General features: G+C 69.5%; 55 protein-coding genes. 26 read left to right on the top strand and 29 right to left on the bottom strand.

Annotation, left to right across the window (positions count from 1 at the left end):
- The coding region (gene rsmG / locus PSS76_RS01050; RefSeq protein WP_337455750.1) for a 16S rRNA (guanine(527)-N(7))-methyltransferase RsmG at positions 1-479 on the top strand (479 nt) is incomplete at its 5' end.
- A gap of 50 nt (positions 480-529) precedes the next feature.
- Here rsmG (PSS76_RS01050) and PSS76_RS01055 read toward each other — a convergent pair.
- Positions 530-1,492 (bottom strand): esterase/lipase family protein, encoded by a 963-nt coding sequence (locus PSS76_RS01055; RefSeq protein ID WP_064059512.1) that lies wholly within the window; start codon positions 1,490-1,492, stop codon positions 530-532.
- A gap of 1,249 nt (positions 1,493-2,741) precedes the next feature.
- Here PSS76_RS01055 and rsmG (PSS76_RS01060) point away from each other — a divergent pair.
- The 4 genes from rsmG (PSS76_RS01060) to PSS76_RS01075 all read left to right on the top strand — a co-directional run bounded on the left by rsmG (PSS76_RS01060) (position 2,742) and on the right by PSS76_RS01075 (position 6,576).
- Positions 2,742-3,422 carry a 16S rRNA (guanine(527)-N(7))-methyltransferase RsmG gene (gene rsmG / locus PSS76_RS01060; protein WP_081121846.1) on the top strand — a complete coding sequence of 227 codons (681 nt, stop codon included), beginning with the start codon at positions 2,742-2,744 and terminating at the stop codon, positions 3,420-3,422.
- Between the two features lie 70 nt (positions 3,423-3,492).
- Positions 3,493-4,500 (top strand): ParA family protein, encoded by a 1,008-nt coding sequence (locus tag PSS76_RS01065; RefSeq protein ID WP_013417697.1) that lies wholly within the window; start codon positions 3,493-3,495, stop codon positions 4,498-4,500.
- 1 nt (position 4,501) lies between these two features.
- A complete protein-coding gene (locus tag PSS76_RS01070) occupies positions 4,502-5,653 on the top strand; it encodes a ParB/RepB/Spo0J family partition protein (protein WP_064059510.1) in 1,152 nt (383 codons plus the stop codon).
- A 233-nt stretch (positions 5,654-5,886) separates the two neighbouring features.
- Positions 5,887-6,576: a hypothetical protein gene (locus PSS76_RS01075; protein ID WP_022598717.1), complete on the top strand. Its 690-nt coding sequence runs from the start codon at positions 5,887-5,889 to the stop codon at positions 6,574-6,576.
- A gap of 49 nt (positions 6,577-6,625) precedes the next feature.
- Here the strand turns inward: PSS76_RS01075 and PSS76_RS01080 are convergent, their stop codons facing one another.
- The 6 genes from PSS76_RS01080 to PSS76_RS01105 form a co-directional block, all read right to left on the bottom strand.
- Positions 6,626-7,828, bottom strand: a complete 1,203-nt coding sequence (locus PSS76_RS01080) for an N-acetylmuramoyl-L-alanine amidase (protein ID WP_005516639.1) — start codon at positions 7,826-7,828, stop codon at positions 6,626-6,628.
- Positions 7,829-7,970: 142 nt separating this feature from the next.
- Positions 7,971-8,294: a thioredoxin gene (trxA, locus tag PSS76_RS01085; protein WP_005516640.1), complete on the bottom strand. Its 324-nt coding sequence runs from the start codon at positions 8,292-8,294 to the stop codon at positions 7,971-7,973.
- A gap of 52 nt (positions 8,295-8,346) precedes the next feature.
- Positions 8,347-9,336, bottom strand: coding sequence for a thioredoxin-disulfide reductase (gene trxB, locus PSS76_RS01090; RefSeq protein ID WP_064076442.1), 990 nt, complete (start codon positions 9,334-9,336; stop codon positions 8,347-8,349).
- Positions 9,337-9,542: 206 nt separating this feature from the next.
- Positions 9,543-10,136, bottom strand: a complete 594-nt coding sequence (locus tag PSS76_RS01095) for a TetR/AcrR family transcriptional regulator (protein ID WP_084968871.1) — start codon at positions 10,134-10,136, stop codon at positions 9,543-9,545.
- 30 nt (positions 10,137-10,166) lie between these two features.
- Positions 10,167-10,892: an ABC transporter ATP-binding protein gene (locus PSS76_RS01100; protein ID WP_013417691.1), complete on the bottom strand. Its 726-nt coding sequence runs from the start codon at positions 10,890-10,892 to the stop codon at positions 10,167-10,169.
- Complete coding sequence (locus tag PSS76_RS01105) at positions 10,889-12,016, bottom strand: ABC transporter permease (RefSeq protein WP_005516646.1); 1,128 nt, start codon at positions 12,014-12,016, stop codon at positions 10,889-10,891. The genes PSS76_RS01100 and PSS76_RS01105 overlap by 4 nt, the downstream gene beginning before the upstream one ends.
- Before the next feature lie 225 nt (positions 12,017-12,241).
- Between PSS76_RS01105 and PSS76_RS01110 the strand changes: the two genes are divergently transcribed.
- The gene (locus tag PSS76_RS01110; protein WP_041674498.1) at positions 12,242-12,862 is read left to right on the top strand and encodes a helix-turn-helix domain-containing protein; all 621 of its coding nucleotides are present in this window, start codon (positions 12,242-12,244) and stop codon (positions 12,860-12,862) included.
- 6 nt (positions 12,863-12,868) lie between these two features.
- Here the strand turns inward: PSS76_RS01110 and PSS76_RS01115 are convergent, their stop codons facing one another.
- The 5 genes from PSS76_RS01115 to PSS76_RS01135 form a co-directional block, all read right to left on the bottom strand.
- Positions 12,869-13,636 (bottom strand): RsmA family anti-sigma factor, encoded by a 768-nt coding sequence (locus PSS76_RS01115; protein WP_013417689.1) that lies wholly within the window; start codon positions 13,634-13,636, stop codon positions 12,869-12,871.
- Positions 13,637-13,700: 64 nt separating this feature from the next.
- Positions 13,701-14,282: an RNA polymerase sigma factor SigM gene (gene sigM / locus PSS76_RS01120; RefSeq protein WP_005516652.1), complete on the bottom strand. Its 582-nt coding sequence runs from the start codon at positions 14,280-14,282 to the stop codon at positions 13,701-13,703.
- A 60-nt stretch (positions 14,283-14,342) separates the two neighbouring features.
- Complete coding sequence (locus tag PSS76_RS01125) at positions 14,343-18,104, bottom strand: lipid II flippase MurJ (RefSeq protein WP_084968902.1); 3,762 nt, start codon at positions 18,102-18,104, stop codon at positions 14,343-14,345.
- Positions 18,105-18,421: 317 nt separating this feature from the next.
- The gene (locus PSS76_RS01130; protein WP_084968872.1) at positions 18,422-20,899 is read right to left on the bottom strand and encodes a glycoprotein; all 2,478 of its coding nucleotides are present in this window, start codon (positions 20,897-20,899) and stop codon (positions 18,422-18,424) included.
- Positions 20,896-21,459 carry an NUDIX hydrolase gene (locus PSS76_RS01135; protein WP_005516657.1) on the bottom strand — a complete coding sequence of 188 codons (564 nt, stop codon included), beginning with the start codon at positions 21,457-21,459 and terminating at the stop codon, positions 20,896-20,898. The genes PSS76_RS01130 and PSS76_RS01135 overlap by 4 nt, the downstream gene beginning before the upstream one ends.
- A 125-nt stretch (positions 21,460-21,584) precedes the next feature.
- Here PSS76_RS01135 and PSS76_RS01140 point away from each other — a divergent pair, with 125 nt between their 5' ends.
- The 5 genes from PSS76_RS01140 to PSS76_RS01160 all read left to right on the top strand — a co-directional run bounded on the left by PSS76_RS01140 (position 21,585) and on the right by PSS76_RS01160 (position 26,176).
- Positions 21,585-23,039 carry a CCA tRNA nucleotidyltransferase gene (locus tag PSS76_RS01140; RefSeq protein WP_005516659.1) on the top strand — a complete coding sequence of 485 codons (1,455 nt, stop codon included), beginning with the start codon at positions 21,585-21,587 and terminating at the stop codon, positions 23,037-23,039.
- 62 nt (positions 23,040-23,101) lie between these two features.
- The gene (locus PSS76_RS01145) at positions 23,102-23,509 is read left to right on the top strand and encodes a TOBE domain-containing protein (RefSeq protein ID WP_005516663.1); all 408 of its coding nucleotides are present in this window, start codon (positions 23,102-23,104) and stop codon (positions 23,507-23,509) included.
- Between the two features lie 5 nt (positions 23,510-23,514).
- Entirely contained in the window at positions 23,515-24,282 is a 768-nt protein-coding gene (gene modA, locus PSS76_RS01150; protein ID WP_013417685.1) for a molybdate ABC transporter substrate-binding protein, read from the top strand.
- Complete coding sequence (locus tag PSS76_RS01155; protein ID WP_013417684.1) at positions 24,279-25,085, top strand: ABC transporter permease; 807 nt, start codon at positions 24,279-24,281, stop codon at positions 25,083-25,085. Before modA ends, PSS76_RS01155 begins: the two co-directional genes overlap by 4 nt.
- Positions 25,082-26,176 (top strand): sulfate/molybdate ABC transporter ATP-binding protein, encoded by a 1,095-nt coding sequence (locus PSS76_RS01160; protein WP_064079024.1) that lies wholly within the window; start codon positions 25,082-25,084, stop codon positions 26,174-26,176. Before PSS76_RS01155 ends, PSS76_RS01160 begins: the two co-directional genes overlap by 4 nt.
- Here PSS76_RS01160 and PSS76_RS01165 read toward each other — a convergent pair.
- Positions 26,149-27,657: a glycoside hydrolase family 183 protein gene (locus PSS76_RS01165; RefSeq protein WP_064079023.1), complete on the bottom strand. Its 1,509-nt coding sequence runs from the start codon at positions 27,655-27,657 to the stop codon at positions 26,149-26,151. The genes PSS76_RS01160 and PSS76_RS01165 overlap by 28 nt on opposite strands.
- A 116-nt stretch (positions 27,658-27,773) precedes the next feature.
- On the opposite strand from PSS76_RS01165, the gene PSS76_RS01170 reads away from it, so the two are divergent.
- A complete protein-coding gene (locus PSS76_RS01170; RefSeq protein ID WP_087586992.1) occupies positions 27,774-28,283 on the top strand; it encodes a hypothetical protein in 510 nt (169 codons plus the stop codon).
- On the opposite strand, the gene PSS76_RS01175 is transcribed toward PSS76_RS01170, so the two are convergent.
- Positions 28,280-29,581 (bottom strand): MFS transporter, encoded by a 1,302-nt coding sequence (locus tag PSS76_RS01175; protein WP_064079021.1) that lies wholly within the window; start codon positions 29,579-29,581, stop codon positions 28,280-28,282. The two genes, PSS76_RS01170 and PSS76_RS01175, sit on opposite strands and share 4 nt — an antisense overlap.
- 9 nt (positions 29,582-29,590) lie before the next feature.
- Positions 29,591-30,538 carry an NAD-dependent epimerase/dehydratase family protein gene (locus PSS76_RS01180; protein ID WP_022598665.1) on the bottom strand — a complete coding sequence of 316 codons (948 nt, stop codon included), beginning with the start codon at positions 30,536-30,538 and terminating at the stop codon, positions 29,591-29,593.
- A 140-nt stretch (positions 30,539-30,678) separates the two neighbouring features.
- Between PSS76_RS01180 and PSS76_RS01185 the strand changes: the two genes are divergently transcribed.
- The 4 genes from PSS76_RS01185 to PSS76_RS01200 all read left to right on the top strand — a co-directional run bounded on the left by PSS76_RS01185 (position 30,679) and on the right by PSS76_RS01200 (position 32,776).
- On the top strand, positions 30,679-31,371 hold the full coding sequence (locus PSS76_RS01185; RefSeq protein ID WP_064079019.1) for a TetR/AcrR family transcriptional regulator: 693 nt from the start codon (positions 30,679-30,681) through the stop codon (positions 31,369-31,371).
- 125 nt (positions 31,372-31,496) lie between these two features.
- A complete protein-coding gene (locus PSS76_RS01190) occupies positions 31,497-31,826 on the top strand; it encodes a rhodanese-like domain-containing protein (RefSeq protein ID WP_005516672.1) in 330 nt (109 codons plus the stop codon).
- Positions 31,827-31,855: 29 nt separating this feature from the next.
- Complete coding sequence (locus PSS76_RS01195; RefSeq protein ID WP_064079017.1) at positions 31,856-32,116, top strand: YgaP family membrane protein; 261 nt, start codon at positions 31,856-31,858, stop codon at positions 32,114-32,116.
- A gap of 54 nt (positions 32,117-32,170) precedes the next feature.
- On the top strand, positions 32,171-32,776 hold the full coding sequence (locus PSS76_RS01200; RefSeq protein ID WP_064076014.1) for a YqgE/AlgH family protein: 606 nt from the start codon (positions 32,171-32,173) through the stop codon (positions 32,774-32,776).
- Positions 32,777-32,784: 8 nt separating this feature from the next.
- Here PSS76_RS01200 and PSS76_RS01205 read toward each other — a convergent pair whose 3' ends face one another.
- The 3 genes from PSS76_RS01205 to PSS76_RS01215 form a co-directional block, all read right to left on the bottom strand.
- Positions 32,785-33,756 (bottom strand): alpha/beta hydrolase, encoded by a 972-nt coding sequence (locus tag PSS76_RS01205; protein ID WP_005516680.1) that lies wholly within the window; start codon positions 33,754-33,756, stop codon positions 32,785-32,787.
- A 36-nt stretch (positions 33,757-33,792) separates the two neighbouring features.
- Positions 33,793-35,142, bottom strand: coding sequence for a glutamate decarboxylase (gene gad, locus PSS76_RS01210; RefSeq protein ID WP_064076021.1), 1,350 nt, complete (start codon positions 35,140-35,142; stop codon positions 33,793-33,795).
- A gap of 150 nt (positions 35,143-35,292) precedes the next feature.
- Positions 35,293-36,279, bottom strand: coding sequence for a bile acid:sodium symporter family protein (locus PSS76_RS01215; protein ID WP_005516682.1), 987 nt, complete (start codon positions 36,277-36,279; stop codon positions 35,293-35,295).
- Positions 36,280-36,363: 84 nt separating this feature from the next.
- Here PSS76_RS01215 and PSS76_RS01220 point away from each other — a divergent pair, with 84 nt between their 5' ends.
- The gene (locus PSS76_RS01220) at positions 36,364-37,206 is read left to right on the top strand and encodes a LysR substrate-binding domain-containing protein (protein WP_005516683.1); all 843 of its coding nucleotides are present in this window, start codon (positions 36,364-36,366) and stop codon (positions 37,204-37,206) included.
- Positions 37,207-37,219: 13 nt separating this feature from the next.
- Here PSS76_RS01220 and PSS76_RS01225 read toward each other — a convergent pair whose 3' ends face one another.
- Together PSS76_RS01225 and PSS76_RS01230 are read right to left on the bottom strand one after the other, a co-directional pair.
- A complete protein-coding gene (locus tag PSS76_RS01225) occupies positions 37,220-38,200 on the bottom strand; it encodes a DUF1648 domain-containing protein (RefSeq protein WP_084846194.1) in 981 nt (326 codons plus the stop codon).
- Between the two features lie 16 nt (positions 38,201-38,216).
- Positions 38,217-38,612, bottom strand: a complete 396-nt coding sequence (locus PSS76_RS01230; protein WP_013417673.1) for an SdpI family protein — start codon at positions 38,610-38,612, stop codon at positions 38,217-38,219.
- 124 nt (positions 38,613-38,736) lie between these two features.
- Here PSS76_RS01230 and leuS point away from each other — a divergent pair, with 124 nt between their 5' ends.
- Positions 38,737-41,589: a leucine--tRNA ligase gene (gene leuS, locus PSS76_RS01235; RefSeq protein WP_084846193.1), complete on the top strand. Its 2,853-nt coding sequence runs from the start codon at positions 38,737-38,739 to the stop codon at positions 41,587-41,589.
- Positions 41,590-41,658: 69 nt separating this feature from the next.
- Here leuS and PSS76_RS01240 read toward each other — a convergent pair whose 3' ends face one another.
- The 5 genes from PSS76_RS01240 to PSS76_RS01260 form a co-directional block, all read right to left on the bottom strand.
- A complete protein-coding gene (locus PSS76_RS01240; protein ID WP_337455757.1) occupies positions 41,659-43,167 on the bottom strand; it encodes a lipase family protein in 1,509 nt (502 codons plus the stop codon).
- 88 nt (positions 43,168-43,255) lie between these two features.
- Positions 43,256-44,011, bottom strand: coding sequence for an iron ABC transporter ATP-binding protein (locus tag PSS76_RS01245; RefSeq protein WP_337455758.1), 756 nt, complete (start codon positions 44,009-44,011; stop codon positions 43,256-43,258).
- Complete coding sequence (locus PSS76_RS01250; RefSeq protein WP_064059498.1) at positions 44,008-45,063, bottom strand: iron chelate uptake ABC transporter family permease subunit; 1,056 nt, start codon at positions 45,061-45,063, stop codon at positions 44,008-44,010. Before PSS76_RS01250 ends, PSS76_RS01245 begins: the two co-directional genes overlap by 4 nt.
- Positions 45,056-46,036, bottom strand: coding sequence for an ABC transporter permease (locus PSS76_RS01255; protein ID WP_005516691.1), 981 nt, complete (start codon positions 46,034-46,036; stop codon positions 45,056-45,058). The genes PSS76_RS01250 and PSS76_RS01255 overlap by 8 nt, the downstream gene beginning before the upstream one ends.
- Before the next feature lie 78 nt (positions 46,037-46,114).
- Positions 46,115-47,107 carry a siderophore ABC transporter substrate-binding protein gene (locus PSS76_RS01260; RefSeq protein WP_064059497.1) on the bottom strand — a complete coding sequence of 331 codons (993 nt, stop codon included), beginning with the start codon at positions 47,105-47,107 and terminating at the stop codon, positions 46,115-46,117.
- 248 nt (positions 47,108-47,355) lie between these two features.
- On the opposite strand from PSS76_RS01260, the gene PSS76_RS01265 reads away from it, so the two are divergent.
- Entirely contained in the window at positions 47,356-47,727 is a 372-nt protein-coding gene (locus PSS76_RS01265) for a nuclear transport factor 2 family protein (RefSeq protein ID WP_005516693.1), read from the top strand.
- Positions 47,728-47,850: 123 nt separating this feature from the next.
- Positions 47,851-48,381 (top strand): HutD/Ves family protein, encoded by a 531-nt coding sequence (locus tag PSS76_RS01270; protein WP_231849539.1) that lies wholly within the window; start codon positions 47,851-47,853, stop codon positions 48,379-48,381.
- A 9-nt stretch (positions 48,382-48,390) separates the two neighbouring features.
- Here the strand turns inward: PSS76_RS01270 and PSS76_RS01275 are convergent, their stop codons facing one another.
- The 3 genes from PSS76_RS01275 to PSS76_RS01285 are packed head-to-tail and all read right to left on the bottom strand — an operon-like array spanning position 48,391 to position 49,822.
- On the bottom strand, positions 48,391-49,074 hold the full coding sequence (locus tag PSS76_RS01275) for an SDR family oxidoreductase (RefSeq protein ID WP_005516695.1): 684 nt from the start codon (positions 49,072-49,074) through the stop codon (positions 48,391-48,393).
- Between the two features lie 21 nt (positions 49,075-49,095).
- Entirely contained in the window at positions 49,096-49,449 is a 354-nt protein-coding gene (locus PSS76_RS01280; RefSeq protein WP_337455759.1) for a hypothetical protein, read from the bottom strand.
- A 13-nt stretch (positions 49,450-49,462) separates the two neighbouring features.
- Positions 49,463-49,822 (bottom strand): hypothetical protein, encoded by a 360-nt coding sequence (locus PSS76_RS01285; RefSeq protein ID WP_337455760.1) that lies wholly within the window; start codon positions 49,820-49,822, stop codon positions 49,463-49,465.
- 111 nt (positions 49,823-49,933) lie between these two features.
- Here PSS76_RS01285 and PSS76_RS01290 point away from each other — a divergent pair, with 111 nt between their 5' ends.
- The 6 genes from PSS76_RS01290 (at position 49,934) to PSS76_RS01315 (ending at position 54,878) form a co-directional block, all read left to right on the top strand.
- Entirely contained in the window at positions 49,934-50,407 is a 474-nt protein-coding gene (locus tag PSS76_RS01290; RefSeq protein WP_013417663.1) for a MarR family winged helix-turn-helix transcriptional regulator, read from the top strand.
- Positions 50,404-50,829 carry an organic hydroperoxide resistance protein gene (locus PSS76_RS01295; protein ID WP_005516699.1) on the top strand — a complete coding sequence of 142 codons (426 nt, stop codon included), beginning with the start codon at positions 50,404-50,406 and terminating at the stop codon, positions 50,827-50,829. The genes PSS76_RS01290 and PSS76_RS01295 overlap by 4 nt, the downstream gene beginning before the upstream one ends.
- 37 nt (positions 50,830-50,866) lie before the next feature.
- Positions 50,867-51,892 (top strand): PHP domain-containing protein, encoded by a 1,026-nt coding sequence (locus PSS76_RS01300; protein WP_005516700.1) that lies wholly within the window; start codon positions 50,867-50,869, stop codon positions 51,890-51,892.
- Positions 51,893-51,908: 16 nt separating this feature from the next.
- The gene (ggh, locus tag PSS76_RS01305; protein ID WP_005516701.1) at positions 51,909-53,246 is read left to right on the top strand and encodes a glucosylglycerate hydrolase; all 1,338 of its coding nucleotides are present in this window, start codon (positions 51,909-51,911) and stop codon (positions 53,244-53,246) included.
- A gap of 96 nt (positions 53,247-53,342) precedes the next feature.
- Positions 53,343-54,077 carry a glycoside hydrolase family 25 protein gene (locus PSS76_RS01310; RefSeq protein WP_022598631.1) on the top strand — a complete coding sequence of 245 codons (735 nt, stop codon included), beginning with the start codon at positions 53,343-53,345 and terminating at the stop codon, positions 54,075-54,077.
- A 12-nt stretch (positions 54,078-54,089) separates the two neighbouring features.
- Positions 54,090-54,878, top strand: coding sequence for an SDR family NAD(P)-dependent oxidoreductase (locus tag PSS76_RS01315; protein WP_175272102.1), 789 nt, complete (start codon positions 54,090-54,092; stop codon positions 54,876-54,878).
- Between the two features lie 3 nt (positions 54,879-54,881).
- On the opposite strand, the gene PSS76_RS01320 is transcribed toward PSS76_RS01315, so the two are convergent.
- Positions 54,882-56,486 carry an ABC transporter gene (locus PSS76_RS01320; RefSeq protein WP_231849619.1) on the bottom strand — a complete coding sequence of 535 codons (1,605 nt, stop codon included), beginning with the start codon at positions 56,484-56,486 and terminating at the stop codon, positions 54,882-54,884.
- Positions 56,487-56,536: the final 50 nt, after the last annotated feature.

Raw genomic sequence — 56,536 nt, forward strand, 5'->3', positions numbered from 1 at the left:
CGAACGAGTCTGTGGTGGATGTGGGTTCGGGTGCGGGGTTGCCGGGTGTGCCGTTGGCGATTGCGCGTCCGGATGTGCGGGTGACGTTGGTGGAGCCGTTGCTGCGGCGGTCGGTGTACCTACAGGAATTCGTGGACTCGGTGGGGCTGTCGAACGTGACCGTGGTCCGCGGCCGCGCGGAACAGGAAGGTGTCGTCAAGGAGGTCGGCGGTGCGGATGTGGTGACGTCGCGGGCGGTGGCGCCGTTGGAGAAGTTGGCGCGGTGGTCGTTGCCGTTGGTGCGGGTCGGTGGTCGGATGTTGGCGTTGAAGGGTTCGAGTGCGGCGGAGGAGATCGCCCGCGACCGCGCGGCGCTGACCCGACTCGGCGCCGGGAAACTCGAAGTGCTCGAGTGCGGTGGCAATGTGCTGCCGGTGCCGACGATCGTGGTGAGTGCCGAACGCGTTGCGCACCATCGTCATCGCGGCCAGCGCCGCTGAGTCCGCAGCGCCCCGACCCCTCCCCCACCGCCGATTCGGTCGTGACGCGGTCAACCACCCACGAACGGCGCGACGAACACGCACGGCACGGGCCGGGGATGGTCCGGATCCAGTGCGTTGAGCACATGGCCGGCTGTGACGCGGGAGGCCAAGAGCGCGATATGGTCCGAGTAGTCCTGCGAACATCCGTCCTGGACCACGATGTTCGTCGCGTTGGGGCCCTCCACGTAGCCACTGGTGTACGGCCAGATGCCCTCGTCGTAACGGGTCATGATGTTGGTGTAGGTGACTTCCGGCGCGTACAGGCCGCCCTCGTGCAGTTTCGCGATGAACTGCGATGCGGGCAGGAACTGGACACACGCCTGGCAGAACGGCAGCACGCCACGGGCATCGTCGGTGCCGAGCGCGAGGAGCGTTGCGCCGCCGTCGGGCCCGGTGAGGGCACTGCCGTTCCACGCCGGACCGAGCGAGATGTACTTGTCGACCTTGGCTGCGCCACCGAGGTACTTGACGAAGTAGTTGGGCACGACCGATCCCTGTGAGACACCCAGGATGTCCACGCGTTCCGCGCCGGTCGCCGCGAGCACCTCGTCCACGAAGGCGCCGATCTGGGCTGCGCTGTCCTCCGCGCGGAGCATTCCCCCGATTGCGCTGATCGGGTACGGCTGGTCTGCGTAGTTGCCGAAGGTCGGCGCGAAGACGCAGTAGCCCTCGTTGGCGAGCAGCGGTGCAAACGTGGTCCAGTTGTTGAGTCGATTGCCGGCAGTGCCGTGGACGAGCACCACGGGGTTCGGGTGTTCCGCGGTCGGCTTGCACGACCAGTCGTTGGATCCTGCCGCGGATCCGCCGGGGTTGGTGAACTCGTCCTGTACGAAGAGGAAGTAGGGCACCGGGTACGGCTCTCGCGCGCTCGCCGCCGCGGGAGACATCCCGACGGTGACGACGGATGCGACGAGCGTAAGTGCTGCGGCGATCGCCGTCCGCCATCTGCGTGGTTGCTGTGTGACTGTCATGGCGTCTGCCCCCTCGAGTTGCCCGGTTCGAAGGGAACAGTACGGGTCGGGCGGTTTCTGGGAGTTGATTCGGAGAATCCATTCGCCGTAAACCTGAATCATGTTGTGCGACAGGGATAAGTCCGCACGGACGTACCGGGTGGACCGGCAGCGTCGCCTGACTGTCCATGAACCTCCCGGTGTTTCGTCACTGTGACAGCCAAGTGGGGCGTTGAGGCCTGCGCATGTCGCGTCGGCGTGGCGACCGATGCGACGTCCGACGTGTTTCACGTGAATCAACGTGATGATCCTCCCCTCCCCCGTACCGGTCACGACGGTCCCGGATCGAAGGCGTCGGGACGGTGCCGCCCGCGACCCTGGAGGCGAGTAGAGCCAAGTGGTGGGGGCGCCGCGAAGACAGGGCGTGCACGACGATGCCGAGGGGCGTGATGCCGAGGGCCGTCGACACCCGGGGCGTGCAACCCGTCCCTGGTGCACCTTCGTGAGACGCGTCGAGTCGTGCAGGTGGTCCGCCGCCCCCGAGTCTCCCCGTCGTGTTGCTCGGACCGCACCTGTGCCGCGTCGATTCGATCGGCACTCGTGTCGTGTACGAGCATGACGCGGCCGGGTGGTCCTGAGCTGGCGGGCACGACGCGTCGTCGGATCGGGGGCGCCGACTCCATGGACTAGTGCGGCACGCGAGCGTAGTCCGGCGGGGTACGGTTCGCGGACTCTCGCAGTGGCGGCATCCGGACCGCCGGCAAATGAGTCCCACGTGGAGCTGCCGCCGCGGTCCTCCTCCGCTTTCATCTCCGCTCCGGAGGGGTTCTTGTCGCCGGCTCGTCGAAAGTGCGCTTTCCGGCCGACCGAAGCGCGACGACCCGGGCCCGCGCGGGCCGTTTCGGGCGGGCCGCCTTGTTTCACGTGAATCATGTTGTACGGCAAGGAAATAGCGAGATCAAGCAGGTTTGGCCGAGCGCCCGCGTCGTACACCCACCCCGGGGTACCGGGCGATTTCGTCACTGTGACAAACGGTTCCGCATTCCGGTCGGTGTGACCGTCGAAGGGGTCGTGATCGAGCGCCGACAGACGTCCGAGGGGCGTCGAGGGGTGGCCGTTTCACGTGAAACGGTCCCCGTATGGCCGGGTGGTGTTCCACGTGAAACAGCCTGTCGGACACTCCCCCACCGAACCGGGCGACGCGCGCGACGAGCTCGTCCCGCGCGGCAACGCCTGCCCGGGTTTGTTGTGTGGTGGTGGGTTGGGGAGGATGTTTCACGTGGAACTGGTTGATGAGCAGTGGGATGTGGTTGGTGCGGTGGCTCGGGTGTTCGGTGAGCGGGCGCCGTTGGCGGAGGCGTATCACGCGTCGTTGGCGTCGGATGGTGTGGTGCGGGGGTTGATCGGTCCGCGGGAGGTGCCGCGGTTGTGGTCGCGGCATGTGCTCAATTGTGGTGTGTTGGGTGAGTTGGTGGGGGCGAACGAGTCTGTGGTGGATGTGGGTTCGGGTGCGGGGTTGCCGGGTGTGCCGTTGGCGATTGCGCGTCCGGATGTGCGGGTGACGTTGGTGGAGCCGTTGCTGCGGCGGTCGGTGTACCTACAGGAGATCGTCGACGACATCGGACTCGACAACGTGACGGTCGTGCGGGGACGGGCCGAGGAACCCGGTGTCGTCAAGGAGGTCGGCGGCGCGGATGTGGTGACGTCGCGGGCGGTGGCGCCGTTGGAGAAGTTGGCGCGGTGGTCGTTGCCGTTGGTGCGGGTCGGTGGTCGGATGTTGGCGTTGAAGGGTTCGAGTGCAGCGGAGGAGATCTCCCGCGACCGCGCTTCCCTCACGCGACTGGGGGCTGGCAAGCTGGACGTCGTCGAGTGTGGTGTCGAGGCACTGCCGGTGCCGACGATCGTGGTGAGCGCGGAGCGTGTTGCCCAACACGGTCGTCGGCACCGCTGAGTTGCGGGCTTTCGAGGGCTCGAGGGTTGAGAATTACCGCATGAGTGGTCATCAAGTGAAGGAGCAGTAGATGTCGGCTGGATCGGAGTCCGCCGTTTCACGGGAAACAGTTTCACGTGAAACCTCAACGTCGTCCGACGCGCCGAACGGCGGCAGCGGAGACGGTTATGCCCACTCCCCCTATTCCGGGATCTCGCTCGCGGACACGCCGATCGGGGCAGCCGCGCAGCGAGCCAGCCAGGTGCTCCACCCGGGGTCGGTGAGCCTGCCTCGACCACCCGAACGTCGCGTCTTCACTATCGCCAATCAGAAGGGCGGTGTCGGCAAGACGACGTCCACCGTCAATCTCGCGTCCGCGCTGGCGATCCAGGGACTCACCGTCCTCGTCGTCGACCTCGACCCCCAGGGCAACGCGAGTACCGCGCTCGGCGTCCCGCACACGTCGGGGACGCCGTCGAGCTACGAACTGCTCCTCGGTGAGGTGACGGCGAAGGAGGCGATCCAGCAGAGCCCGCACAACGAGCGCCTCTACTGCATCCCCGCGACCATCGACCTGGCCGGCGCCGAGATCGAACTCGTCTCGATGGTGGCGCGCGAGAACCGGCTCAAGAACGCGCTGTCGGAGAAGGCGCTGGCCGACCTCGACTTCGACTTCATCCTCATCGACTGCCCACCGTCCCTCGGACTGCTGACGGTCAACGCGATGGTCGCCGCGAAGGAGGTGCTGATCCCGATCCAGTGCGAGTACTACGCCCTCGAGGGTGTCGGGCAGTTGCTCCGCAACATCGAGCTCGTCCAGGCGCATCTCAACCCCGATCTGCACGTGTCGACCGTCCTGCTGACGATGTACGACGCCCGAACCAAGCTGGCCGACCAGGTTGCCGAGGAGGTGCGCAAGCACTTCGGTGACGTGGTGCTGCGGGCGGTCATCCCGCGCAGCGTCAAGGTCTCGGAGGCCCCCGGCTACGGCATGACAGTCCTCGACTACGACCCCGGATCCCGGGGCGCCATGAGCTACCTCGACGCCGGCCGCGAACTCGCGGCGCGCAGCATGTCCACCAACACTCAGGAGCAGTGAGATGGCGCAGACACGCAAGGGCGGCCTCGGACGCGGGCTGGCCGCACTGATCCCCACCGGGCCCGCGGGCGGCGGGCCGGGCCTCGGGACCGCCGCCGCGGACGTCATCATCGGCACCTCCGCCCCGACCACCGACGCCGCAGCGGTCGAGACCGCAGCAGACCCCGCGGTGGAGACGGAGGCGCCGGCGAAGGCGTCGAAGCCCGCCAAGAAAGCGCCGGCCAAGGCACCCGCGAAGGCGGCGTCGAAGACCGCGGCGAAGGCGGCGTCGTCCGACGACGTGGTGGCCACCGCGCCCACGCCGGCGCCCGCCGTCCGTACCGACGGCGAGCCCCTCTCCCCCACCGGGGCGGTGTACCACGAGATCCCGCCGCTGCAGATCCAGCCCAACCCCAAGCAGCCGCGCAGCGTCTTCGACGAGGAGGCGCTCGGCGAGCTGGTGCACTCGATCCGCGAGTTCGGTCTCATGCAGCCGATCGTGGTGCGCCGGATCGGACCGGAGCAGTACCAGCTCGTCATGGGCGAGCGTCGGTGGCGGGCCAGCCAGCTCGCCGGGCTCGAGACGATCCCCGCGATCGTCCGCGAGACCACCGACGACTCCATGCTTCGTGACGCGCTGCTGGAGAACATCCATCGGGTGCAGCTCAATCCGCTCGAAGAGGCAGCCGCGTACCAGCAACTCCTCGAGGAGTTCGAGGTCACCCACGAGGAGTTGGCGTCCCGGATCGGACGTTCGCGTCCGGTTGTGACCAACATGATCCGACTCCTCAAGTTGCCGATTCCGGTGCAGCGGCGGGTCGCGGCGGGCGTCCTGTCCGCGGGGCACGCACGGGCGCTGCTGTCGCTCGAGGCCGGCGCCGACGCTCAGGAGGTGCTCGCGGCACGCATCGTCGCCGAGGGCATGTCGGTCCGCGCCACCGAGGAAGCGGTCATGCTCGCCAACCGTGAGGGCCCCTCCCCTACCCCGCCGGTGAAGCGCAAGCCGATCCAGATGCCGGGCCTGCAGGATGTCGCCGAGCGGCTGTCGAATTCGTTCGATACCCGCGTCACCGTGAGCCTCGGCAAGCGCAAGGGCAAGATCACCGTGGAGTTCGGTTCGGTGGACGACCTCGAGCGCATCGTGAAGATGATGGAGCAGCAGGCGGGTAGCTGACATCGCCCCGGCGCCCCGGGTAATACGTCACAGTGACATAACCGGTCGTGGTGCCCGGTCGGGAACCGGACACGGCAGTGTCGCGCCCGGGCCGCGGGACGGGCGCGCGGGGCAAGTCCGACTGCCGCGCCGCCGACGGAACTATCCCCTATTCTGGAGGGGATAGTTCCGTCGAGGCGGGTGAACCTCCCCGAGTGGTCTGGAGGCTGGGGGCATGGAGGCTGGCGTACACGGTGTCGACTAGCGTCACGTCTCTCACCCTGGACGGTCTCGACAAACTGTCCTCACATGCCCGGCGATGCGTCTTCTGGGAGACCGATCCCGCCGCGGTCCGCGCGGCGCGCGAGACCGGCAACTTCTACGATCCCGAGTTCGAGAAGGAAGCGTGGCTGTCGATGGTCATGCTCCAGTGGGGATCGTGCGGTCAGGTGGCGATGGTCGACGACAAGCCGGCCGGATGCGCGCTGTACGCGCCGCCGAGCATGGTTCCGCGTGCCGACCTGTTTCCCACCTCCCCCGTCAGCGCCGACGCGGTGCTGCTCACCACGATGCGGCTCGAACCGATCGGCGACGAGCACGGTCTCGGTGCGACGCTGATCCAGGCTGCTGTCGGTGATCTCGTCCGACGCGGTGTCCGGGCGCTCGAGGCGTTCGGTATCCGGGGCGAGGCACCCAGCGACGTCCCGACTGCGACCGCGGCGCTGGACTGCTCCCCGCAGGAATGCATGATCAGCGCCGATTTCCTCGAGGACGTCGGCTTCGAGGTGATCGCGCCCCACCACCGCTTCCCGCGGCTTCGCCTCGAGCTCGATCGCGACCACCTGTGGAAGGCGGACGTCGAGGCGGCCCTGGATCGCCTCCTGGAGGTCGCGGCCCTGTCGATGCTCGACATCGACGAGAAAAGCCCTGTAGCGGTCCGCTAGAGGGCTTTTCGGGCGTCCCGGCAGTCGGGCAGGTCCAGCTGTGGGAGGGTCAGCGCGCCTGCGGTGCGCTCGACAGTTCCTCGGCGAGCAGCTCGGCGAACGTGAACGTGCCCGTCGGGGCGTCGTCCTGTCCCAGTAGGTACAGGCGCTTGACGGCGATCAGGATTGCTTCGGCGATCGTGTCCCGCGACCGCGGATCCGTGAGTACCCGCACGTCGGATTCGTTTGTGAGATAACCGATGTCGACCTGAACGGTGGGCATCTTGGTGAGCCGCAACAGTTCCCAGGTACGGCCGTGAGTCCTGCAGTCCCGCAAAGGAGTTCGGGCCACGATCTCGCGCTGGATGAACCCGGTGAGGATCTGTCCGATCATCGAGGTGGATCCGTGCGAGTTGCCGAAGTGGTAGCTGGCCACGCCGCTCGCGGCGGGGCTGGAGTGGCTGTCGCAGCGCAGCGCGATCATGAGATCGGCGTCGAAGCCGTTGGACGTCTCGGCACGCTCGGCCTCGGACGGATTGGCGTGCTGGGGCCGGGACAGGAACGTCTCCATCCCGGTGGCGGCCATCCGGCCCTCGAGCCGGCTCGCCAGATCCCACAGGATGTCGGCCTCGCTGACCGGGCCGTTCGGGGTCTGCACGACCAGGCCCGTGTCGGCGCCGCCGAGCCCGGGATCGATGACGATCCGCTTGCCGCTCAGCTGCGGGCCGGAGCGGCGGACCAACTCCTCCTCGCTGATCGCGTGCGGGGAACCGCCGGAGACGCGGGTGCCGAGCAGTTCCAGCGACCGCAGCGTCGCGGGACCGCAGATGCCGTCGGCGGCGATGCCGATTTCACGCTGGAACGAACTGAGCGCCTCGTGCGTCTTCGGCCCGAAGTAGCCGTCGACGCGTCCGACGTAGAAGCCGAGGTCCTGCAGGCGCGTCTGCAGCGCGGCGACGTCGTCGCCGTACAGCGGCGCCGACAGTTGGTAGATGAGGGTGCGGGCACCGAGCCGGTACGACGCCTCCTTGAGGGAGCGGTACGTTGCCGGACCCACGATGCCGTCGACGAGCAGCCCACGTTGCTGCTGGAATGCCCGGACCGCGGAATCGAGATGGTGGTCGAACATTGCGTCGGGTGACACCCAGTGCGAGCCGTTGACGGACTCGCGCTGCGTCTCGGCCACCCCGTTGTGGAGGAAGCCCAGGCCGGTCAAAGTACCCCGAATCTCGGCGACGGCGGGGCCGTGATCGCCGTGACGGAGTAGCTGCATGCTCGCGGGCCTTTCGTTGCGCGTACGTTTGTCGATTCTCTCAGACGGCGCTCGGCCCCGGAAATCTGCTCGGGCCACAGTGTGACAAGGCTGTGGTCACACTGTGGCCCGGCAAAGGGTCCAACGGGTCGAACGGGACGCGTCAGAGGACGTCCGCGAGGTCCTTGAGCAGCGCGGCCTTGCCCTTCGCGCCGACGATCGTCTTCACGGGCTTGCCGCCCTGGAACAGGATCATCGTGGGGATGGACATCACCTGGAAGTCGCGGGCCGCGCCCGGATTCTGGTCGATGTCGAGCTTGGCGATCGTGAGCTTGTCGCCATGTTCACCGGCGATCTCCTCCAGGACCGGGGCGACCATCTTGCACGGGCCGCACCAGGTGGCCCAGAAATCGACGAGCACGGGCTTCTCGGCGTCGAGAACCTCCTGCTTGAACGAGTCGTCGTTGATGGTGATGGTGTTCGCCACAGAATCCTCCTGGGATCTGATCCGGGTGGGTTGACGGAAGGGGTCGAGCAGATCAGGCGTCGACGGCGACGGGTTCGCCCGCGGCGGCCAGGGTGTTGTCGGTGATGTCGCCCTGATCGGCCAGCCAGCGCTCGGCGTCGATCGCGGCGGAACAGCCGGTTCCGGCCGCGGTGATGGCCTGACGGTAGGTGTGGTCCACCAGGTCGCCGGCCGCGAAGACACCCGCGGCGGAGGTGGCGGTGGTGGGCGACTGCACCTTCACGTAGCCGGCGTCGTCGACGTCGACCTGGCCCTTGACGAGCTCGCTGCGCGGGTCGTGGCCGATCGCGACGAACATGCCGGTGACGTCGAGCGTGGACTGCTCGCCGGTCACGGTGTCGCGGATGACGAGGCCGGTGACGCTGTTCTCGCCCAGCACCTCGACCGGTTCGGCGTTGGTGACGAAGCGGATCTTCTCGTTCGCCTTGGCGCGCTCGAGCATGATCCGGGACGCGCGGAACTCCTCGCGACGGTGCACGAGGGTGACGCTGCGGGCGAACTTGGTCAGGAACGTGGCCTCCTCCATCGCGGAGTCGCCGCCGCCGACCACGACGATGTCCTGGTCGCGGAAGAAGAAGCCGTCACAGGTGGCGCAGGCACTCACACCGCGACCGAGCAGGCGCTCCTCGCCCGGGATGCCGAGGTAGCGCGCGGCGGCACCCATCGCGAGGATGACGGCGCGTGCGTAGTAGGTCTCGCCGTTCGCGACGACCTTCTTGACCGGCCCGTCCAGCTCGATCTCCTCGACGTCCTCGGTGCGGATGTCCGCGCCGAAACGCTTGGCCTGCTCGCGCATCTCGTCCATCAGATCCGGGCCCATGATGCCCTCCCGGAACCCGGGGAAGTTCTCCACCTCGGTGGTGGTCATCAGCGAGCCACCGAACTGGGTGCCCTCGAAGAGCAGGGGCTCGAGCTCCGCACGGGCGGCGTAGACGCCGGCCGTGTACCCGGCGGGTCCGGAGCCGACGATGATGAGGTCACGGACCGTGGTCGGAGTAGTCATGCGGGCCTTTCCTGTCTGTCCTGCGCTGCGTTCGTGTCGATAGCTCACGCGGACGCGCCCGGGAAGGCGTGGCTCGCGGAGTCGGTCAGGTCAACAACAGATTAGTGGCTGTTGTTCCCTGCGGGGGTGTGCCGCGACGGGACCCCGCTGTCGAACGTTTCACGTGGAACCAGACGTGTGGAGCGCGTCATAGGGCGCGGGTGCGCTCAGTCGGCCCGCCGGGCGAGGTCGGCGACGTACGGCCGGACGAGGTCGGCGGCAGTACGTCGCACCTGTTCGACGTCCTCGCCGCGCTCCACCTGGCGGGTCGCGGCGTGCAGCACCGCGTTGATCAGCTCGGACATGGCCGGGACGTCGGACGCGCCCAGCTCGCGCAGCGCGTCGGACAGCGGGGTGTAGAGGTCGTCGTGCATCGCGCGACTCTTGGCGTTGATCTCGGGTCCGGGCGCCAGCTGCGCGAGCGCGGTCGCGATGGCGTGTTCCCCCTCCGTGACCAGGTCGAGGTTCGCGTCGATGTACGCCAGAACCCGGCGCTCCGGGGCGCCGGCATGGGCCATGGCTGCGGCGACGCGGGCCGACCATCGGGGGAAGGCGTCCTCGATGAGCGCCTCGAGCAGGTGCTGACGGGACTTGAAGTACTGGTACATGCTCGACCGCGCGAGCCCGGCCCGAGCGGCCACCTCACCGAACGACGGGATGTCGGTGGCCCCTTCGGCGAGGACCTCGCGGGCAGCGTCGAGGAGGGCACGTTGCTGGGCGGCTCGATGCTCACCGACGGTGGGTGCATTGATCCGCGGCACGTGCCCTCCTCTCGCTGGGGATCTTCCGGACTATCGCGGTGTGAGCCGCCCGTCCGTCATCTCGACCACGCGGTCGCAATAGTCGAGGACATCGTAGTCATGAGTCACCATGACGGTCCCGACCTTCGATTCCCGGGTCTCGCGCGCCAGCAGCTGCACGATCTCGTGGCTGCGGGCCCGGTCGAGGGCCGCGGTGGGTTCGTCGACGAGCAGCAGCGACGGTGTCGACACCAGCGCGCGAGCGATGCCCACCCGCTGACGCTCGCCGCCGGAGAGCTGATCGGGACGGCGGTCGGCCTTGTGGGCCAGGCCCACCTGCTCGAGCAGCGCGAGCGGGTCGCGGAACTTCCGGCCCTTCGTGTTGCCGAGGTGCGACACCAGGCGCAGCTGGTCGGCGGCGGTGAGCGACGGGATGAGGTTGCCGCTCTGGAAGACGAAGCCGATCTGTTCGAGCCGGAACTTCGCCGCCTCGGACTTCTTCATCGTCAGCAGGTCGTGGCCGCCCACACGGACGGCGCCCGAGTCGGGAGTGGTGAGTGCGCCGGCGACGGCCAGCAGGCTCGACTTGCCGGAGCCCGACGGTCCGACGACGGCCACCATCTCGCCGGGGCGGACGGTCAGGCTCACACCGTCCAGTGCGGTGACGGTCTGCTCACCGTCGCCGAGGGTCAGGTTCGCGTCGACGATCTCCAGCGCGGCAGTGCCGATACGGGTTTCTGCGGACGTGGTCACGGCGGAGTCCTTTCCGGCGCTCATCGCTGGCCTCCCAGCGCGTTCAACGGATTGACCGACGCGATGCGGACGATCGCGATCGCGGCACCGACGAGGCCGAGCACCATCAGCAGGACGGCGGCGACGGCGACTGCGCCGGGCTCGAGCAGGAACGGCACTCCCCCGCCGATCAGCGATCCGAAGCCGTATCCGACGGCGGCACCGACGGCGACGGAGCCGAGCAGCAGGATGAACGCCTGCGCCAGGCCGTCGCGCAGCAGGTAGCCGGTGGAGGCACCCATCGCCCGCATGACGGCGATCTCGTGCTTGCGTTGGATCGTCCAGACGGTGAAGAACGCACCGACGACGAGCGCGGAGATCGCGTACAGGAACACCTTGATCAGGTTGAGGGTCATGGTCTCGGCGCTGTAGCCGGGCGACGACGCGAACGAGTCCTCGAGCGCGACCGTCGAGGTTCCGGCGGCGGCGTCACCGGCGGCGTAGTCGAGCGTCGCACCCGGCTCGGCCTTCAGCGCGACCGCGGTGGATTCCGTCATCGACTGGGCGGGCACGGGCTCGCCGGGGCGCACGCCGGAATGCAGCTGGCGCCACATCTCGATCGGCAGGTACGCGACATCGACGTGGCCGAAAGTCTGCTTGCCCTCGGTGATGCCGACGATCTTCAGCTCGGTGCCGAGGCGATCGATCGTGACGGTGTCGCCGAGCGCGACGCCCTCGTCGAGTGCGCTCTTGCTGACGACGATGCCGTTCGGATCGCCGAGGCCTGTCCCCTGCGCGGCGCTCGGCGCGAGGAAGGAGTCGACCGGGACGCCGAACAGCGCGAGGTCGACGGGGACGTCCTTGTCGTTGTGGGCGTTGACGAGCATGTTGCCGAAGGGCGCGGCCTCTTCGACGCCGGGCTGCTCGCGCCAGGCCTCGACCTGCGTGTCGGTGACGACGCTGCGCGAGAAGGCCGAGTCGGTCTTGGTCCCCTCGTTGAAGGCGAACCCGTCGACGGGTGTGGCCTTCAGGCCGGAAACGCCGTCCTCGACGAGGCCGGAGGACAGGCCGGACAGCAGCACCATCAGCACGGAGATGAGAGCGATGACACCACCCATCAGGCCGAATCTGGAACGCGCGAACCGTAGCTCCCGCAGGGCGAGGAACATTCTCGAACTCCTGGTCGGTGTGGGGTGTTTGTGGGGTGTTGACGACAACCGCCCGCGATGCTCGACGAATCGACATCTTCCCGACGGCCTGTCGGCAAATATACCAACACCGTGTCGGTAACAGTCGTGACGTTCCTCTCGCCGCACCGCGCACACAAGAGGCGGCCGGCCTCGCAAACCGAGAGGATGGCGCAACGGGCTGTCCGTGGCCGACAATTCGAGGCGATGAGTGCACACGTGAACGGCAGTTCCGTCCAGTCCGGACGGCCCCGCGACCCGAGAATCGACGCCGAGGTCCTCGCAGCGACCCGCGACATGCTCGTGGAGGTCGGCTGGGACCAGTTGAGCCTGCGTGCAATCGCGACCCGGGCGGGCGTCAGCCGGGCGGCGCTGTCGCGGCGCTGGCCGTCCAAGGCGCACCTGGTGCTGGACTCCATCCTCGGATCGACCCCCGACCTCGCGCCGTTCGAGGGCACCGACCGCGCCGGCTGGATCGACTGGGTGGTCGCCGGCAGTGCGCAGATCTTCTCGCGCCCCGACGTCCGGGCCGCCGCGCCGGGACTGCTGGCGGCCCTGCGGGATCACGACGACCTCCGAAAAGCGTTGTGGCAGGGGTTCAGTGGACCGGCGGCCGAGCTCTTCGTGGCGCACGCGGGGCCGGGTGAGTCGGAGGAGGAGCGGCGTCGGGATCTGCTCGACGCCCGAGCGGTGCTGGTGATGGCCGCGGGATCGGCCCTGTTCTCGAGCCTGATCGTCGGCGACGATGCCACGCCCGAGCTGCGAGCGCGCATCCTCGAACTGCTCGCGCCGGTCGCGGAGCGACGTCGACCCCAGTCCGAAAGATAGTTCGGCTCAGCCGATTTCGGTGCTGTCGATCAGGTCGGGGTGTGTCGCGTCGCAGCCTGTGCCGACGACCAGCGCGAGGAGGGTGGGCGGGGTGGGCCCCGCGACCAGCAACAGCACGGCGTCGGTGTCCTGGAAGCGCACGGCACGCATACCCAGGACGGGCCGGGTGGCGCCGACACCGACGGCCGACAGGCAGGCCGACCGCACCTCCGGGCGGGCGAGGGCTCCGACTCCGTCGGCGGCAGATTCCGTATCTCCGACCAGTGCGAGGAGCTGCCCGCGATCCAGCTCGCCGCTCAGTTCGACCCGGGCCGGCGCCACGTCGGGCGCAGTAGTGGTGGCCGACGCGACGGCCTCGGGCCCCGTGGAGCCGGAGCGGTCGACACCGGTGAGGGCGAAGACGACCGCCACCGCCGCAGCCATCGACGCGGCCGCGACGCCGAGCCAGGCCATTCTCCGCCGCTTCGCGGTGGCGTCGGCCAGCGGCACGACGTCGGAACGAGGTGCCGAAACATTCAGCCCCAGCGCCGAATTGATGCGCGCCGCGACGTCGTGAGGAATTGGTGTCTCGACGCTGTGATCGCGGCCGACCTCGGCGAGGCGCGCGCTGACCGCGTCGAGCGCGTCGAGCACGGCCACCGCCTCCGGGTCCTGCCGGACGAGCGGCCACAGCTTGTCGCTCACGGCGTCGGGAAGGACACCGGCGTGCAGGTCGGCGAGCAGATCGGTGGAGAACGGGGGGCCGAGAACGGCGTCGTCGTCGTGGAGCGTCATCTCACCTCCTACCCGCAGTTCCCGGGGCACGATTGTGCCTTCAATTTGTTCTGACGCGGGAGAATCAAGATCGGTTCCCTACATCGCGCAAGTATTCCAAATGAGATGCGAGCTTGGTACGGGCGCGTGCACAGCGGCTCTTGACGGTCCCCTCGGGCACGCCGAGCCGCCGGGCGGCCTCGGCCACCGAGTAACCCTCCATGTCGACCGCCACGACGGCCGCCCGCTGGTCCGGGGAGAGCCGCTGCAGGGCCTGGTCGACGAGGATCGACGTCTCGCGTTCGGAGATGCGGTCGCGGTCGTCGCCCGGATCCTCCGCGTCGTCGTTCGACAGCGACACCGTCTGCCGCACCCGGTTGCGCCGGATCCGGTCGAGACACGCGTTCACCACGATCGTGTGCAGCCAGCTGCGCACGGCCGCGTCCTCTCGGAACGAGCCCGCCGTCCGATGCGCCGACAGCAGCGCCTCCTGCAGCGCGTCCGCGGCGTCCTCGGCCGTGTAACTCGTTCTCCTCGCAACGTGCCAGAGATGGTCGTAGTGCCGATTCAGCAACTCCGCGAACGCGTCCCCATCACCCGACGCGTGCGCTGCCAAGAGTTCCGAATCCGACAGACCAGCTTTGGCGACCCCCCTGAAGATTCGCACCGGCGGATGCTAGCTGATCGGTTGCCCGACATGCCGTGCCGGATCGGGTCGGACGGTATGTCAGGACGCCGCGGTGAACGCGACCTCGGCGATGCCGGACTGGTTCTTTCCGCTCGTTGCGCTCAGATCGGTGATCCACACGAGGACGTTCTTGGTGGCCCCCTCCGCGGTGAGTGGGATTTCCGTCACACCGTCCTTCAGGGTGGCGTTCCCGATGACGCGCGTCTGGTCCAGCGACGTGTTCGGGGACGGCGCCGTGCGGATCTCCACCTGGGTGCCCGGCGTGGGCGAGGTGATCTGCATGCTGGTCAGCTTCGCCGCGTCGGGGAGCGTCACCATCAGCCCCACGCCGTTCTTGAGCGCCGGGAACGGCTGGAAGTACGCATCGGTGTTCCACACCGTCGCCGGGTTGCCGTCGATCGCCATACCGGCGTTCGCGGCATTGTCCGGGGTGCCCTGCGGCGAGAACACGGCCGCGTTCACGGGCCGGACCGTCGTGGTCGCGGACGGCGCAGCGGACGGCGACGCCTCCGACGACGGCTCGGGCGCCACGGCGGACGTCGTCAGGCCCAGGTTCTGCTTGTTGAGCGGTTCGTCGGAGTTGCCGCCCGTCAGCAGGCTCACGAGCCACCAGCCGATCAGGGCGAGCACCACCACGGTCAGCACACCGAGGGACACGAGCGCGATGAGTGTGCGGTCCGACTTCTGCTTCTCGGCGGCCGCCGTCTCGGGATCCTCCGGCAGTGCGTGCCCGGTGCTGCCGGGCGCTCGCTGGCCCAGGCGCAGTGCCGGCATCAGGTCGGTCTTCTGGTCGACGACCGTCGCCTGGTCGAGAATGTGCTGCACCGTTCCCGCCGCACGGATTCCGCTGTCGCCGCCCAGCGCGCGGGCCGCCACCGCGGAGATCTCGAACGGCACGTCCGGGCGCACCTCGCGCGGCTCGACCGGACGGCCCGACGCGTCCCGGTCCGCCGGGAGCATCGCGTCGCCGTCGTCGGACCGGTTGCCCGGGCCGTCGAGCGGCCAGCGGTCGGTGATGAGCGCGTACAGCATCGCGCCCAGTCCGCGCACGTCGGAGGCCGGGTCGGCGTCGGAGAGCGTGCCGGGGAACGCGAGCACTGCGTCGCCCGCCGCGCTGATCCGGATGCGGTCGGGGTCGTCGACGGACAGCGCGCTGCCGCCGCGGTGCGCGGCCTCGGCCGCCCCGGCGAGAGCGCGGACGGCGCGGGCGGCGCCGATCGGGGACGGCTGGGTGGACGCCATCTCCTTGAGCGAGCGACCCGGCGTCCACTCGGCGACGACGATGCCGCCCGAGGAACCTCGGACCACGTCGAGCACGCGGGCGAGGCCGGGCGAATTGATCCGTCCCAGGCGCAGCGTGCGCGACAGGATCGCCTGCGGCCCATCGGGGCCGGTAGCGGCCGGACCTTCGGCCTGTTGGTCGGCATCGACGAACGTGAGCGCCACCTCGCGGTCGAGCTTGATGTCGAGGGCCTGCCAGAACTGCAGCCCGCGGGCGCCTCCGTGCGGTGCCAGCAGTCGGTAGCGGCCGCCGGCGACCGAGGCGCCCGGCACCAGTTGGGGTCCGCGTAGCGGGCGGCGGGGCTCGGATACCGCGCCCGTGACGCGCAACGGCGGAAGCTGCGGCGAACCGATCGGGAAGACGCCGGTGTCGACGTTCAGATCCCGGGCGCGGCGACGGCGATCCGACGTCCGGTCGGCGTCCTCCGCCTGCGGGTCCGCATCCGACGCGTCGGAAGACTCTGCCGCCGAGCCGGTTTCGTTCGACGTGGTGGCGTCCGGCTGCTCGTCCGACGAATCCGTCGAAGCGCCATCGGCGTTCACCACCTTGGTGGTGCCGTCCTCGACGTCGGTGGACGTACCGTTGCGCTTGCCGGCACCGTCGTCGTCGCTCACACTCGCTCCTTCAATGAACTCGTCGGGAATGTAATCCGCGCCGACGTATGCCTCGCTGCGTCCAGCGTACGGGAGGCCATCGGGCCTATCGAGTGACCGCGGCAGGTCCCGGACAACCGGAATCAGTTCGGTATCAGCCTCGTACGGCTGCGGTGCCGCGGTGGTGTCCTCGTCCGCTCCGCCGCCGCGGCCGCGCAGCGCCGACACCTTGCGGCCCACCGCGACGGTCACGGCCATCACCTCGGGCACCTTCGCCAGCCACATCAGGACGAACGTGACGACCAGCATGATCGCGCCGGTGATCGCGACGCGGACCATCGCGCCCGGCCCGCCGAACGAGTCGGACAGTTTCTCGAGCCCGAGCAGCTTGTCGGCCGCGAACATCGCGACCGCACCGGCCGCGGACGCGAGCAGCACCAGCCACACCGTCTTGCCGACGTTCGCCATCCTCAGGTCGCCGAGGCTGCGGTGCAGCAGGAAGCCGCCGATGAACGCGCCCGCGATGAACGCGACACCGTTCGCGGCGCCGAGCAGGATCACCACCTGCTGGTTGTCCGCGGCCACCAGCGGCGTCAGCGCCGACAGCGCGATCTTCACACCGGTGATGCCGAGGATGATCCAGGTCGGGGTCCAGGCCTGCTCGCGCGCATAGAAGACGCGGAGGTGGATCAGCACCAGCGAGTACGGGATGAGCGTGAACGCCGACCAGCTGACCGCCTCGCCGAGCCGCTCGGCGTTACCGGCCCCGAAGTTGCCGTAGCCGTACAGCGCGTGGCCCACCTGGGGGCCCGCGAACGTCAGGAACGTGATGACCGGGATGAGCGCGATCATCGTCAGACGGGTGGCCACCGACAGGTCGTCGACGACGGCGGGGGTGTCGTCGGCGGCCGCGTTGCGGCTCAGCCGCGGCATGATCGCGGTGAGCACCGTGACGCCGAGGACGCCGTACGGCAGCTGCAGCAGCAGCCAGGCGTTGTTGTAGATCGCCGGGCCGGCCTCGTCGGCGTGCGCCGAGACACGGGTCGCGAAGACCATGCCCGCCTGACTGATCAGCACGTACAGCACGATCGCGACGGCCATCCCGCCGAACTGCTTGAGGCGGTCGTCGAGACCCCACAGCGGGCGCAGCGAGATGCCGTTGCGCTTGATCGCCGGGATCAGGCTGACCGCCTGCGTCACGACACCCGCGGTGACGCCCAGTCCCAGCAGCAGCAGGTGCGGGTCGCTGATCCGGACCGGGTCGAGCGAGATCTCACCCGGGATCAGCCAGTACGCGGCGAGGATGCCGAGCACCACCAGGTTGTTCAGAACCGGCGCCCACGCACCCGGTTTGAAGTCCTGGCGGGTGTTGAGGATCGCCGTGAGCAGCGCGGACAGGCCGTAGAACAGGATCGCCGGCAGCAACAGGAAACACAGCGCCGTGGTGAGGGCGGTGTTGACCTCGCCGTCGTCCGGCAGGAAGACCTGCGTCGTGAGGATCGGCGCGGCCGCGGTCGCGAACAGGGCGGCCGTCCCCAGCAGGGCCAGGGCGGCCGTGAAGAGTCTTCGGACGAACGCCGCACCCTGGTCGGGGTCCTCACGTTCGGCGCGCACCAGCACCGGCACGACGATCGCGGTGAGCACCGCGCCGAGCACCAGCTCGGAGATCATGTTCGGGATCTGGCTGGCGACCGTGAAGGCACTGGCGACCGCGGGACCGAGCGCGGTCAGCAGCAGCAGCTGCTTGAGGAACCCGGTCATGCGGCTGATCAGGGTCGCGATCGCGATCGATCCCGTGGCCGCCAGCAGGCCCTTCTGCTGCTTCTTCGCCGTCGGCTCGGACGCCTGCTCGGGTGCGTTCTCGACCGCCGGACGCGGCTGGGCCGGCCGGGGGACGGCCTGGGTCGCGGCCGTGCGCGGCGGCATCGGCTGCGGGCGGGGGCCGCCCTGGGGCTGCGGGCGTCGCATGCCCGGCGGCATCGGGCGCGGTCCGCCTGGAGGCATGGGTCGCGGGGCTCCGGGTTGACCAGGTCGCTGCGCTCCGGGGGGCACGGGACGCGGTGCGCCCGGCATCGGGCGCGGCGGCATCCGGCGTGGCGCGCCGGGCGGGACCGGGCCGTTCTGCGGCGGCGGGACCGGGCGTCGGGCGGGCTGCTCAGGGGAACGGCGATCGGGGGCGGGACCGCGGTTCCACGGTTCCGGCCGCGCCGACGACCGAGCGCCCTCGTCGCGAGAGTTCTCGGTCATGGACGTTCATACCCTTCGTCGGCTTTATCGGGCTGGCCACGGAACCGGTGCCAGAGTCGTCGCCCGGCCAGGAACAGCAGAAGTGCACCAGCGCACGCCGTAATTATCGCCAAAGCTTGACCGTACGCATTCGACCGCACCGTGACGGACGTCTGTTCGCCCAGGCTCTGGCCGCTTTCCGTGGCGAGTGAGAAGTCGACCACCATGGTGCGGGAGTCGGCGATCTCGGCGGGAACCTGCAGCGACCGGCTCCCCCGCGGCGGCAACTGCTGCGGCCCGATGTCGGTGATGTGCATCTCGGCGGGGGCGTCGACCCGCAGTTGCACGGTGATAGCGACGGGCAGTTCGTTGCGGGCCACCAGCAGCAGCGGACTCTGCTCCGATGCCAGCGTGTAGACGCCGCCCGGCGCGAGGATCGTCACCGACGCGTACATCCCGTCGATGGTGGTGGCGACCGCGTCGACCCGCTGCTGCGCAACCGTGGCGGTCGCGACGTCGGCACCGTTCTGTTCGCTGCGCCCGGCCAGCGTCATGGCACGCAGCAGGTCCTCGCGCAGCGGGGCGAGGAACCGGGTCGGCGTCAGCGCCGCCTGCGGATCGTCGACGAGGGCGTCCATCAGTTCGTCGATCCGCGGTGCCTGCGCACCCACTCCCTTCTCGACCGACTGGGGTGTCCCGTCGACGATGGCCTGCTCCGGATATGCCAGGGACGAGGGGTCCGGGGACGTCGGCGGCTGCTCGGCGACCCGCGCCAGCGGCTTGGGGGTGGCCAGACCCGAGCGCAGCAACGTCGACGCCGTCGACAGCACGGCGGCGGCCTCGTCGCCGTCCGCCGACCACAGCTGCGGCGGCACGATCAGCATCGGCCGGTCGGGCGGCTGGTTCGCTCGCCGGGCGGATCCCTCGGTGGACCCCGTCGACTGCAGAGCCGTCCACGACATCGCACCCAGCGCGTCCTGCAGGCGGGCGGTGCGCGAATCGCCGTCCACGTTGTAGCGCGCGCGGTCCGGCACGTACGACGGTGTCTGTGGGTCCGCGCCGACCGCCGCGAGGGCCGCGCCGGTGGAGACGTCGAACAGTCCGGCGGTGACGGCGTCCGCTCCCCCGCCGGCCACGACGACCTTGCTGCCCGCCGTGGCCGACGACTCGACGGCGTTGGCGGCCAGCAGCGTCGTCGTCGGTCCGATCCCGTGCAGCAGCTGCGCGGACGCGTCGTCGAGGACGCCGGAGTCGGGCCAGGTGACGTTCCGTAGCGAGGTGACGCCGAGGATCGAGTCGACGATGTCGGCGGGCGCCCGCAGCGCGCTGTCGGTGAGCGAGGTCTCGTCGACGCGGCTCAGCGCCGACAGGTCCACCTGGCCGAACGGCACCGATGTGATGCACATCGTGCGGGCGAGTTCCTTCAGTCGGTCGAGCCACGCGGCGGCGGCGGCCGATCCGGTCCCCTCGCGGGCGGGCCCGTTCGGCACGGCCGGATCGTCGACGACGAGATAGCCCTGCGTCATGTTGCTGACCGTGATCAGCAGATCCGGGTCGACGGCCAGGCACAGGCTGTCGGTGAGGCGGCGGTCCCGGTCGACGTCCGGCCCGGTCGCGTACTCGGCGGCGGCGAGGAGCTGGTCGAGGCGGCCGCCCGAGGACAGGGAGCCGGCGAGCTCGTCGTCGACGAGCCGGACCTTCTCGGTGACCGATCCCGGAACCCCGGCCGCGAGCCTGGGTCGATCTGCGAGCGGCCACAGCATCGTCAGCGCCACGGGAGCGGACGTGTCGGGCGGCACCGGCGCGGTGGGCGAGTTCTCGGTGACCTGGGGTGTGGTCTCCGGGGCGCTACCGGCGGCCCGCGGCAGCCCGAGCACCGGGAGCAGGAAACGGGCGTCGTCGAGTCGGGCCTGGCCGCCGTACTCGGGGGTGCCGTTCACGTTCACCAGGAGCGGGTAGACCCCGGGCTCGGTGACGTCGAGCGACGAGCCGGTGAGCGAGCGCAGCGGCAGGGACAGCACGAACTGCTTGCGCTCACCCTCGGCCAGTTCGGAGGCAACCTGCACGAAGGGGCCCACGACGTCGAACTCGCCCTGATCCATGTCGAGTGAGGTGCGCAGTTCCTCACTCGAATCGACGCGGGGCGCCCGCTGCAACCGCACGCCGACGTCGGTCACCGGGCGGTCGCCGATGTTCGCGACGGTGCCCGTGACGGTGACGACGGGATCGGACGTCGTGGTGACGGTCGACGGGGCGACGTCGTCGATGTGCAGTTCGAGGAACTTGGGCTGGCTGCGTGCCTTCGTGGTCTGCGTGCGGTCCGGGATCGGCGCGGCGTCGGCGCGGGCGGGCGAGCCCGCCGGCAGCGGCTGCGCGGTCGCCACACCGACTGCGGCGGTTCCGGTGACGGCGCCGATCAGTATCAGGACGAGCGCCAGCACCGTGTGGATCGCGGCACCGGGTCGTCTCCGTGCGGGACGCGATGCCAGGGTCATTCGGCGTCGGTCTCCCTCACCGGGGAGGCGCCCATCTCGGCGATGAGCTGGCCGGCGATCTCGGCGAGCTTGCGTTCGTCCGCGTAGGCGAGCCGGGAATCCAGCTCCGACAGCGGCACCCACGCGACCTCGGTGACCTCGATGTCGGCGTCGGACAGCTCACCGCCGAGGGACCGCATCAGATAGTGGTGCACGGTCTTGTGGACCCGCCGGCCCTCGGTGACGAACCAGTAGTCGATGCTGCCGAGGGAGGCGACGACGGAGCCGCGGATGCCGGTCTCCTCGGCGACCTCGCGCATCGCGGTCTGCTCGGCGGTCTCGCCCTGCTCGATGTGCCCCTTGGGCAGCGACCACAGCAGACGCCCGCGCCGGTCGGTGCGGCCGATGAGGGCGGCGCACAGTTTGTCCTCGGGCCCGCCGAGGCCGTCGACGACCAGTCCGCCGGCGGAGGTTTCGCGGACGGTCCGCAGGTGCGGGGTCTTGGATTTGACGGGATCCGCGGTCGTGCCACGACGCCGCGAGGAGCGGCGGTTGCGGTTGGCACGTTCGGCGGCGGACACCTCATCGATCGTAGTTGACCCGGCGCGACCTGCCGGACTCCCACGCCAGAGGCCGGGCCGGACCGCGCGGCGTCCTCGCCGGAGGTGCGTTCGGCGCCCCGGCGACCTCGGTAAGGTTTGCTGACGTGAATGCCCCCACCCCCGATGCCGAGCGGCGTGCCCGACTGCTGAACGGTGCGCATCGAACCCTGAGCAGTCTGTCGGACGTGCTGGACCCGCTCGGTGCGAGGTTCACCGAGGCCGGGCACGAGCTGTACCTGGTGGGTGGCAGTGTGCGCGACGCGGTTCTGGGCCGCCTGGGCACCGACCTCGACTTCACCACCGACGCGCACCCCGAGCAGGTACAGCAGATCCTGCGCGGTTGGGCCGACAACCAGTGGGACACCGGCATCGCGTTCGGCACCATCAGCGCGGCCAAGGGCGCCGACCAGATCGAGATCACGACCTACCGCACCGACACGTACGACGGGGTCACCCGTAACCCGGAGGTGCAGTACGGCACGACGCTCGACGAGGACCTGGTCCGACGCGACTTCACCGTGAACGCGATGGCGGTGCGGGTCGACGGGACCGGCACGTTCGAGTTCGTCGACCCGTTGAACGGTATGGACGCGCTCCTGGCCGGTGTCCTCGACACCCCTGCCGCCCCGGAGATCTCGTTCAACGACGATCCGCTGCGGATGCTGCGGGCGGCCCGCTTCGTCTCGCAGCTCGGCTTCACGCTCGCGCCGCGCGTGCACGAGGCGATCGTCGAGATGTCCGGGCAGATCGAGCGGATCACCGCCGAGCGGGTGCGCACCGAGCTCGACAAGCTGATCCTCGGCGAGTTCCCCATCGACGGTGTGAACGTCATGTGCGAGACGGGGCTCGCGGCCCGGGTGATCCCCGAGATCCCGCAGTTGAAGCTCGAGATCGACGAGCACCACCAGCACAAGGACGTGTACTGGCATTCGCTGACGGTGCTCAAGCAGGCCATCGACCTCGAGGACGGTGACCCGGACCTGGTGCTGCGCTGGGCGGCGTTGCTGCACGACATCGGGAAGCCGGACACCAAGCGCAACGAGCCGGGCGGTGGCGTCAGCTTCCACCACCACGAGGTGGTCGGCGCGAAGATGGTGCGCAAGCGGATGCGGGCGCTCAAGTACTCCAAGCAGATGGTCGACGAGGTGGGCCAGCTGGTGTTCCTGCACCTGCGTTTCCACGGCTACGGCGAGGGCCAGTGGACCGATTCGGCGGTCCGCCGGTACGTCACCGACGCCGGCGACCTGCTTCCCCGCCTGCACAAGCTGGTCCGCGCGGACTGCACCACCCGCAACAAGCGGCGCGCGGCGAAGCTGCAGGCCACGTACGACGACCTGGAGCGACGGATCGCGCGGATCGCCGAGCAGGAGGATCTGGCGCGGGTGCGTCCGGACCTCGACGGCAACGCGATCATGGAGCTGCTCGGCATCCCGGCCGGTCCGCAGGTGGGCAAGGCGTGGAAGTTCCTCAAGGAGCTGCGTCTGGACCGCGGTCCCCTCGAGCGCGACGAGGCCGAGGCCGAACTGCTGAAGTGGTGGGCGGACCAGCCGAAGGGCTGACCGTTCGCATCTGCGGAACGAAATCTTTGAGACCCCCGCAGATGCGGATCTAGACTCCTGTCATGCCTGACATCCGGATACGTGACGCGGCCCAGCTACTCGGTGTCAGCGACGACACCGTCCGACGGTGGATCGACGCGGGAACGATCGCCTCGCACAAGGACGACGCCGGCCGCATGGTCGTCGACGGCCGGCAGCTCGCCGAGTTCGCGAGGGCCAACGCGGCGCCGGCGCCGGAGGATCCGCTCGGTGTGGGCAGTTCGGCGCGGAACCGTTTCACCGGCCTGGTGACCCGGGTAGTGGCCGACGGAGTGATGGCGCAGGTGGAGATGCAGTGCGGGCCGTTCTCCGTGGTCTCGCTGATGAGCGCCGAGTCGGCGACCGAGCTGAAGCTCGAACCCGGCAGCATCGCGGTCGCCGTCGTGAAGGCCACCACGGTGATCGTCGAGACGCCGGCGGTGTCGGCGTGAGGCGCGTGCGGGCGGCCGCGGCGGCCGGAGTGCTGGCGCTGACCGTGCTGCTCACGGGCTGCAGCGGTACCGCCGATTCGGGGACGGAGTCCGATTCCGGTGCCACGATCACGGTGTTCGCCGCGGCGTCGCTGAAGTCGACGTTCACCGAGTTGGGCCGGCTGTTCGAGGCCGAGCACCCGGACACCCGGGTGGTGTTCGACTTCGCGGGCTCGTCGGACCTGTTCACCCGCATCGACCAGGGCGCACCGGCCGACGTGTTCGCGTCCGCGGACACCGCGAACATGACGAAGGCCGTCCGGGCCGGGTTGACCGCGTCGGATCCGGTGAACTTCGCGACCAACACCCTGACGATCGTGGTGCCGCCCGGGAACCCGGGCGGTGTCACGTCGTTCGCCGACCTGGCCCGACCGGGCCTGGACGTCGTGGTGTGCGCGCCGCAGGTGCCGTGCGGCAACGCGACCCAGCGCATCGAGGACCTGACGGGGGTGCGGTTGTCCCCGGTCAGCGAGGAGTCGTCGGTGACCGACGTGCTCGGCAAGGTCGTGACCGGGCAGGCCGACGCCGGACTCGTGTACGTCACCGACGCCGCCGGAGCGGGCGACAAGGTCGAGTCCGTCCCCTTCCCGGAGTCCGCGCGAATCGTGAACACGTATCCGATCGCCGTGCTGCAGAAGTCCGGCGATCCCTACGCTGCAGGTGAGTTCGCGGCCTTCGTGATCGGACCCGACGGTCGGAATGTGCTGTCGGCGGCGGGATTCGGCGCACCGTGACCGTCGCGGCGCGGGTACGGGTCCCGGCCGGGTTGCCGGTATGGATCTACGTGCCCGCGGCCGCCGGCGGCCTGCTGGTGGTGCTGCCGCTCGTCGCGATGCTGGTGGGCGTGGACTGGGCGAACTTCCTGAGTCTGGTCACCTCCGAGTCGTCGGTGGACGCCCTGCTGCTGAGCTTGAAGACGGCGTCGATCAGCACGGTGCTGTGCCTGTTGCTCGGCGTGCCGATGGCGCTGGTGTCGGCACGGTGCGAGTTCCCCGGGTTGGCGGCGCTGCGCGCACTCGTGTTGCTGCCCTTGGTGCTTCCGCCGGTCGTGGGCGGGCTCGCGTTGCTCTACACCTTCGGCAGGCACGGCCTGATCGGGCGGCACCTCGAGGTGGCCGGCATTCAGATCGCGTTCTCGACCACCGCGGTGGTGCTGGCCCAGACGTTCGTGGCGCTGCCGTTCCTGGTGATCAGCCTCGAGGGTGCGCTGCGCACCGCGGGCCGCCGCTACGAGGCCGTCGCCGCCACTCTCGGCGCCCGCCCCACGACGGTGCTGCGCCGCGTCACGATCCCGCTGGTGCTGCCCGGACTGATCTCGGGTGCGGTCCTCTCGTTCGCCCGCGCTCTCGGCGAGTTCGGCGCCACCCTGACATTCGCCGGGAGCCTGCAGGGTGTGACGCGGACGCTGCCGCTGGAGATCTACCTGCAGCGGGAGACCGACCCGGAGGCGGCGGTGGCGCTGTCGCTGGTGCTGGTGGTGGTGGCGGTCGTGATCGTGCTGGGCACGCGGACCCGCCGCATGGTGGGGGCGCTGTGAGCGGCCTGCAGTTGCGGGCCCGGGTGGCGGCTCGCGGCGTGGATGTCGCGCTCGAGGTGGCGCCCGGCGAGGTGGTCGCGCTCCTCGGGCCCAACGGCGCCGGCAAGTCGACACTCCTCGACGTCGCCGCGGGGCTGCTGCGCCCCGATGAGGGCCGCGTCGTGCTCGACGATCGGGTGCTCACCGACCTCTCGAAAGGCGTTGTGGTTCCGTCACATCAGCGCTCCGTCGCGATGCTCGCGCAGGAGGCGCTGCTGTTCCCGCACCTGACCGTGCGCGAGAACGTCGCGTTCGCGCCGCGTAGTGCCGGCGCCGGCCGCCGGGAGGCGTACGCCGTCGCGGACCGGTGGCTCGGCGAGGTGGACGCGACCGAACTCGCCGGCCGGCGGCCCCGGCAACTGTCGGGCGGGCAGGCGCAACGGGTCGCGATCGCGCGGGCGCTCGCGGCCGGACCGCGGTTGCTCCTGCTCGACGAGCCGATGGCGGCTCTCGATGTCGGTGTGGGGCCCGCCGTGCGGGCGCTGCTGCGGCGGGTCCTGCGCACCGGCGACCGCACCGCGATCGTGGTCACCCACGATGTGCTGGACGCTCTTTCGCTCGCCGACCGGGTTGTCGTGCTGGACGCCGGCCGGATCGTCGAGGAGGGGCCGGTGGAGCAGGTCCTGGCCCGCCCGCGCAGCGCGTTCGCGGCCCGGATCGCGGGTATCAACCTGATGGCGGGCAAGGTGCGTGACGGGTTCCTCGACACCGTCGCCGGAGCCGTGTACGGGATCGCGGAGGAAGGCTGCACGGACGGCGAATCCGCGGTCGCGGTGTTCAGCCCCACTGCCGTGGCGGTACACCGCGTACACCCGGAAGGCAGCCCGCGCAACGTCTTCCGGGTGCGAATCGCGGAGATCGAGGGTCTCGGACGGCACGGTCACGCGATCCGGGTCCGCGCCGTCGATCATTCCGACGGCACCGCCGGACCGGTCGCCGACGTCACCGCCGCTGCTGTCGCCCAGCTCGACCTGGCCCCCGGGGACGACGTGTGGTTCGCCGTCAAGGCCACCGAGGTCGCGGTCTACCCGACTTCGGCCCGCATGAGATAGACGTTGTAGCTGTCCCACTCGGACATGGTGAAGTACAGCGCGTCCGGAGTGGACCAGGGATGCATGAAACCCCCGTACAACCCGGGGTACTCGGCGGCGTCCGCGAGCGTGGCACCGTCGGACCAGACGCCCTGGGGACTGGCCGAGCGGCGCAGGACGATCCGGCCGGCCGCCGGATCGAGATAGCTCATGAGCCAGTGCTTCTCGGTGGCGTCGTAGCGCACGGACAACTCGCTCGCCGCACCGGCGACGAGCGGTGTCGCGAGGTGTTCGATCACCGGCACCCAGGACCCGGACACCCAGTACTGGTAGGCGCTCGGGTTGAGCAGCTTGTCGACCGGGACCCGCGCGAGGCCGACGGCGCCCATGCGCCCGTTGGGGGTACCGAACATGTACACGTGGTCGCCCTGCGGGACCATCGCTGTCACCTGGAAGCGTCCGATTCCGAAGATGTTGTCCCACTTGGCATGCTGATCCTCGGTCCAGGTGCGTCCGCCGTCGTCGGAGTAGGCGATGCCACCGTAGTTCGTGTACCACATGCCGGGGACGACGCTCCACCGTCGCACCGACATGTAGGAGAGGTACTGACGGTCGCCGATCGCGAAACCGGACGTCGGGATCGTGGTGGTCTCCCAATTGGGAATGTGTCGGGAGGCGATGATCTCGGCGGCATGACAGCGGCGGTCCTGCACCATCGAGTCGATCGTGAGGCCGTCGGCGAGGTCCGTGTCGGTGCTGTGCCCGAGCACGTTGCTGCGCCAGTCCTGCCCGTTCGCACCCGGCGGGGCCCAGTCGAGCCCGAAGGTGTCGCCGAAGACGACGGAGACCTCGCCGGGACGGCTCTCCCAGGTGATACCGAGGTCGGTGCCGCTCACCTGCCAGCGTTTGTCGGTGCGGTTCTCGGAGCCGGGGCCCGTCACCTGCGAGACCAGTTCGACGTTGCGCACGTGCGGGGCGCCGATCGGTGCGGTGGGCGGTCCGGGCTCGATGGTGCCGACGTCGAGCGGCGGTGCCGGCTGCGGTTCGGGCCCCGGGTCGTCGCCCGGTATCGGGATCGGAATCGTCTCCGGTCTGGGCTGGATCTCGATCCGCGGCAACGAGAACGAACCGGACCCGGAGCCCGATCCGGGTGATGGCCCGGCATCGGGTGGGGGCGTCTGGTCGACGGGATCGGCGAGATCCGGGCACGGATCGGTGCACGGGTCGGCGGGCAGTGGGTCCTGCGGTACCCGCGTCTGATCGGGAACAGGGTCGGGCAGCGGCACCGGGACCAGTCGGGGGTACGGCAGCGGCACGTCGACGAAGGGCGGATCCGTCGGCGCCGGCTGCGGGTCGCGCGCGGACGGGTCGAAGCCCTGCTCGCCGCACGCGTTCGTGAAGGCCGCCGGGCCGGGAGTCTGGGCTGCGGCGGGTGCCGAGGCGAGCGCCAGTCCGGTGGCGGTGGCGGCGAGTAGCGACGTCAGAGTCCGTGGCACGACCATCAGTTCCGTCCGGCAGCGGTGTGCGCCGAACCTAACATCGGCGGGTCCCTCACCCGCGGCGCAACGATGACGACCGTGACGGAACCGTGTCGCGGCGTGGTGCGTCGAACAAGGGTATGGACGGACTCGAGTACTGGTTCGGCACGGGGGACGGGGCGACGACCACATGGACTTCGCCCGCGGATCTGGACATCGATGCGGACGGTGGGCTCGACGCGGTACGCCTCGACTTCGACGGCGACGGTCTCGTCGACGACGCGATGTGGGACAGCGACGGTGACGGCAGTGCCGACCACGCGGTCCTCGACGTCGGCGCTCCCGAGGCCCGCTACTTCGTCGATCCGGCCCGAAACGGGCTGTGGGCACGGCAAATTCCGCAGCCGGAGCCGTCCGGTCCGCCGCAGGGGTGGGGGCGCGTCGACTTCGACGGCGACGGCGAGCGGGACGACGCGAGCGTCGACGCCGACGGTGACGGCACCCCCGACTACGTCCTCGTCGCGACGCGGGATTCGTCCCGGTACGACACATTGTTCGTCGCGGAGGAGGAGCCGGAACGGATGTCGATGCGGCTGAGCGACAGCGACGGAGACGGACGGTTGGACACGGCGCGGCGGGAAGGCATCTAGCCGGTGAGCGGAGTCCGGCGCGAGTTCAGCCCGATACCGAGCAGGCTCAGGGCGTACACGCCACCGGCGGCGAGGACCAGACCGAGGGAACGCCCGTCGGTGGGGACGACGGTGGCGGCTGCGGCGATGGCCAGGCAGAACGCGACGTTGAAGACGGTGTCCTGCAGCGCGAACACCTGGCCGCGGCGGTCGTCGTCGATTTCGATCTGCATCGCGGCGTCGCCGGTGAGCTTGACGGTCTGGCCGGCGAATCCGAGGAGGAAGGCGCCGGCGAGCAGCCACACCTGCGACAGCGTCGCGATCATCGTGACCTGCACGACGAGGGCGAACGCGATCGCGACGGTGACGGTCCGGGGGCGGCCGAGGCGCGGGATCAGCCACGGGGTGACGAGCGCGGCGAACAACAGGCCGGCGGCCGTGGCGGCCACCGCCACACCGAATCCGGCGAGGCCTCCCGGCAGCGCTCCGCCGGCGGCCGGGTCCCGCAGGATCAACACGAACAGCAGGGTATTGACGCCGAAAGCGATGCGGTGCGCCCCGATTCCGAGCATTGCGGTGGTGACGCCGGGAGCCTGCCACACCGCGGTCGCGCCGACGCGCAGGCCCTCGAGGATCGCGAGTGCGGTGCCCCGGGTGTCGGCGACGGTGTCGGTGGGGCCCAGGGCGTGCCGGGCGAATCCGCGGGCTGCGGTCACCGCGATCACCGAGCCCACGGCGCCGACCGCGACGGCGGTTCCGGACCCGACGTCGCCCTCGCCCACCAAGCCGATCACCGCCACCGCGGTGCCCGCGCCCAGCGCCGAGAACACCGAACCGGCCGTCGCGAGCACCGAATTGGTTGGCACCAGCCAGCTCTGACGCACCACGTGCGGCAGTGACGCGGAGATACCGGCGAGGACGAACCGGCTGACGCCGATCGCGGCGAGCGCCAACAGCAGCAGTGGCGTCTCTCCCGCTCCCGCGATCAGGGCCGCCGCGATCACCAGAATGAGAAGGCCGCGCAGGGCATTCGCCCACAGCAGCACGGCACGGCGGTCCCAGCGGTCGAGCAGCGCGCCCGCGAACGGGCCGATCACCGAGTAGGGCAGCAGCAGGACCGCGAAGCCGGCCGCGATCGCGAGCGGTTCGGTCTCCCGTTCCGGGTTGAACAGGATCGCTCCGCCGAGCGCGGCCTGGAACAGCCCGTCCCCGTACTGGCTGGCGAACCGGACGGCGGTGAGCCGGGCCAGGCCGGGTGAGTGGCGCAGAGTCGTGGCGGCGGCCGCCCACGATCCCCGAATCGAACTCCATCTGCGCACACGGTGACCCTATCGGGCGGCTCGTGCGGTCAATTCGTTCCGCCACCACCGCACCGTGGCGGCCGCGGCGTCGCCGAGCGGGGTCGGTGCGAGGCCCAGCAATTGCTCGCTGCGCGTCGAGTCCATCACGAACGGTGACTCGAACTGGTACAGCGTCTCGGCCAGTTCCCGGGTAGGACGATGCGCGACGCCGACGGCCCGCAGCAGCCACCCGGGCAGCGTTCCCACCCGCGGCTCCGGAACCGCGGCCGCGTCCGCGAACGCCGCCACCATCTCGCGTTGCGTGACGGCCGGCGCCGTGGGCGCGTGCAGCACCGAGTTCCACAACTCCCGATCGTGCGCCGCCGCGATCATCGCCGCCGCCAGATCCGGCACGTACGTGAACGAGTGCGGGACGTCCGCGCGGCCCATCACCCGGATGGTCTTCCCGTCGAGCACCGACGGCACCATCCGCTCCCCCGCATGGGCGGTCAGCACGTGCGGACCGAAGAAGTCGGACGCGACGACGCTCACGGTCGGCACGGAATGCGCGGCGCGGGCGGCGAGCAGGCGGGTGCGGACCCCCAGCTTCCCGGTGGTCGCGTCGCGTGGGCCGGCCTCGGTCATGGGCCCGTCCGGGCGGCCGTACGCGTACAGGCTCTCCGGGAACACCACCACGGCGCCGACGCGCTGTGCGGCGTCCATCACCACCTGCTCGGCCGCGGGCAACTCCCGCTCCCACGCGCGGGCGTCGTACGCGGAGCCGTGGATGCAGTGGAAGACGGCGGTGGCGCCGTCGAGCGCCGGGGCGAGCGCGGCGGGATCGGAGACGTCGACGCGGAGCCGCTGGATCCGCGGATGGTCCGGCCCGCTGCCCGAGCGGGTGAGCACGCGGACGTCGTAGCCGGCGTCGGCGAGTTGCTCTGCGACCGTCCAACCGACGGGTCCGGCTCCGGTCACTACCTGCAGATTCGACATGACGTGCTCGCTTTCTCGAGTGAGGTTTGGGAATCGAGAGCACTGCTCTCTATTCTCACCCTGCGCCTCGCCGACCGCGCTGTCAAGAGCAGTGCTCTCTTTTGTTGACAGTGCTCTCGCTATTCCGGCAGGGTGGTGCCATGACCGTCACCCCGCGCGAACGAGCCCGCGAGCAGACGCTCGCCGAGATCACCCGGATCGGCCGCGAGCACCTCGCCACGCACGGCGCGGCGGCGTTGTCGCTGCGGGCCGTCGCTCGAGATCTCGGGGTGGTGTCGTCGGCGGTGTACCGGTACGTCGCCAGCCGCGACGAACTGTTGACCCTGTTGGTGATCGACGCCTACACCGAGCTCGGTGCGGAGGTGGATGCGGCCGTCGGCGCGCTCCCGGTCGACGACCACCGCGGCCGGCTGCACGCGCTCGCTCGCGCGGTCCGCGCCTGGGCCCTGCGTGAGCCGGCGCGGTACGCGCTGCTGTTCGGCAGCCCCGTGCCCGGCTATCACGCCCCCGCGGAGCGCACCACGGGACCGGGCACGCGGGTGATCGTCGCGCTGGTGGGGCTCATCGAGGACGCGCAGCGGGTGGGGGTGCTGACGGTGCCGGACGAGGCGGTCGACCCGGTGCTGTCCGCCGACCTCGACCGGATCCGCGCGGAGATGGGGTTGACGGTGTCCGATGCTCTGCTCGCCCGCGGGGTCCTGGTCTGGGCTGCGCTGTTCGGCGCGGTGAACTTCGAGGTGTTCGGACAGTACGGCGCCGACACGTTCACGGATCCGGCCGCGCTCTTCGAGCATCATCTGGCGGTCCTGGACCAGATCCTCGGGCTGAGTTGAGGTCGGGCGGAGTGGCCGACAACACGTCGACCACATACCCCTAGGGGTATAGAGTCGGGGGTGGAGAGAGGATCCCCCCAGGGGGTCTGGAGAGAGCGGGCCCGATGGCCCTAGGGTCGGACGTCGTGGGCATCTTTCGGAAGTCGTACGGAACGGTCGACGTGCACAGGGCGCAGAGCCTCGTCGAAGAGGGCGCGGTCCTGCTGGACGTGCGATCGCGTCCGGAGTGGGACACCGGCCACGTGCCGGGTGCCACGCACCTGCCGCTGCACGAGGTGGTCGATCACGGCATCGACGTGGTCGCCGGGCGACCCGTCGTCGTGATCTGCCGCTCCGGCGGGCGATCGGCGAACGCGGCACGTCAGTTGTCCCGGCTGGGAGCCGAGACCTACCTGGTGCGCGGCGGGTTCGACGCCTGGCGCCGCGCCGGCCTCGCGATCACCACTCCGGACTGACCGCCACGTCACACGAGGAGTACACGAACATGGCACTGCCGAAGCATTCCGGTTGGACCGTCGAACGCATCGTCCCGCTGCTGGGCGGGTCCGTGGTGGGCACGAGCCTGCTGCTCGGCCGCAAGCACTCACCGAAATGGCGGGGGCTGACTGCCTTCGCGTCCGCGAACCTCGTGCTCTACGGGATCGTCGGCTGGTGCCCGATGAGCCTGCTGCTGCAGAAGCTGGGTGTGCCGCGCGGGGCGACCTGCCCGGTGCCCGCGGCGCGTTCCGACGTCGACGCGGCCTAGCTTCTCTCGCCGTCGCACCTCCCGTCGGCGCGCCGACGGTGAGATGATGGCCCGGTGGCGCACTCGGACGAACCTGAGGACCGCACGGCATCGGCGCAACCGGTGGTGCGGCCGGGCACCCTCCTGCTGTCCTCGACGGAACTCTTCGAGCCCACGTTCCGTCGCACGGTCGTGTACATGCTCGAACACAACGACGCCGGCAGTCTCGGCGTCGTCCTCAACCGGCCGAGCGAGACCTCCGTGCAGGAGGTGCTGCCGCAGTGGGCGTCGCTCGCGGCCAAGCCGCAGGCGCTCTACATCGGCGGCCCGGTCACCCGGGACGCCGCGCTGTGCCTGGCGACCGTCCGCGCCGGCGTCGACGTCAGCGGGGTGCCGGGACTGCGCCGGATCGACGGCCGTGTGGTGATGGTCGACCTCGACGCCGACCCCGAACCGATCGCCGCGGTGATCGACGGGCTGCGCGTCTTCGCCGGCTACGCCGGGTGGACCATCGGCCAGCTCGACGCCGAGATCGACAACGACGACTGGATCGTGCTGTCCGCGTTGGCGTCCGACGTGATCAGCCCGCCGCGTGTGGACGTGTGGGGTCAGGTGCTGCGCCGCCAGCCGATGCCGCTGGCGCTGCTCGCGACGCACCCCATCGACGTCGACCTGAACTGACTGCGCGGCTACTCGACGAGCGCCCGGCGCACGGCGTCGATCGCGAGTGATCGCGCGACGACGGTGGCCCGGCAGTCCCGCAGGCTGTCGAGCATCAGGAAGTCGTGCACCATGCCCTCGACGCGGACGGCGGTGACATCGACGCCCGCGGCCCGCAGCTTCGCGGCGTACGCCTCGCCCTCGTCGCGCAGGACGTCGGCCTCGTCGGTGATCACCAGCGTCGTCGGCAGCGCGGCCAGCCGCTCCTCCGACGCGCGCAGCGGGGATGCGTACACGTCGCCGCGCTGCTCCGGATCCGGAATGTACTGATCCCAGAACCATTTCATGCCGTCGCGGGTGAGGTAGTAGCCGTCGGCGAACTGCAGATACGACGCCGTGTCGAAGTTCGCGTCGGTCACCGGGTACAGCAGCACCTGCGCGCGCAGATCCACGTCGCCGCGTTCGGCGGCCATCAGCGCCAGCACCGTCGCCATGTTCCCGCCCACCGAATCCCCGCACACCGCGAGGCGGGACGTGTCGAGCCCGTACTCGCGGCCCTGTTTCGCGACCCACTGCGCAACCGCGTAGTTCTGCTCGATCTGGACGGGGTACTTCGCCTCGGGTGCCCGGTCGTACACCGGGAAGACGACGGCGACGCCGGCACCGACGGCGAGCTCGCGGACCAGGCGATCGTGGGTGTGCTCGTCACCGAACACCCAACCGGCACCGTGGATGTAGATCAGGACAGGCAGGTCACCGGACCCCTCCACCGGGCGCACGATCCGGGTACGGACCGTGCCGCGTTCGCCGGCGTCGACGTTCACCCACTGTTCCTCGACGAGCGGTTTCGGAACACCCTCCCCGGCCTGCAGATCGGCGAGGATCGCGCGTCCCTGTTCGGGCGGAACCTCGTAGATTCGCGGGTGGGGTGCGGTCGCGTCGGCGAGTTCCTGTGCGGCTGATTCGAGTACGGGATCGGGTGGATCGGGCAGTGCGGACATGGTGGGCTCCTTCGTCCGTCTCTGGGCGGGCCTGTCTCAGTGTGCGAAGTGCTTCGCCTTCGAGTGGATGGCTACCCCGTCCTGGCTCAGGTAGTCGAGGACCGTGCGGATGTCGTCGAACAGCAGACGCGCGAGGTCGGCGCTGAAGCCCTCGCGGACCACGACGCGGAGCACCGCGACGTCGGTGGCGTTCGCGGGCATCGTGTACGCGGGCACCTGCCACCCGCGGGCGCGCAGCTCGTGGGAGATGTCGAAGACGGTGAAGTCCTGTTCGCCGGTGAGTTCGAACGCGAGCACCGGGATGTCCGATCCGTCGCTGATGACACGGAAGTTCCCGTCGTCGCCGAGCTTGCCGCTCAACCACATAGCGGTGCTGCGCAGCGATTTCATGATGTTGTGATAGCCGGATCGGCCCAGGCGCAGGAAGTTGTAGTACTGACCCACGATCTGGTTGCCGGGCCGCGAGAAGTTGAGGGTGAACGTCGGCATGTCGCCGCCGAGGTAGTTCACCCTGAACACGAGTTCCTCCGGCAGATGCTCACTGTCGCGCCAGATCACGAACCCGATACCCGGGTAGGTCAGCCCGAACTTGTGACCGCTCACGTTGATCGACACGACCCGAGGAATCCGGAAGTCCCACTCCAACTCCGGATTCAGGAAGGGTACGACGAATCCGCCGCTGGCCGCGTCGACGTGCAGCGGGACGTCGGCCCCGCCGCCTGCCGCGACGGCGTCGAGGGCCTCCGCGATCTCCTTCACCGGTTCCAGTTCGCCGGTGTAGGTGGTGCCGAAGATCGCGACGACGCCGATGGTGTTCTCGTCCACCGCCTCCGTCACCTGTTCGGGCGTGATCACGTAGCGCCCGGGTTCCATCGGCAGGTACACCGGCTCGACGTCGAAGTAGCGGCAGAACTTCTCCCACACCACCTGGACGTTGCTGCCCATCACGAGTTTCGGCCTGGACGCGTCGAGGCCGGCCTTCTCGCGGGCCTGTCGCCACCGCCACTTCATCGCCAGGCCGCCGAGCATGACGGCCTCGCTGGAGCCGATCGTGGAGACGCCGGTGGCCGACGCGGGATCGTCGTCGACCAGGTCGGGGGCGTTGAAGAGGGCAGCGACCATGTTGACGCAGCGCTGTTCGATCGCCGACGTGGCCGGATACTCGTCCTTGTCGATGAGGTTCTTGTCGAACGTCTCGGCCATGAGGGTGCCCGCCTCGGGGTCCATCCATGTCGTGACGAACGTCGCGAGGTTCAGGCGCGAGCTGCCGTCGAGCATCAGTTCGTCGTGGATGAAGCGGTAGGCCGCGCGCGGGTCCATGTCGTCGTCGGGCAACCGCAGCGCGGGAACCGGATTCGTCGCGATGCGGCCCGTGTAGGCGGGCATGATGACGTCGCGGGACTCGTGGTTGTGATGGTGATGGTGGTGGTTGTTGCTCACGCTCGCCTCCGATGGGACTGCGGCTACCTCGGACACACCTGACCTGTCCCCATTGAACCCCAGGAGCGACGCCGGTGTGGGCGAACGCGAGTGTGGTCAGGCGGTGACCGGGTCCGGGTCGGTCCGCTTCGCGTAGTGCTGGGCCAGTGCCGCGCAGACGATCAGCTGGATCTGGTGGAAGATCATCAACGGCAGCACGATCAGTCCCACGGGCTGCCCGGCGAACAGCACCGACGCCATCGGCAGGCCCGTCGCGAGGCTCTTCTTGGAGCCGCAGAAGATGATGACGATCCGGTCGGGCAGCGAGAACCCGAGCTTTCTGCCGGCAAACGCGGTCGCCCCCAGCACGACCGCGAGGATGCCGCAGCAGACCGCCACCACCGCCGCGACCTCGAGCACCGTCACGGTGCTCCAGATGTGTTCGTTCATCGACTCGCTGAACGCCGAGAACACGACGAGCAGGATCGACCCGCGGTCGACGAGCTTGGTCGGTTCCGCGTACTTCTTCAGCCAGTCGATGACGAGCGGGCGGATGAGCTGGCCGACCATGAACGGCAGCAGCAACTGCAACACGATGTCGAGCACCGACGAGAAGTCGACGGTGGCCTCACCGGTGGTGTTCATCAACAGGATCACCAGCAGCGGCGTGACGAAGACGCCCAGCAGGTTCGAGAACGACGCGCTCACGATCGCGCCCGCGACGTTGCCCCGCGCGATCGATGTGAACGCGATCGACGACTGCACCGTGGACGGCACCAGACACAGGTACAGGATGCCGGTGTACATCTCGTCGGTGATGACCGTCGGCACCAGGATCCGCAGCGCCAAGCCGATGAGCGGGAACAGCACGAACGTCGCGGCGAACACCACCGAGTGCAGGCGCCAGTGCTTGAGTCCCTGCAGCGCCTCGGCGGGCGACAGGCGCGCGCCGTAGAGCAGGAACAGGAAGCCGATCGCGATCTTGGTGGCCCAGTCGAGGACGGTCTGTCCGCCGCCGGATACGGGGAACAGGCTCCCGAGGATCGCCACCGCGACGATGGCGAGAATGAATCCATCGATGTAGAACCTGCTCAGAAACTTCACCGGTCAACGGTATCTTTCCCGAACTTGATCATGAAAGCCGTTCACCCCGTTAACTGCGATCGTATTTCGTGATAAGCAGGACCGATGTTCGATCCGGTGCTCCTCAGGACGTTCCTCGCCGTCGAGCAGGCGGGCGGGTTCACCGCCGCCGCGCGCCAGCTGGGTCTGCGGCAGTCGACGGTGAGCGGGCACATCGCACGGCTCGAGAAGGCCGCGGGACGGCACCTCCTCAGCCGCGACACCCACACCGTGGAGCTCACCGCGGACGGCACGGCGATGGTGGGCTTCGCGCGGTCGATCCTCGACGCACAGGATCGCGCCGCCCGCTACTTCGAGGGCTCGACGCTCACCGGACGGCTGCGGTTCGGGGCGGCCGAGGACCTCGTCGCCAAGGGGCTGCCGCAGATCCTCCGCGATTTCCGGCGCACCCATCCGCTCGTCGACCTGCAGCTCACCGTCGGGCTCAGTCGCGCCGTGCACGCGCAGTTGCGGGCCGGCGACCTGGACCTCGCGTTCGTGATGCGACGGCCCGGCGAGCCGCACGGCGACCTGGTGTGGCGGGACCGGCTGGTGTGGGGTGGCACGGCCGAGGCGGAATGGGACCCGGCGACGCCGGTGCCGCTCGTCGCGTACCCGCCGCCGAGTATCACCCGTGCGTGCGCGCTCGGAGCTCTCGAAGCGGCGCGGTTGCCCAGTCGCATCACGTGCCTGGCGAACAGCCGCGCCGGACTGCGAGCGGCTGTCCTGGCCGGGCTGGGGTTCATCGTGCACGCGCAGTCGCTGTTGCCGACCGAGTTGCGGCCCGTCGGCGAGAGCCTGGGCCTGCCGGACCCGGGCGATGTCGAGTTCGTGTTGCTGAGCCGCGCGAGCACCCCCAGCGAGCCCGAGGTGGCGCTGATGGAGGCGATCCGGGCGTCGGCGCTGTGAGGGCTGTGAGGTACTAGGACCGAGCCAGGCGCCGGTCCGCGAGGGTGTTGAGCGCCCCGGCGATCTCCTCGGCGCGCGGGGTGGTGACGGTGAGCCGGTCCCCGCACGCGAAGGTGATCACGACGGCGGGCCCGGTGCGGGTGACGACGCCGCAGTTGCCGCGCGCCTTCACCTTGATGCCCCAGCCGCCGAAGTCCTGGAACGGGCGGATCTCGTCGACCCGAGCGCCGAGCACCTCGTCGGTGCCGTACTCGATCGCCGTCATACCCAGGTTCCGGACGCGGATGCCGTCGGCGTCGACGACGAGCCGGAACTGCAGCAGGGTGACGGCGAGCAACACCACCGGCAGATACACGCCCAGCGGCCACCATGCGCCCGCGAACCAGCAGACCAGGACCGCGGGCGCGGCGAGGACGAGAGCGGTCGCGGCGAGTCCGCCCGCGGTCATTCCGACCTCGTCGGTGATCGGCAGTTCGACGGCGCCGCGGGGCAGCGCGGCGGCCGGCGCCTCGGTGGCGGGGGTGCGGGTCCGGTAGTCACGCAGAAGCGACGCGCCGATCAGGCCCACGACCGTGCCGGCGACCAGGCCCAGCACGATCAGGCCGGCGGACATCTCGGCGTCGGAGCCGTCGGTGAGATCGAGCTGCCCGAGGATCATCGAGAACTCGGCGGCCACGATTACCCCGACCACCGCCGAGCCGATCAGGAGCATCGTCCGGCGCGTCACCAGGCGTGCCTGCGCCAGCGCGGCAACGGCGCTGCAGCCGCCGCCGACGAGCAGCACGATCGCCGCCATCGACCAGGCACTCGCGGAAGGCGTCATGAACCCGTCGGGCGAGTCACCGGACCAGTGGGTGGCGATCTGCGCGGGCAGACGGGATGCGAGGGCGTACGTCGTGACGACGCCGGCCGCTGCGGCCAGCACCGGAACGACGATTCCGAAGACGGACCCTGCGGGGTCGATGACACGCGGGCCGGGTGTGGGTGTGGTCACACCCGGATTCAACCAGTCAGGCCGGTTCGCACGCGCCCTTGAGGCTGCATGCGCCGCACGAGGTGCCGCAGCCACTGGTCTCGGGCAGCGCCCCGGCGGCCTTGGATCCGAGGGTGCCGCCGGCCGCGATCGTGAACAGGGCCGCGACGAGCGCCACGATCACCGCGACGATCGGGAGCACGCCGTCGAGCAGGACGGCGGCGAGGCCACCGATCACCAGGACACCGGCCGCGGCCAGCATCGTGGGGGCGGCAACCTTGTTGGCCAGCGCAAACGTCTCCTCGTCGCGCAACGATTGGGGGGTGCGGACGCCGAACCATCGGTTACGTTCGAGCCGACCGGTCAGTCCGGCGACTCCGATGGCGCCGAGCGCGAGAGCGGCGATGAACAGCACGACAGCGACGATGACCACGCATCCACGATAGAGCCTGGTGGAGCGGGCCGGGGTTCCTGGGTGTTCCTGGCTGTCCTCGGGGTCCGCCGACGCTTTACCCTGGTTGACGGTATTCCCGTCATCCAAGTAGATAGCGACCACAGTGACCGAGCCAGTTCAGCAAGCCGCATCCCCCGACGACTCGACGCCGCAGCACCGCTACACCGCGGAGCTCGCCGGCCGGATCGAGAAGCGCTGGCAGGACCTGTGGAGCGAGCGCGGGACCTTCGACGCCCCCAACCCGGTGGGGCCGCTGGCGCCGACGGACGGGTCCCCGGTTCCCCCGGACAAGCTGTTCGTGCAGGACATGTTCCCGTACCCGTCGGGTGCGGGTCTGCACGTGGGCCACCCGCTCGGGTACATCGCCACCGACGTCTTCGCGCGGTACCACCGCATGCAGGGGCGCAACGTCCTGCACACCCTCGGTTACGACGCGTTCGGTCTGCCGGCCGAGCAGTACGCGGTGCAGACGGGCACGCATCCGCGCACCACGACCGAGGCGAACATCGCGAACATGCAGCGTCAGTTGCGTCGTCTGGGCCTGGGCCACGACGAGCGCCGCTCGATCGCGACGACGGACGTCGACTTCTACCACTGGACGCAGTGGATCTTCCTGCAGATCTACAACGCCTGGTACGACACCGCGCAGGGCAAGGCCCGGCGCATTTCCGAGCTCGAGGCCGAGTTCGCCTCGGGTGAGCGCACTCTCGAAGACGGCCGCGACTGGTCGTCGCTGGACGCTGTGGAGCGTAGCAAGGTCCTGGACTCGTACCGCCTTGTCTACCATTCGGATTCGATGGTCAACTGGTGCCCCGGACTGGGCACCGTGCTGGCCAACGAGGAGGTCACGGCGGACGGCCGCAGCGAGCGCGGCAACTTCCCGGTGTTCCGGAAGCACCTGCAGCAGTGGATGATGCGCATCACCGCGTACTCCGACCGCCTGGTCGACGACCTCGAGCACCTGGACTGGCCGGAGAAGGTCAAGTCCATGCAGCGCAACTGGATCGGGCGCTCGCACGGTGCCCAGGTGAAGTTCGATTCGAACGGCCACGACATCGAGGTGTTCACCACGCGTCCGGACACGCTGTTCGGTGCCACCTACGTGACGCTGGCCCCCGAGCACGAGTTGGTCGACCAGCTGGTGGCGGCGGAGTGGCCCGAGGGCGTCGATCCCCGGTGGACCGGTGGGGCCGCCACGCCGGCCGAGGCCGTCGCCGCGTACCGCGCGTCGATCGCGGCCAAGACCGACCTCGAGCGCCAGGAGAACAAGGAGAAGACCGGCGTCTTCCTCGGCGTCTACGCCGTGAACCCGGTGAACGGGCACAAGCTGCCGGTGTTCATCGCCGACTACGTGCTCACCGGCTACGGCACCGGCGCGATCATGGCCGTGCCCGGCCACGACCAGCGCGACTGGGAGTTCGCGACCGCCTTCGGTCTCGACATCGTCGAGGTCATCAAGGGCGGTGACCTGTCCGAGGCCGCGTTCACCGGTGACGGACCGTTGGTCAACAGCGACTACCTGGACGGCCTCGACGTGGCCGACGCCAAGAAGGCCGTCATCGCACGGCTCGAGGCCGACGGCGTCGGCACCGGCACCATTCAGTACAAGCTGCGCGACTGGCTGTTCGCGCGCCAGCGCTACTGGGGCGAGCCGTTCCCGATCGTGTACGACGCCGACGGTGTCGCGCACCCGCTGCCGGAATCGGCTCTGCCGGTGGAACTTCCGGAGGTCGAGGACTACGCGCCGGTGTCGTTCGATCCGGACGACGCCAGCTCCGAGCCCTCTCCCCCGCTGGCCAAGGCCACCGACTGGGTGAACGTCGAGCTCGATCTCGGCGACGGCCTCAAGGACTACCGCCGCGACACCAACGTGATGCCGCAGTGGGCGGGCAGCTCGTGGTACCAGCTGCGCTACATCGACCCCACCAACAGCGAGCAGTTCGTCGCGCCCGAGAACGAGGCCTACTGGACCGGTCCGCGCCCGGACATCCACGGTCCGGGCGATCCCGGCGGCGTCGACCTGTACGTCGGCGGCGTCGAGCACGCCGTGCTGCACCTGCTGTACTCGCGGTTCTGGCACAAGGTGCTGTTCGACCTGGGCTACGTCAGCTCCAGCGAGCCGTACCGCCGCCTGTACAACCAGGGCTACATCCAGGCGTACGCGTACACCGACGACCGCGGCGTCTACGTCCCGGCAGCCGAGGTGACCGAGAAGGACGGCAAGTTCTTCTACGAGGGCGCCGAGGTCAAGCGCGAATACGGAAAGATGGGCAAGAGCCTCAAGAATTCCGTTGCGCCCGACCAGATCTGCGACGAGTTCGGTGCCGACACCCTGCGCGTCTACGAGATGGCGATGGGTCCGCTGGACACTTCGCGTCCCTGGGCGACCAAGGACGTCATCGGCGCGCACCGCTTCCTGCAGCGTGCGTGGCGCGTCGTCGTCGACGAGGAGACCGGTGACCTGCGCGTCACCGACGCGGAGCCGTCCGAGGACACGCTGCGTGCCCTCAACAAGACGATCGCCGGCGTCGCCGAGGACTACGCGGCGCTGCGCGACAACACCGCGGTCGCGAAGTTGATCGAGTACACCAACCACCTCACCAAGGAGTACCCGGCCGGTGCGCCGCGGTCCGTGGTGGAGCCGCTGGCGCTGATGCTCGGCCCGATCGCCCCGCACCTCGCGGAGGAGCTGTGGTCGCGCCTGGGTCACACCGAGTCGCTCGCGCACGGCCCGTTCCCCACCGCCGACGAGAAGTGGCTGGTGGAGGACACCGTCGAGTACCCGATCCAGGTCAACGGCAAGGTCCGCAGCCGCATCAACGTCGCCGCCGACGCGGCCCGCGAGGACATCGAGAAGATCGCCCTCGCGGACGAGAAGATCGTTGCGCTGCTGGACGGCAACGATCCCCGCAAGGTGATCGTCGTGCCCGGCAAGATGGTCAATATCGTCCTCTAGGCGCTTCGCACCCGTGCGCCTTTTCGGTAGTTCCAGCTACCAAAAAGGCGCACGGGCGGCGCAGCCGCCTCAGCACTCCGACGGCGCGGGTTCGCCGCGCAGGCGGGCGTCGACCCACTCGAACGCACCCGAGTTGCCGAGCGCTTCCCCCAGGAAGTGCTCGCCGGGTACCTGCCGGTAGACGGCGGCGACACCGTAGCCGCACTGCTCGTCGTACAGGTTGCGGGCGCCCAGGGCGGGGATCCAGAAGTCCTGCCCGCCGTTGTAGATGTACAGCGGGGTGCCGGAGACGAGGTCGGCCATCTTCATCTTGGTGTAGATGTCGTGGGCGACAGGTGAATTCAATGCGTCGACGACGTTCGCGAGTGCCTCGGCGGGGATCCCGAACACGCCCGACGCGCCGAGGTTGAGCATGCACTGATCCTTGATCGACGAGATGCCGATGCGCTGGCCGAGGCCGTTGATCAGCGGCAGGATCTCGAGGTTCTGCCGGGAGATCCCGAACACCGCGGCGAGGAACAGCCCGCTCGCGAGGTTGCCGTTCATGGTGCGTCCGAGCATCTCGAAGTCGGCCGGCACCCCGCCCATCGCGGCGCCGACGATGTCGGGCGCCAGCTCCGGCGCATATGCGTCGAGCAGCTTGGCTGCGCCGTGTGTGGCGATGGCCCCCCCGGAGTAGCCCATCATGGCGATCTTGCTGGTGCCGAACTCGGCGGGAAAGGCGTTCCGCATGCCGCGGATGGTGTCGAGGATCGCGTGTCCGGCGGCGTACGGTTCGCCGTACGCCATCGACGGCCCTTCGTGGTCGGGGATGAGGACGGCGTAACCGCGTTCCTCGGCCTTCGCCGTGACGGGGCGGACCAACTCGACGAAGTTGGTCGACGGGGTGATGCCGTTGGCCATGGTGTGGGACGGTGTGCAGGCCCGTCCGAGGCTGTTGATCGGCACGTTGTTGACCAGGACCGGACGTGGTCCGGGACCGGGCCAGACGCCGGCGGGGATGACGAGCGTCGCGGTCGCAAACGTGGGTGCCCCCGACGCGTCGGTCGTCTTCACCTTGATCTGCTTGACCTCGCGCACCGGCCCGAGCAGCAGATTCTTCGCGACCGGCGTGACGTCGCGGACCTCGACGAGCTCACCGTTCGCCATGCCGGGCAGCCCGGGCGGGAAGTAGTCGAAGAACGCCTCGCCGATCGGCGACGGCAGCGACTCCTGGTGCAGGGTCTCGAGCGGCGGCGGGGCCAGATCGGGTTCCGGCACCACCGAGCCCACCAGCCCGGGGATCCACGATCCGAACGCCGACCGAGCCAACGACGCGGTTCCCCACGAGCCGGTGATCGGGGTGGTGCCGTTGGAGCCGGTACCGTCCGAACCTGTTCCGTCGGTGAGCGATCCGGGCCCGATGAAGCCCTGCCCGGCCGCGCTACCCGTCGATCCCACTCCGCCGATACTGGTGTCCGGAAGGGCGCTCCCGCTCGACTGTGCGGCCGCGACGCCGGAACCTCCCCCGACCACGACACTCACCGCGAGTGCGGTGACCACCATCCGACCCCAGAATCCCCCACGCTGGTTTGGCATGCGCGGGAACCTACCCAAGGCACTTCGTGCCCGTGCGCGTTTTCGGTGGACTCGGCTACCAAAAAGGCGCACGGGTGCCGAAGGCGCCTCAGTAGTAGACGGCGATCGGGCCGTTCGGGCCGGGCATGCACGAGACCGGGGTGTCGAAGACCCGGCCCAGCGTCTCGTCGACCAAAATTTCTGTCGGCGTGCCGAATTCGACCACCTGGCCGTTCTTCATCGCGCAGATCCGGTCTGCGTAGTGCGCGGCGAAGTTGATGTCGTGCAGCACGATCACCACGGTGCGTCCGAGTTCGTCGGCCACCTTCCGCAGGTGCTTCATCATCTGCACCGAGTGCTTCATGTCGAGGTTGTTGAGCGGCTCGTCGAGCAGGATGTAGTCGGTTTCCTGGCACAGCACCATCGCCACGTAGGCGCGCTGACGCTGCCCGCCGGACAGTTGGTCGAGGTACCGGCCCTCGAGTTCGGTGAGGCCGAAGAAGTCGATCGCCCGGGTGACCGCCTCCTCGTCGACGCGGGTGAGCCGGCCCTTGGTGTGCGGGAACCGGCCGAACCCGACGAGTTGGCGCACCGTGAGTCGGGTGACGAAGTGGTTCTCCTGCCGCAGGATCGAGACGATCTTGGCGAGATCCTTCGAGCGCGTGCGCGTCACGTCGTGGCCGCCGATCTCGATGCTGCCCGCGTCCGGACTCAGCAGTCGTCCGATCATCGTGAGCAGTGTCGACTTGCCGGCGCCGTTGGGGCCGACGAGTGCAGTGATGCCGCCCGCCGGGATCCGGAGGTCGATCGGGCCGATCGTCACCGCTCGGCTGTAGTCCTTGCGGATGCCCTTGATCTCGATCACAGTCTGCCCTTCCGCAGGATCACGATGAGGAACGTGGCGCCGCCGACGGCCTCGATGATGATCGACACCGCGCCCTGGGCGTAGAAGATGTTCTTGAGCACGAAGTAGGCGCCGGTGAGGATGACGAAGCCGGTCAGCACCGCGACCGGGAAGATGTAGCGATGGTCGTGGGTGCCCGCGAACTGGTACGCCAGCGTGGCGACCAGGAAGCCGAGGAAGGTCATCGGGCCGATGAGCGCGGTGGACACGGCCATCAGCACGGACACCAGGAACAGCACGATCATGACTTCGCGACGGTGGTCCAGTCCCAGGTTCGTCGTGACGTCCCGGCCCATGGCCACCAGGTTGAGCCGTCGGGCCCGCCACCACAGCGCTCCCGCCGCCGCGAGGCACAGGGGCACAGCCAGCGGCAGGTAGGCCACCTCGGCGTTCGAGATCGAGCCGAACAGTTTGGCGGTGAGGACGTCGAACTCGCTCGGTGTCAGCAGCCGCTGCATGAATGCCGACACCGACCCGAGCCCGCCGCCGAGGATGATGCCGACCAGCAGCATCACCTGCATGTTCCCGTACTTGCCGGACAGCAGCCAGCCGTACAGCAGCATCGCGAAGACCACCATGATCGTCAGCTGCAGCGCGAATTGCGGGACGCCCTGCAGTGCAACCACTCCCGCGGCACCGAGGAAGAACACCGAGGCGGTCTGAACGGCGACGTACAGGGCTTCGAATCCCATGATCGACGGCGTGATGATCCGGTTGTTCGTCGCCGACTGGAACGCGACGGTCGCCATCGCCTGGCAGATCACGACGATCGCGATGACGACCAAGCTGGTCGCCCGCAGTTCGGCGACCCGCCAGAAGCCGGGGCTGCCCACCGGCAACGGGTTGTCCCATGCCAGCACGCCGAACGCGAATGCGACTGCGAGAACGGCGAGCCCGCTCACCACGGCCCAGTAGCGACGACGGTCGCGGACGGTGGCGAAGGCGCCGCTGCCGGCTCGCTCGCGCGTGGCCGGCGTCTCGACGACGGCCGGGGTCGGCTGGATCTCAAGCATGGCGGCGGCTCCGGAGCAGCATGGCGACGAAGACGATCGATCCGACGACACCGAGGATCAGCGACACGGGGACCTCGAACGGCGCGATGATCGTCCGGCCCACCAGGTCGCAGACGGTGACGATCGCGACGCCCAGCAGGCACACCCAGGGCAGGTTGCTGCGGAGATCGTCGCCGCGGATCATCGACACGATGTTCGGCACGATCAGCCCGAGGAAGGGCAGGTTGCCCACCACGACGGTGACGACGCCGGTGGCGATCGCGATCAGGCCCGTACCCAGGAGGATGATGCGGTTGTAGTCGAGGCCGACATTGGTGGCGACGTCCTCGCCGAGCCCCGCGACGGTGAACCGGTCGGCGGCGACGAACACGGCCACCGCGACGATCGCCACGATCCACAGCACCTCGTACTGGCCGCGGATGGCGGAGGTGAAGCTGCCGGCGAACCAGATGCCCATGCTTTGCAGCAGGTCGGTGGCGAGCGCGAGGTAGGTCGTGATGGCGCCGACCACCGCGCCCAGCATGATGCCGACGATCGGCACGATCAGCGACGAGGTCAGCTGGACGCGGCGCAGGAACAGGAAGAAGATCAGGGTGCCGACGAAGGCGGCCACGATGGCGCCGATCATCCGCGGCATCAGCCCGGCGCCCGGTGCCACGATCATCATGATCATCAGGCCGAGCCCCGCCCACTCGGTGGTGCCGGTGGTGGTGGGTTCGACGAACCGGTTCTGCGTCAGCAGCTGCATGACCAGGCCGGACATCGCCATCGCGGCGCCCGCGAGTACCAGCGCGACGGTGCGGGGGATGCGGGTGATGTTGAACATCTCCCAGCCGGCCTCGCCGCCGAAGATGTCGAACACGCCGGTGAACAGCGAGAGCGTCAGCAATACGCCGACGCCGAGGAAGCCGAGCAACAGCTTCCAGTCGAACAGGCGACCCTTGTCGCGGACCGTGACGGTCGGTGCACTCATCGGAGAAACTTCCGTACTGCGAGCAAGTGGCTACCCCGTGGTCCGGCTCCGTGCCGTCGCCACGGGGTAGCCGGGGGCTCAGCTGTTGCTGTTCTTCTCGAGCAGGTCGGCCAGCGCGTCGAAGAACGCGGTGTACGTCTGGATGCTCTCGTTGGTGTAGGTGTCGGCGGGCATGTAGATGACGTTGCCCTTCTTGACCGCCTCCACGTTCTGCAGGGCGGCGGAGCCCTCGATCACCTTGGCGGCCGGCATGTAGCCGTCCTTCTTGGCATCGGTGGTGGCGGCGTCACGATCCATGACGATGATCAGGCCCGGGTTCGACTGTGCGATTGCCTCGACCGAGATGTCGTCGCCCTGGTGGTTGTCGGAACCCTGCGGTACCTCGAGCGCGGGCTCGAAACCGAAGATGTCGAACATCGGGCCGATCGTCCGGCCGGTGTGCGGGGCGACGTAGCCGATCTTGCCGCCGGAGACGATGACGCCCATCACCGTCGTGTCGGCACCGTAGGCGGCCTTCACCCGGGCGATGGATGCATCGAACTCGTCGTTGAGCTGCTGCGCCTCGGCCTGCTTGTCGAAGACCTCGCCGAGGACGGTGGTGCCGCGCTTGAGTTCGGCATCCAGCGGCTGGTCCTTGCGGGGGGTGACGTCGACGATGGCGGCGTTCGGGGCGAGCTTGCGGAAGTCCTCGCGGAACTGCGCGAAGCGGTTGCCGTTGACGATCAGATCCGGATCGGCCGCGACGATCGCCTCGAGGTTCGGTTCGCGGTGGGTGCCGAGGTCGACGATGCTCGAGTCCTGCTTGTACGAGATCGTGTCGGGCATCAGCGCCACGGCACCGGCCTTCAGCGGCACTCCCCACGCGGAGAGGGTCTCGAACGTGGTGTTGTCGGTGGCGACGACCGACGCCGCCGGCACGGTGACCGTCTGCGAACCGAAGTTGTCCTCGACCGTCACGGTGGTGGTCTCGCCGGAGGCGGCCTCGTCGGAGGTCGTGCTCGAGCAGGCGGTGAGGGCGAGGGCTGCCAGTGCGAGGGCAGCCGCGCTGCGGTACAGCCGGGGCGCTTTCATCTACGTGATTCCTTGCTTCGTGCCGATGGGACGTGCCGCCGCGGCGACCCCCTCCCCGCGACAGTGGTGAGCCTAACCTAATGCGCGTAAAAGGGATGATTCGGTCCCCGGGGTGGCGCAGGCCCACGCCGTCGGTGAGGGCACCGGTGTCCGGTGGGCGGGATCGAGCGATGTGGGCAGCGTGTGAGCCGGGTTACGCTCCGCGCGCACGACCCCGAAATCCGTTCCACGAGCAAAGGTTCGCGAGCATGGCATCCGCAGAGGACATCAAGAACACCGTCGCCTCCTACATGAAGGCACTCGAGAGCAAGAGCGCCGACCAGGTCGCGGCCCTGTTCGCGGAGGGTGCCACGGTCGAGGACCCGGTCGGCACCGAGCCCAAGCGGGGCGTCGAGGAGATCCGCGCGTTCTTCAAGGCCATCGAGGCGATGGACCAGACGGCCGAGCTGCTGACCATCCGCGTCGCCGGCAACAGTGCCGCCTTCCACTTCCGCACGGTCTCGAAGGTCGGCGGCCAGACCTACGTCATGGAGCCGATCGACGTCATGACCTTCGACGACGACGCCAAGATCACCAGCACCCGCGCGTACTGGGCGCAGGAGGACATGATCGTCAGCTGACGGCGACATGTCGCGCGGTGGGGTGTGGTCCGAGTCCGGGCCGCACCCCACCGACGTTTTGACCCCCCTGGTTGTCTATACAAGACTGGACGGGCAATGGTGGGCGATGTCAGCGGAGGAATTGTGAACGACGGACCGTACTCGCCCGGCGCCCCGGCGCTCCGCAGTACACGTGACGACCGCGCAACGGTGCGGTGGCGCAACGGTCAGGGCACCACGCAGGTTGTCGCCGAGACCGAGACGTGGCGGGTGAGCATCGCGGACGAGCCGACGGCGTCGACGTTCTCGGTGATCGACGGCTACGACCGACTGTTCATGCCGATCGGTGGGGTGCCCGTCGAGTTGACGGGTGCCGGTGATGCGACCCCTCGCATCGTCGCGCCGCTGGAGACGACGGCCTTTGCCGGCGAGTGGGCCCCGGCGTGCCGGGTGGAGACCCCCACCCGGGCACTCAACGTCATGGTGCGGCGCGGCGCGGCCACCGCGACGATGCGGTTCGGCGAACCGCCCCGGACCGCCGATCCCACCGAGCTGGTGGTCCTCGTGGATCCGGTGACGGAACTGGCGTTGCTGCTGCCGCCCGGGAACGGCGACACCGTCGAGTTCACGAGCCCCTGCGCGATCGTCACGGTCACGGCACTCGCCCGTCCCTGACGGGACGTCCTATCGCGGTACGGGGCGCAGCACGATCTCGGTCGGATGCGCGTCTCGCGGCGTCTCGACGGCATTCCGGACCGCTCGCGCGACCGTCTGCGGGGTGAGGAAGGCATCGGCGTCGTACTCGCCGCCCTCGGACGCGACGATCGCGCGCTGCATGTCGGTGTCGATGCGGCCGGGATGGATCGACGTGACGCGCAACCCCGGCTCCTCGAGCCGCAGCGCATCGGCGAAGGCACGCAGCGCGAATTTGCTTGCGGCATAAGCGCCCCAGCCCGCATTGGCACGTAACCCCGCGCCCGAGTTGATCAGTACCACGTGCCCGTTCGCGGCCCGCAGGGCGGGCAGCAACAGCCGGGTCAGTTCCGCCACCGCGACCACGTTGGCCTCGAAGGTCTTCCGCCACATGTCGACCGACGTCTCCGAGAGCGTCCCCAGTTCGGCGACGCCGGCGTTGTGCACCAGCACCTCGAGCCGGTCGATGTCGGCGACGGCGTCCGCGACGGCCGCGTGGTCGGTGAGGTCGACCGGCCACGGTGCGGCGCCGAGCTCGCCCACGATCTGCTCGAGTGATTCGGCGCTGCGACCACCGAGGATCAGCTGATGGGTGGGTGCGAGTTCGCGGGCGATGGCGGCACCGAGACCGCGGCTGCCGCCGGTGACGAGGGCCGTCGGATGCTGGGAGACCATGCCCCGAGACTAGACCGACGATCACCCGGCCGGGGTCGTGAGTGTCGGCTGTACCGCGCCGTGCGCAGGTAGACCGGGGCCACCCGGCAACGGCGGGCCGGGATTGTCGAAGGGGTTGTCGTTGAACGGGCCGGGGGCACCCGGGCCGTTGCCGTTGGTCGGCAGCGTCGTCTCGTGCTCGGGGATGTAACCGAAGGAATTCGTCTGCTGCAGACCGGTTTCGTCGGTTGTCGACGTCGGTTGCTGCGGGAATCCGTGATTGGCCGTCTGCGACGCGCGGTCGCATCCCGCCAGGCCGAGGCTCGCGACTGCGAGTGCGGCGACGCCGCCGACGGCGATCCGCCGGGGAAGCGGTGAGTGGTTCGGCGGGGTCATGGGTCGCCTCCGCTCAACCGGCCGGGGTGGAGAGGGTCGCGTCTGCGGGCACCGGGACGACGACGGCCGGGTCGATGCGCCCGCCGCCGAGTTCGAACGGGTCGTCCTCGATGCCGCCACCCTCCGGTCCGATGGGATCGGTCTCGAGGGTCGTCTCGTGCTCGGGGATGTAGCCGAAGGAATTGGTCTGCTCGAGACCGCTCGGGTCCTCCGGCGAGTCGGTGCCTTCCTCCTCGGTGGTGAGCGTGGCGGGATTCGACTCGGCCTGGTCGTCGCCTCCGGCGACGGCGGCCCCGAGCAGTCCCGATGCGACGGCCGTGGCGGCCGCTGCCGCGACCATCGCGCCGCGGTGCTCGATCGTCTGTCGATTCATGGCTCTGCCTTTCGTGCAAGTGCTCGGCAGCCCCTTCTCCAGCATGGCACCGGCAGGCGCCGTGTGCAGATGTAGGTTGTGCACAACATTGTTGTGGTCTACATTCATGGTGTGACCGACGACCTCGCACTGGACCGGCAGGTGTGCTTCGCGCTGTACTCGGCGTCGCGCGCCACCACTGCGGCCTATCGGACGCTGCTCGCCGACCTCGGCCTGACCTACCCGCAGTACCTCGTGATGCTGGTGCTCTGGGAGCGGGACGGCCGGGGTGTCCAGGAGATCTGCGATGCTCTCCAGCTCGACACCGGCACACTGTCGCCGCTGCTCAAACGCCTCGAGGCCGGCGGTCTCGTCGACCGGCAGCGGGCCGGTGGCGACGATCGGCGCGTCACCGTCGGGCTCACCCCCGCCGGGGCGGCCCTGCGTGACCGGGCCTCCGACATCCCGGCCCGCCTCGCGCAGGCCACCGGGCTCGATGTACCGGAGCTGGAACGGCTACGCGACGTCCTCATGGCCGTCGGCCGCAATCTCCACCACGCGGATTTCGACACCCCCTCCACCGACAACCGAGAAGAGGCACCGTGAACATCGTCTACACCGCAGAAGCACTGGCCACCGGCGAGGGCCGCAACGGCCGCGCCCGGACGTCCGACGGACGTCTCGATCTCGAGCTCGCCATCCCGACCGAGATGGGTGGCAGCGGCAATGGCACCAATCCCGAACAGCTGTTCGCGGCGGGGTATGCCGCGTGCTTCCACTCCGCCCTCCAGCTGGTCGCGCGGCAGGCCGGCGCCGACGTCACCGATTCCGCCGTGGGCGCGCGGGTCGGTATCGGCCCCAACGGTTCCGGCGGCTTCGGACTGGCCGTGACGCTGGAGGTCTCGCTGCCGCACCTCGAGCGCGGAGAGGCCCTCGCGCTCACCGAGAAGGCGCACGAGGTGTGCCCCTACTCGAACGCCACCCGCGGCAACATCGAGGTCACCCTCACCGTCGCCGACGACGAATAGCCCTGCCGGACGCCGGTCCCGGAGGCACCATGGAGGCATGGCGAATCCGGGGCCGGTCGAGGCATTGCGGGAGGTCGCGTTCTGGCTCGAACGCGACCGGGCCGTCACGTACCGGGTGAAGGCGTACCGGCGGGCCGCGGACGTGGTCGCCGGTCTCACCGACGAGCAACGCCGAGCCCGGGAGCGCTCCGGCGACTGGACGTCGCTGCCCGGCGTGGGCGCGAAGACCGCCGCCGTCGTCGAACAGGCGGTCGCCGGTAAGGTGCCCGACTACCTGCAACAGCTCCGTGACGCCGCCGAGCCCATCGGCTACGGCGGCGACCTGCAGCCCGCGCTGCGCGGCGATCTGCACGTCCACTCGGACTGGTCCGACGGCGGCAGCCCGATCGACGAGATGATGCGCGCCGCGGCGACCCTCGGCCACGAGTACTGCGCGCTCACCGACCACTCGCCGCGGCTGACCATCGCGAACGGCCTGTCCGCGGAGCGGCTGCGCACCCAGCTGACGGCGGTGCGGGAGCTCAATCGGGAACTCGCGCCGTTCCGGATCCTCACCGGCATCGAGGTCGACATCCTCGACGACGGCGCGCTCGACCAGGAGCCGGAGCTGCTCGACGAACTGGACGTCGTGGTCGCGAGCGTCCATTCGCACCTGCGCGCCGACCGGGCGGAGATGACGCGCAGAATGCTGGGCGCGGTACGGAATCCGCGGGTGAACGTGCTCGGGCATTGCACGGGCCGCCTCGTCGAGGGCGCCCGCGGCGGCCGTCCGGAGTCGAAGTTCGACGCTGAGAAGGTCTTCGAGGCGTGTCGCGACCACGACGTCGCGGTGGAGATCAACAGCCGGCCGGAGCGTCGGGACCCGCCGAGCCGGCTGATCGATCTGGCCGTCGACATCGGTTGTCTCTTCGCGATCGACACCGACGCGCACGCGCCCGGGCAGCTGGCGTGGCAGGGGCTCGGCTGTGAGCGCGCGATACGGTGCGGTGTGGAGGCGGCGCGGGTCGTCAACACGTGGCCCGTCGACGAATTGCTCACCTGGACGCGCGCGTTCGCGGGGTGAGTCGCAGAATGGGACGATGATCGACCCGGGATTCACGCCCACCCAGCTCGCGGCGCGAGCTGCCTACCTGCTGCGCGGCAACGACCTCGGGACGATGACCACCGCCGCGCCGCGGCTGTACCCGCACATGTGGAGCTGGGACGCGGCGTTCGTGGCCGTGGGGTTGGCGCCGCTGAGCGTGGAGCGGGCGGTCACCGAACTCGACACGCTGCTGTCGGCGCAGTGGAGCAACGGCATGATCCCGCACATCGTGTTCGCGAACGGGGTCGACGGCTACTTCCCCGGCCCCGCGCGCTGGCAGTGCGGGGAACTGGCCGGACATGCGCCGATCGGTGTCGACACCTCCGGCATCACGCAACCGCCCGTGCACGCGATCGCGGTGCAGCGGATCCTCGACCACGCCCGGCGGCACGGCCGCAGCACCCGGGCGGTCGCCGAGGAGTTCCTGGACCGGCGGTGGCCGGACCTGATGCGTTGGCACCGGTGGCTCGCGCGGGCACGGGACCGCGACGGGAACGGGCGCATCACGCTGTTCCACGGGTGGGAGTCCGGAATGGACAATTCGCCCCGGTGGGATATCCCGTACGGCAACGTGATTCCGGGCCCTGTCCCGGCGTATCGGCGCGAGGACGTCACCGTCGTAACCGATGCCTCGCAGCGCCCGAGCAACGGCGAGTACGACCGCTACCTGTGGCTGCTCGAGGAGATGAAGAGCGTCCGCTACGACGACGAGGCGCTGCCGGAGAAGATGAGCTTCGCGGTCGAGGACGTATTCGTCAGCGCCGTCTTCGCGCTCGCGTGCGACGTGCTGGCCACGATCGGTGAGGAGCATTCGCGACCCAACGCCGATGTCCGCGAACTGCACTCCTGGGCCGACCACTTCCGTAAGGGCGTCGTGGCCACCACCGACGCGCGCTCCGGCGCGGCCCGGGACCTCGACCTGCGCACCGGGCGGTGGATCGCCACCGACACCATCGCGATGTTCGCGCCCCTGTTGTGCGGTGGCCTGGACCGGCACACCGAGCGAGGCCTGCTGCACACCTTCGAGGGTCCGCGTTTCTGCACCCATCCGGATCTGCGGTACGCGGTGCCGCCGTCCACGTCGCCGGTGTCGCGGGACTTCCGGGCGCGCGAGTACTGGCGCGGACCGGTGTGGCCCGTCATGACGTGGCTGTTCTCGTGGGCGTTCGCGCGTCGCGGTTGGGCCGAGCGGTCGCTGATGCTGCGTGCGGAGGGACTGCGGCAGGCCGCCGACGGCAGTTTCGCCGAGTACTACGAGCCGTTCACCGGTGAGCCGCTCGGCAGTATGCAGCAGTCGTGGACCGCGGCCGCGGTGCTGGACTGGCTCGGCTGATGAACCGTGTGGAACGCCGCTGTGAACTGTCTGTGAGATACCGATACCCGGTGCGAAACAGGCGCGCGCGGTGAGGAAGTCGTCTAGTCTCGGGCAATGCCGAGGAACCGTCGTCGCTCCCTGTCGCGTGTCGCAATACTGGCCATGGCCGGGGCGGTGACGCTGACAGCCCCCGCGGTCGCGGTGGCGGCGCCGCAGGGCGTCGACGTCGCATCGTGGCAGCATCCGGGGGGTGCGCCCATCAACTGGGGGGCAGTGCGCGGAGCCGGCTACGAGTTCGGCATGGTCAAGGCCACCGAAGGCCTGTTCTACACCAACCCGTACTTCGCGCAGGACTCGATCGCGATGCGCATCGCCGGAGTGGCGCGCGGCGCGTACCACTATGCGGACCCGTCGGCGTCACCCGAGGCGCAGGCGGCCTTCTTCGCCGCGAACGCGCTGGCGGTCAACCAGATCGGCGGCCTGCCCCCGGTGCTCGACCTCGAGAGCACCGGCGGTCTCGCGGCGCCGCAACTCATCGACTGGACGCGCCGCTACCTCAATTCGGTGCAGGCTCTCACCGGCCGTCAGCCGATCATCTACACGTACCCCAACTTCTGGCGTACCGCGATGGCGAACACCACCGAGTTCTCCAACTACCCACTGTGGATCGCCGACTACAACGGCGGCAACTACCCCGGCCCGCTGCCGGGTGGGTGGAAGAACTGGGCCTTCTGGCAGTACACCGACAGTGGCCGCATCCCGGGGGTGAACGCCGCCATCGACCTCAACGTCTACAGCGGGGCGATGGGCGATCTCAACATGTACGCGCGCAACTTCTTCGGTAGCTGAGTGCGCGCCGGTATGACGAAGCTGAGTGGAAAGACCGCGATCGTGCTGGGCGTGGCGCCCGGCAACGTGGGCCACGCCATCGCCCGTCGGTACGCCGACGACGGTGCCACCGTGCTCGTCGCGGGTCGGCGCCCGGACGCGCTCGCCGAGGTGGCCGACGGGATCGGTGCGCAGTGGCAGCCGTGCGACATCACGTCCGAGGCGGACCTGGATGCGCTCGTCGAGCGCGCGCGGAACCTGTTCGGACACATCGACGTGGGCGTCAACGCCACCGGGTGGGGTCTGCTCGCCCCGTTCGAGGACACCACCCGCGAGGATCTCGAGCGGATGGCGGCGGTCCAGTTCACCGGGCCCTTCCAGTTCTTCCAGCGGTTGGTCGCGAACATGCCGAGCGGCGGCTCGATCATCCAGATCTCGTCGGTCACGGCGTCGATCATGTTCGAGAACCACGCCGCCTACATGGGCACCAAGGCCGGTATCGACCACGTGATCCGGTGCATCGCCAACGAATACGGTGAGCGCGGGATCCGCGCCAACTCGATCGCGCCCGGCGGCGTCGCGGACGCCCCGATGTCGGGCGGTGGACTGAACTACCCACCGATCCGCTCGCTCTACCTGCGCGAGATCCCACTCGGGCGGGTCGGCATCGCCGAGGACGTCGCGAACGTGGCGGCGTGGCTGGCCGGCGACGAATCCGGTTTCGTCACCGGCCAGATGCTGCACGTCAGCGGTGGGCAGACGCTGCGCCGGAACCCGTCGATCGCGGACCTGATCGGAGCGGCCACGCCCGACCAGGCGTAGCTCTCAGCCACCCGGGGTGAGCTGACCGGTCACCCGGTAGAGCCGCCACATCTCGGGCTCGGTGCCGCCGTCGTTGCGCATCTCGAGCACGAGCGCGCCGACGCCACCCGAGCCGGTCTCGAACATCGTCGGGTACCGGCGGTTCACGGCGTCGGCCACGCCGCGCTTGGTGTTCGGGACCGCCAGGATGTACTGGACGCCGTTCCCGGCCGGGTCGTCGAGGATCTCCGCGAAGTCGGTGTCCGACGTGATGACGAACTGCTTGGGGTTCGCCGACGCCGTCACCACCGCAAACCCCTCGACGGTGTCGAGCAGGACGGAGCCCTCCGGCAGGTCGAGGCGGTCGAGGTAGTCGGCGATGCGCCGTTCGGCACCGAATGTGCGCAGGATCGCCAGCTCGGTGGGGTCCTGCCGGCCCGGGACGATCGCGCTCGCGATGGAGTGCTCGAGCGCGGCCAGCCGGGCGTTGCCCATCGCGACGGTCGTCACCGCGGTCGATCCGACGAGCAGGCACACCGCGAACGCGATCAGTGGTGACGGTCCCGGGTAGGCCGGGATCGGACGGGGTTCGGGTGCGAAATGCCCGGGGCGGTGCGAGATCACGGGCGCCCGGCTCGGGGTGAGCAGGACGACGAGCACGAACGCGAACGGGATGATCGTGATGTAGAAGCGCAGGAACGGGAACGTCGAATCCATCAGGTACAGCAGCGACTGCGTGCCGAGGACCGCGCCGAAGATCGTGAACGGGACCAGGATCTCGGCGTCGCGGCGGCGGTAGGCGAGCACGGCCGCGACGATCAGCAGCAGTGGTACCGCCGGCCCCAGCACCGCCATCTCCGTCAGCGAGAACACCGCCCGGTCGACGCCCGTGGTCGTGGCACCGCCGCCGGACTGCTCGAGAATCGCGCTGTTGCCGTACACCGACGAGAACTGTTGGAACGCGGTGCCGGTGATCAGCCAACTCGTGAACGACCACGCGACGAAGGCCGCGATACCGGGTCCGACGACGATCGACACCTCGACCGCGGCCGCCCACCAGCGATCTCCCCGCGCGGACTGCGGGGTGGGGCGATGACGGATCACGGTGACCAGGCCGACGAGGGCGCCGGCGACGATCATCGGGGCGATCGCGTCGTAGCGGGTGAGATAGGCGAGGGCCAGCGCGATGCCCGCCGCGATGAGGTCGTGCACGCCGTCGCTGCGCATCCACCGCATGAGCCGGCGGACGGCCCAGCACACGAAGAACACGAACGGCGCCTCGCTCATGCCGTTGGCCGCGTACATGACGATCATGGGGTTGAGGGCGAACAGCGCGGTGAGCACCACCACCAGAACCGTGGAACAGCCACGGTCACGCGCGATTCCGCGGATCTGGACGACGGCGCCGGCCATGAACGCGGCCGACATCACCGCCGCAGTCAGGTTCCAGCGCAACAACTCCGGCCACCAGTGCCCGAGGAAGCCGAGGGGCAACTGCGCGAACGCGGTCAGTGGTGTGAAGACGAATCCGATCGCCGCGAGGTGCGGGTCCCGGCTCAGGAGCACCCCCGAGACCGCCGCGACGCGGGACAACGAGTCGGTGAAGATGAATCCCACACCGACGTTCATCCACACGCCCACCGCGACGTAGGCGGTGAACAGAATCCCGTACAGCGCCC

This window comes from Prescottella sp. D32 (assembly GCF_037287305.1).
Classification (GTDB): Bacteria; Actinomycetota; Actinomycetes; order Mycobacteriales; family Mycobacteriaceae; genus Prescottella; species Prescottella equi.

Bases quoted from the DNA above. Each gene is read 5' to 3' on its own strand.
- PSS76_RS01055 (WP_064059512.1), bottom strand. From the start codon at position 1,492: ATGACAGTCACACAGCAACCACGCAGATGGCGGACGGCGATCGCCGCA.
- rsmG (WP_081121846.1), top strand. From the start codon at position 2,742: ATGTTTCACGTGGAACTGGTTGATGAGCAGTGGGATGTGGTTGGTGCG.
- PSS76_RS01065 (WP_013417697.1), top strand. From the start codon at position 3,493: ATGTCGGCTGGATCGGAGTCCGCCGTTTCACGGGAAACAGTTTCACGT.
- PSS76_RS01070 (WP_064059510.1), top strand. From the start codon at position 4,502: ATGGCGCAGACACGCAAGGGCGGCCTCGGACGCGGGCTGGCCGCACTG.
- PSS76_RS01080 (WP_005516639.1), bottom strand. From the start codon at position 7,828: ATGCAGCTACTCCGTCACGGCGATCACGGCCCCGCCGTCGCCGAGATT.
- trxB (WP_064076442.1), bottom strand. From the start codon at position 9,336: ATGACTACTCCGACCACGGTCCGTGACCTCATCATCGTCGGCTCCGGA.
- PSS76_RS01100 (WP_013417691.1), bottom strand. From the start codon at position 10,892: ATGAGCGCCGGAAAGGACTCCGCCGTGACCACGTCCGCAGAAACCCGT.
- PSS76_RS01105 (WP_005516646.1), bottom strand. From the start codon at position 12,016: ATGTTCCTCGCCCTGCGGGAGCTACGGTTCGCGCGTTCCAGATTCGGC.
- PSS76_RS01110 (WP_041674498.1), top strand. From the start codon at position 12,242: ATGAGTGCACACGTGAACGGCAGTTCCGTCCAGTCCGGACGGCCCCGC.
- PSS76_RS01115 (WP_013417689.1), bottom strand. From the start codon at position 13,636: ATGACGCTCCACGACGACGACGCCGTTCTCGGCCCCCCGTTCTCCACC.
- PSS76_RS01125 (WP_084968902.1), bottom strand. From the start codon at position 18,104: ATGCCGCCGCGCACGGCCGCGACCCAGGCCGTCCCCCGGCCGGCCCAG.
- PSS76_RS01130 (WP_084968872.1), bottom strand. From the start codon at position 20,899: ATGACCCTGGCATCGCGTCCCGCACGGAGACGACCCGGTGCCGCGATC.
- PSS76_RS01145 (WP_005516663.1), top strand. From the start codon at position 23,102: ATGCCTGACATCCGGATACGTGACGCGGCCCAGCTACTCGGTGTCAGC.
- PSS76_RS01165 (WP_064079023.1), bottom strand. From the start codon at position 27,657: ATGGTCGTGCCACGGACTCTGACGTCGCTACTCGCCGCCACCGCCACC.
- PSS76_RS01170 (WP_087586992.1), top strand. From the start codon at position 27,774: ATGGACGGACTCGAGTACTGGTTCGGCACGGGGGACGGGGCGACGACC.
- PSS76_RS01180 (WP_022598665.1), bottom strand. From the start codon at position 30,538: ATGTCGAATCTGCAGGTAGTGACCGGAGCCGGACCCGTCGGTTGGACG.
- PSS76_RS01185 (WP_064079019.1), top strand. From the start codon at position 30,679: ATGACCGTCACCCCGCGCGAACGAGCCCGCGAGCAGACGCTCGCCGAG.
- PSS76_RS01195 (WP_064079017.1), top strand. From the start codon at position 31,856: ATGGCACTGCCGAAGCATTCCGGTTGGACCGTCGAACGCATCGTCCCG.
- PSS76_RS01205 (WP_005516680.1), bottom strand. From the start codon at position 33,756: ATGTCCGCACTGCCCGATCCACCCGATCCCGTACTCGAATCAGCCGCA.
- gad (WP_064076021.1), bottom strand. From the start codon at position 35,142: ATGCCCGCCTACACGGGCCGCATCGCGACGAATCCGGTTCCCGCGCTG.
- PSS76_RS01220 (WP_005516683.1), top strand. From the start codon at position 36,364: ATGTTCGATCCGGTGCTCCTCAGGACGTTCCTCGCCGTCGAGCAGGCG.
- PSS76_RS01240 (WP_337455757.1), bottom strand. From the start codon at position 43,167: ATGCCAAACCAGCGTGGGGGATTCTGGGGTCGGATGGTGGTCACCGCA.
- PSS76_RS01250 (WP_064059498.1), bottom strand. From the start codon at position 45,063: ATGCTTGAGATCCAGCCGACCCCGGCCGTCGTCGAGACGCCGGCCACG.
- PSS76_RS01255 (WP_005516691.1), bottom strand. From the start codon at position 46,036: ATGAGTGCACCGACCGTCACGGTCCGCGACAAGGGTCGCCTGTTCGAC.
- PSS76_RS01260 (WP_064059497.1), bottom strand. From the start codon at position 47,107: ATGAAAGCGCCCCGGCTGTACCGCAGCGCGGCTGCCCTCGCACTGGCA.
- PSS76_RS01265 (WP_005516693.1), top strand. From the start codon at position 47,356: ATGGCATCCGCAGAGGACATCAAGAACACCGTCGCCTCCTACATGAAG.
- PSS76_RS01275 (WP_005516695.1), bottom strand. From the start codon at position 49,074: ATGGTCTCCCAGCATCCGACGGCCCTCGTCACCGGCGGCAGCCGCGGT.
- PSS76_RS01280 (WP_337455759.1), bottom strand. From the start codon at position 49,449: ATGACCCCGCCGAACCACTCACCGCTTCCCCGGCGGATCGCCGTCGGC.
- PSS76_RS01285 (WP_337455760.1), bottom strand. From the start codon at position 49,822: ATGAATCGACAGACGATCGAGCACCGCGGCGCGATGGTCGCGGCAGCG.
- PSS76_RS01300 (WP_005516700.1), top strand. From the start codon at position 50,867: ATGGCGAATCCGGGGCCGGTCGAGGCATTGCGGGAGGTCGCGTTCTGG.
- ggh (WP_005516701.1), top strand. From the start codon at position 51,909: ATGATCGACCCGGGATTCACGCCCACCCAGCTCGCGGCGCGAGCTGCC.
- PSS76_RS01310 (WP_022598631.1), top strand. From the start codon at position 53,343: ATGCCGAGGAACCGTCGTCGCTCCCTGTCGCGTGTCGCAATACTGGCC.
- PSS76_RS01315 (WP_175272102.1), top strand. From the start codon at position 54,090: ATGACGAAGCTGAGTGGAAAGACCGCGATCGTGCTGGGCGTGGCGCCC.
- PSS76_RS01320 (WP_231849619.1), bottom strand. From the start codon at position 56,486: ATGAACGTCGGTGTGGGATTCATCTTCACCGACTCGTTGTCCCGCGTC.